Below are 55645 nucleotides of genomic sequence, written 5' to 3'. Positions count from 1 at the left end.
CTGCCGCCGATGCTGTCGGCGCGCATCCGGGAGCGCGAGGGGAGGCCCGGCTGGAAGAGCCCGTTCGTGGTGGCGTGGGCCGGCATGCGGGGCGTGGTCTCGCTGGCCATCGCCTTCTCGATCCCCGTCACCGCCGCGGGCGAGGACTTCCCGCACCGCAACCTGCTGCTCTTCCTGACCTTCACCACCGTCATCGGCACCCTGGTCGTGCAGGGCCTGACGCTGCCCCCGCTGATCCGCGTGCTGAAGCTGCCCCGGCGCGACGAGCGGACCGCGACCCTGGCGGAGGCCAACGCCCAGGCGCAGGCCTCCCGGGTCGCCGAGCAACGGCTCGACGAACTCCTCGCCGACGAGCGCAACGCCCTGCCGGAACCGCTCGCCGACCGGCTGCGCAACGTCCTCGAACGCCGCCGCAACGCCGTCTGGGAACGCCTCGGGCAGGTCAACCCGGTCACCGGTGAGTCGGTGGACGACACCTACCGGCGGCTGGCGCGGGAGATGATCAGCGCCGAGCGCGAGGTGTTCGTCAGGCTGCGCGACGGCCGGTACATCGACGACGAGATGCTCCGGACCCTGCTGCGCCGCCTGGACCTGGAGGAGGCGGCCGCCCACCGCGAGACGACCTGACCGCCCGCCGCGGGTCGGCCGCCGGGCCGCCGGGCCGCCGGGCGGCCGGTGGCCCTCAGGGAGCGGGGTCGGGTGTCCGCCGTGCCGGGCCGCCGGCGTGGGGTTCCGGGAACGGGCGCCCGGTGATCACCGCCGCGACCGCGCTCCCGCGCGCGAACGCCCCCTCCTCCGCGAGGGCGACAAGGGCACGAAGCAACTTGGCGACATAGACGCGCTCCACGGGCACTCCGTGACGCTGTTCGAAGTCCCTGGCGAACGCCTCGAGTTCCGGCGTCGTACGTGCGTAGCCGCCGAAGTGGAAGCGCTCCTCCAGGCTCCAGTGGCCGCGCGGGCCGCCGAACGCCGCGGTCTGCAGTTCCCGTATCGCGTCGGTCAGGAAGCCGCCCCTGAGGACGGGGACGCCGAGCACGCGCACGCCGTCGCCGGTCCCGGCGGCCAGTCCCGCGAGGGTTCCGCCGGTGCCGCAGGCGACCGCGGCCACGTCCGCGTGGCCGGCCAGCTCCGCGCCGAGCGCCCGGCAGCCGCGCACGGCGGCGGAGTTGCTGCCGCCCTCGGGCACGACGTAGGCGTCCTCGGCGTCCGCCGCGCGCAGGACGGCGGCGAGGGTCTCGGGCTCGTTCTTGCGGCGGTACACCGAGCGGTCGACGAAGTGCAGCCGCATGCCGTCGGCCGCGCACCGGGCGAGCGACGGGTTGAGCGGGCGGCCGGCGAGTTCCTCGCCGCGCACCACGCCGACCGTGGGCAGCCCGAGCAGCCGGCCGGCGGCGGCCGTGGCCCGCAGGTGGTTGGAGTACGCGCCGCCGAAGGTGAGCACGGTCCGCCCGGCGGCCCGGCGCAGGTTCGGCGCGAGCTTGCGCCACTTGTTGCCGATCAGCTCGGGATGGATCAGGTCGTCGCGCTTCAGCAGGAGCCGTACCCCGTGCCGCTCGAACCGTCCGTCCGGGACCTCGCACAGCGGTGAGGGCAGCCGCGGTCCCAGCTCCGCGGGGGAGCCGGTGCCGGGATCGTCGGAGCTGGTCACGGGGACATTGTCGCCCGGGGGCTCCCCGCGCGGCAGCCGGCCCCGCGGCCCGGGAGGCCGCGGCCGCCCCGTCCCCGCGGCCGGTGCGGGAGTCCGCCCGCACCGGCCGGAGGGTCGCGGGGTGCGCGGGAGCGCCCGTGCCTCACTTCAGGCGGTCGCCGATGCGGTTCCTCATCGACGTCATCGTGAATCCCCGCGGGTCCACCTTGCCCGGCTGCCACTCCAGGTGCCCGATGACGGACCGCTCGTTCCAGCCGTGGTAGCGGCACACCGCGGCCGCCGCCTTCTCGATCGCCTCCAACTGGGCCGCCGGCCAGGGATCCTTTCCGTCGCCGAGGTTCTCGCACTCGAAGCCGTAGAAGTGCCGGTTGCCGTCGGTGTTCGCCTCGTTGTCCGCCGGCAGCCGCCTCTCGGCGATCACCGCGCGCAGCACGTCGTCGTCACCGAGCCCCGCGTGGTTCGCTCTGCCGTAGCCGACCAGGTGGACCCGGCCGTCCTTGGTGATGACGCCGTGGCAGAGCGGACCGGGCAGGCCCGAATAACCCTTGCGGCACAGCTCCACCGTCTTGGCGCTGCCCTTGGTGACCGTGTGGTGGATCATCACGCCGTGCACCGGACCCCACGGGCCCTTGTGGTTGCGGTGGTGATCGCGCCAGTCGCCGACCTCGACGACCGTGAGCCCTTCCGCCTTCAGAGCGCGCAGGAACGCGCTCGCGGACATGGGTGGGGCCATGACCGCCCTCCTTCGTGCCGGGCGGCAGCCGCCGTGCGCGACCGCCTGGTACAGGCCCTATTACCGGAAAGGAGCGTGTTCAACTTTCCGTTCGGGACCTGTGCGACTCGATCCGGACAATCTCCTTCCGCTAAGGCGCCGTTGATAGGGCGCCCATGGTGCCCACACATCCCAAGATCCAACCCCGCTCGATCGGGTAATGGCGCGGCCACGTTGCGTGAGGAAGGCTTGATCACGCAGCGCGACGTCCGGCGAGGCCGGGCGTGCACCACCATTGGGGAGGGCAATTCCTTATGTCGGTAGGCGAAGAGGTCCGCACGGAGCAGGCCGGGCAGCAGCAGAGCCTGGGTACGGCCGCCGCGCGGAACCTGGCCACCACGACCAAGTCCGTGCCGCAGATGCAGGAGATCAGCTCACGCTGGCTGCTGCGGATGCTGCCGTGGGTCGATGTGCAGGGTGGTACGTACCGGGTGAACCGGCGGCTGACGTACGCCGTGGGCGATGGCCGGATGACGTTCGTGAAGACCGGCGACCGCGTCGAGATCATCCCGGCGGAGCTGGGCGAACTGCCGGCACTGCGGTCGTACGACGACGAGGAGGTGCTGACGGAGCTGGCCTCCCGCTGTCGGCAGCGGGAGATCGAGGCCGGCCAGGTGATCGCCTCCTCCGGCAGCCCGGCCGACGAGGTGTACCTGCTGGCGCACGGCCGGGTGGAGCGGGTCGGCAGCGGCCCCTACGGCCAGGAGGAGTCCCTCGGGATCCTCGCCGACGGCGCCTACTTCGGCGAACAGGCGCTGGAGGGCGACGACGCCGTCTGGGACTGCACGGCCCGCACCCTCACCGCCTGCACCGTCCTGGTGCTGCCCCGTGAGGCGGTCGAGCAGCTCGCCGAGCGGTCCGACAGCCTGCGCGAGCACCTCCGCCGGCGGCTCGAGGTACCCGGGCAGCGCACCAACAAGTACGGCGAGAAGGCGATCGACCTCGCGTCCGGCCACAGCGGGGAACCGGACATCCCGCACACCTTCGTCGACTACGAGGCCAGGCCCCGCGAGTACGAGCTCAGCGTCGCCCAGACCGTGCTGCGCATCCACTCCCGCGTGGCCGACCTCTACAACCAGCCCATGAACCAGACGGAACAGCAGATCCGGCTGACCGTCGAGGCGCTGAAGGAGCGCCAGGAGCACGAACTGGTCAACAACCGCGACTTCGGTCTGCTCCACAACTGCGAGTACGACCAGCGGATCCAGCCGCACGACGGGGTGCCGGGCCCCGACGACCTGGACGAGCTGCTCAGCCGGCGGCGCGGGACCAGGCTGCTGCTCGCCCACCCGCGCGCGATCGCCGCGTTCGGCCGTGAGCTCAACAGGCGGGGGCTCGTCCCGGAGACCGTCGACATGGGCGGCAACCGCATCCCCACCTGGCGGGGGGTGCCCCTCTTCCCGTGCAACAAGATCCCGGTGACCGAGGCCCGTACGACCTCCATCATCGCCCTGCGCACCGGGGAGGAGGACCAGGGCGTCATCGGTCTGCGGGCCTCCGGCATCCCCGACGAGATCGAGCCGAGCCTGTCCGTGCGGTTCATGGGCATCAACGAACAAGCCATCATCAAGTACCTGGTCACGACCTACTACTCGGCCGCGGTCCTGGTACCGGACGCGCTGGGTGTCCTGGAGGACGTCGAGATCGGCCGCTGGCGGTGACCGTCCGCGAGCGGCCGCGCCGCGCGCCGTGTCCCCGGCCGTCCGGGCGGGTACACCTCGGAGGAACGTGTCCGACGGGTGCGGAAGCGTCGTCCCTCCGCTCCTCCGCCGAGCCGGTGCCAGGGGGAAGCCGATGACGGAGTCCATCACGGAGCCGCAGCGGGGGTCCGCGACGGGGCACCCGGGCGAGGTCCCCACGGTGCCGGAGCAGCGTGCCGGGGACGGGCACGAGGCGACGGTACTGCTGGACCGGGCCCGGGCCGCGGTCGACCCGGTCCTGCGGGCGGCCCTCGACTCGCTGCCCGGCTCCATGCGCCGGATCGCCCTCCACCACTTCGGCTGGGCGGACGCGGACGGCACGCCGACCCACGGAGGCGCGGGCAAGGCGATCCGTCCCGCGCTGGTGCTCGCCGCGGCCTCCGCGGCAGGCGGCCCCACCGCCCGGGCGGCCGCCGTGCGGGCGGCGGCGGCCGTGGAACTGATCCACAACTTCACGCTGTTGCACGACGACGTGATGGACCGGGACACCACCCGCCGGCACCGGCCCACCGCCTGGACGGTGTTCGGGGACGCCGGCGCGATCCTCGCCGGGGACGCCCTCCAGGCGCTCGCCTTCAGGCTGCTCGCCGAGGACCCGCACCCGGCGGCCCGTGCCGCGTCGGCCCGGCTCGCGGACTGCGTGATCGAGCTGTGCGCGGGACAGCACGCGGACACGGACATGGAACGGCGCGCCCCCGGAGAGGTCACCCTCGCCGAGACGCTCGCCATGGCCGAGGCGAAGACCGGAGCACTGCTGGGCTGCGCCTGTGCCATCGGGGCGCTGTACGCGGACGCCGCGGAGGCGGACGTGACGGCACTGGACGCGTTCGGCCGGGAGGCAGGACTGGCCTTCCAGCTCATCGACGACGTGATCGGCACCTGGGGCGACCCGCGCCGCACCGGCAAGCCGGCCGGCGCGGACCTGGCCGCCCGCAAGAAGTCCCTGCCGGTGGTGGCGGCGCTCACCTCCGGCACCCCGGCGGCAGCGGAGCTCGCCGCGCTGTACGCGGCCCCGCACCGGAAGGAGGACCTGGACCGCATCGTCCATGCCGTGGAACGGGCGGGCGGCCGGGACTGGGCGCAGGCCGAGGCCGCCGACCGGATGGCCCGGGCGATGCAGGAGGTGGCCCGTGCCGTGCCCGACCCGGAGGCGGCGGGCGGGCTGCTGGCCCTCGCCGAGTTCGTGACCCGGCGCAGCACCTGACGGGCCTCCGCCCGTCCCCCGTCCCCGGAATCACCCGGTGCCGTGCGGCCCGCGCACGGCACCGGGCCCCGGCCGGGCGGGTCCCGCACTTCCCCACGATGTGCGGGGCCCGCCCTTTCGCCGTCGGCCCCCGATAGGGTCAACCCCCGTCAGGACAGGACGGGTTGAGGCGAAGGGGCGGACATGGGCGTGGCGATCCGGACGGCTGGGGACGACGACCGGGAGCTGATCGTCCGCCTCCTGGACGAGGCGTTCCAGGACGACCCGGTCAGCGGCTGGGTCTTCCCGGAGCGGGAGTACCGCCGTACGACGCACCACAGGCTCATGGCGGCCTTCACGGACGTCGTGCTCGCCGACGGACGTGTCGACATCACCGAGGACGGCTCCGCCTGTGCCCTGTGGATGTCCGTCCCCGCGGAGGAGGACCCCGGGGACGCCGGTGCGGAGGACGGCCCGGAGGAGGACGGCTTCGCGCAGACACGCGAGGAGGTCGACCCCGACAACGAGCGGGTGGAGCTGATCGGCCGGCTCACGGCGGACATCCACCCCTCCGGCCGGGCCCACGAGTACCTGTGGATGATCGGGGTCCTGCCCGGCCGCCAGGGCGAGGGCCTCGGCACCGCGCTGATCGGATCCGTCCTGGAGCGCTGCGACCGGGAGGGGCGGGCGGCCTACCTGGAGGCGAGCAACGAGCGCAGCCGTCTGCTGTACGAACGCCTCGGCTTCGAGGCGGCCGGTGAGCCCCTGGCCCTGCCGGAGGGCCCGTTGATGTGGCCCATGTGGCGCGAGCCCCGCTCCACGCCCACCGGCTCGCCGGCGCTCCCGGAAGCCTGACCCCGCCGCCGTCCACCCCGTCCGGGCCCGGGCGCACGGCGGCCCCGCGACCGCGGAAGGGACGTTCCGCCCTGTTCGGCGGCGGTGGTGGCCGCGGGCGGCTCGGCCGCCGCCCTCGCGCGGTGGCCGTCACCGCGGCCCTCACCCCGCTCATGGTCACGAGCCTGCTCCTGGCGATGGCCGGCCGCGGACCGTCCCCGGGGGAGCGGCCCGGCAGGGACCCGCCTGCCCGCATGCGGAACCCCGTCACCTACTTGGGCCCGGTCCCGATAACCGCTTGCGACCACTACGGGCGGAGTACTACAACTGGAGTTGTTCACAGCGAGTGCCGCCTACGGGAAGAGACCGCGTTGCGCAAGCTCACCTACTTCATCGCCTGCTCCATCGACGGCTTCATCGGGGACCCGGAGGGCGACGCGTCGTACATGTACCCCTTCGTCGACGAGGAGCTGCTCGGCCACCTCACCTCGGAGTACCCGGAGACCATCCCGACCCACGGCCGCAGGCAGCTCGGCATCGACGACCTGCCGAACAAGCGGTTCGACACGATCGTCCAGGGCCGGGCCAGCTACGATCTGGCCCTCAAGGAGGGCATCACCAGCCCCTACGCCCACCTGCGCGAGTACGTCGCCTCCCGCACTCTCGGGGAGTCGCCCGACCCGAACGTCGAGATCGTCGCCGACGACCTGGCCGGCCGGGTGCGGGCGCTGAAGGCGGAGGACAGCGCGTACGACATCTACCTCTGCGGCGGGGCGCAGATCGCCGGCGCCCTGGCCGACGAGATCGACGAACTGGTCATCAAGACCTACCCCGTGGTGCAGCGGTCCGGGATGCCGATGTTCGCCTCCGCCTTCTCCCCCACGGAGTTCACCCTGGAGTCGCTGCGCGGGTTCGGCAACGGCGTCGTGGTGCGCACGTACGGCAGGAAGCACTGAACGGCGAGGGCACGCCCGTGCCGCACCGGCACCGCGGCACGGGCCGCGCCACGGACTACGCCACGGGGCGGCCCGCTCGCCCGGCCGGCGCGCCCGTCCACGGATCGCGGCCCGTCAGGCAGTAGGTGCCGCCCGTGGGGTCACGCATCACCGTCCAGTGGTCGAACGCGGCCACGGGCCGGGCCCCGAGTTCCTCGTGCCGGACGCGGGTGGCGGCGATGTCGGCGCAGGCCAGATCCGGATGGGCGGAGACGGGCCGTTCCTCCCCGGTCCGCTGGAGCAGGACGCGCACCGGCAGCCCGGCCGGTGGCCGGACCACACGGAACTCCGGGAGCGAGCCGGGTGCGGACTCCCACTCGGGCAACAGCCCGCCCCAGAAGGCGACTTCCCCGTCGTAGCGGGACGGCGGGATGTCGAGGCAGACCTGGTCCAGCCGGCTGCCGTGCGCGACCGGCGGCCGTACCGACTCCCCGTGCCAGGGGATCGCGCAGAACAACTGCCCGGCCGGTGACCGCAGTACGGTCCACCCCTCGTGCTCGGCGACCGTCCCCGCGCCCAGGCGCCGTGCCGCCGCGACGAACTCCGGGACGTCGTCCACGGAGAGGTCGAGATGCACACCGCCGGTGCCCGAGTCGGTGCGCTGCACCCCCGCGCAGGCGTCGGCGCCGTCCGCCGACAAGGTCACGAACTCCCCGTGTTCGCCGCTCGGTCCGGACAGCCGGGACTCCGTGACGGCCGCCCAGAACGCGCCTGCCCGGTCGGCCGCCGCGCCGGGCCGGTCGAGGAAGAGGTACGTCCAGCGGACGCTCACCGGCCGGGGCGTTCCATGAAGCGCAGCATGTTCCCCGCCGGATCGCGGAAGGCGCAGTCCCGCACCCCGTACGGCTGGTCCACCGGCTCCTGGATCACGTCCACGCCGGCGGCCCGGACGCGTTCGAAGAGGGCGTCGCAGTCGGTGGTGGTGAAGTTGACCCCGCGCAGCATGCCCTTGGCCAGCAGCTCCGCCATGGCCTGGCGGTCGGCGGGGGAGGCGTCCGGGTTAGCCGCGGGCGGCTCCAGCACGATCTCCACGTCCTGTTCCGGCGAGGCGACCGTCACCCAGCGCATGCCCTCGAAGCCCACGTCGTTGCGGACCTCGAGCCCCAGCACGTCGCGGTAGAAGGCCAGCGCCTTGTCGTGGTCGTCGACGGCGATGAAGCACTGGGCGAGTTTCGCGTCCGTTCCTGTGTCCATGTGCCCACGCTAGAAGGTTTCGCCCGGCCGCGTCCTGCCGCGGACCGGCCGGGTGTACGTCCGCGCCACGCACGGCGGGATCACCGCGCTCTCCTCGTGCGACCGGGCCCGGTACGCGCTCGGCGTCTCCCCCACCAGCTCGGTGAAGCGCGAGCTGAACGAGCCGAGCGAGGTGCAGCCGACCGCCAGGCACACCTCCGTCACCGTGAGGTCACCGCGCCGCAGCAGCGCCTTGGCCCGCTCGACCCGCCGGGTCATGAGATAGGCGTACGGCGTCTGCCCGTACGCGGCGCGGAAACTGCGCTGGAAGTGGCCGGGGGACATCAGCGCGGTCCGTGCCAGCGCGGGGACGTCCAGCGGCTCGGCGTACTCCCGGTCCATCCGGTCCCGGGCCCGCCGCAGCCGCCTCAGATCCTCCAGCTCCATCCCGCCAGCATCCCACGCCCACCGGGCCCCTCACGGCCCGTCCGCCGTGAGGGAGCCGGACATCACCGCGGCGGCCGGCGCGTACCGGGCGATGGGGCCCAGCGGTATCAGGCGAGGACGCTGCCGCCACAAAGGACCGCACCCGGACCGTCGGAGGTGCCGTAGGGGGCGCTCCAGGGGCCGGGTGCGGGTGGAGGGACGCTGCAAAACGTGAGGAATCGCAGGTCGGAAGGCATGAAGGTCAGGCCTTCTTGGTCTCCCAGAAGATCTTGTCGATCTGGGCGATGTAGTCCAGCGCCTTCTGGCCGGTGGCCGGGTCCGTCGACGCCTTGGCGGCCGACAGGGCCTTCAGGGTGTCGTTGACCAGCTGGTGCAGCTCGGGGTACTTCTCGAAGTGCGGCGGCTTGAAGTAGTCGCTCCACAGCACGGAGACGTGGTGCTTCGCCAGCTCGGCGCGCTGCTCCTTGATGACCGTGGCACGGGCCTGGAAGTGCGGGTCGTCGTTGCCGGCCATCTTCTCCTGGACGGCCTTCACCGACTCCGCCTCGATGCGGGCCTGGGCCGGGTCGTACACGCCGCAGGGCAGGTCGCAGTGGGCGCTGACCTTGACCTTGGGGGCAAACAGGCGGGAAAGCATGGAGCGTTTCCTTCCTCGTGATCGTCTTCTCACAGTGGACATTACTCCGTGCCGGACGGCTTTTCGCGGGTGCCCCCGCGGGCTTAGGACAAAAGTCCGGGGTGAGACTGAGACTGGTGGAGGAAGAACCGGGAGGTGCCGGGAGATGCCGGAGCAGTCGCAGGACGCCGAGCGGGCGAGGCCCCCGCTGCCGTTCGGGGTGGCCGAGGTGACCGGGCCGTCGATGGTGCCGACGCTGCACCACGGGGACCGGCTGCTGGTGCACTACGGCGCCCGGATCAGACGCGGTGACGTGATCGTGCTGAGGCATCCCTTCCAGCAGGACCTGCTCGTGGTGAAGCGGGCCGCCGAGCGGCGGGACGGCGGCTGGTGGGTGCTCGGGGACAACGCCTACGCGGGCGGCGACAGCACCGACTACGGGGTGGTGCCCGACGAGCTGGTGCTGGGCCGGGTCCGGTTCCGCTACCGGCCGCGCACCCCGGAGCGGCGCTCGCCGCTGGCCGTGGTGGGCTGGGCGCTGTCGTCGGCGCGGCCGGTGTTCTCCGTCCGGTCGGCCTCCAGGCGTTTGCGCGCGCGGTAGGCGGCCACGTTGGCGCGGGTGGCGCAGCGGTCGGAGCAGTAGCGGCGGGAGCGGTTGGTCGAGGTGTCCAGGTAGGCGTTGCGGCAGGGCGACGCCTCGCACAGCCCGAGCCGGTCCACGCCGTACTCGGTGAGGTGGAAGGCGAGGCCCATCGCGGCGATGGCGGCGTAGCCCGCCGTCGCGTTGGACGGGTGGTCGGCCAGGTGCATGTGCCACAGGGGGCGGCCGTCGTCGTCGCGGAAGTCGTGACCGGAGATCTGCGGGCTGACGGGGAACTCCAGCAGCAGGGAGTTCAGCAGGTCGACCGCGAGCGTCTCGTCCCCGCCGTCCGCCGCCTCGAAGACCGAGCGGAGCCGGGACCGGACCGAGCGGAAACGGGTCACGTCGGCGTCGGTGGCGCGCCGGGCGGCCGACTGGTTCCCGCCGAACAGGTCCCGGACGGCCTCGACCGAGGTGAGCGTGTCCTTGCCCCGGGCCGGCTCCTCGGTGTTGACGAGGCGTACGGCGTAGTCCGAGTAATAGGCCAGTTCCACTTGTAGTCCTTACGCAGGGGCTCTATGGTCGTGCGTGCGGTCGGGTAATAGACGGTCGTGCTGCAAGGGTATTACGTACAGGGGACGAGGGAGGGGCTCGATGACGGACGCGCACACCACCACGGCCGCCGCCGACTGGCACGCCTGGCAGGAGAGCTGGGACCGGCAGCAGGAGTGGTACATGCCCGACCGCGAGGAGCGGTTCCGGGTCATGCTCGACATGGTCGAGGCCCTCGTCGGGACCGCCCCGCGCGTCCTGGACCTGGCCTGCGGCACGGGCAGCATCACCGCCCGGCTGCTCGCCCGCTTCCCGGACGCCACCAGCACCGGCGTCGACCTGGACCCGGCGCTGCTCGCCATCGCCGAGGGCACCTTCGCGGGGGACGGACGGGTCACCTTCGTCACCGCCGACCTCAAGGACCCCGGCTGGGCCGAGGCGCTGCCGTACGACTCCTACGACGCCGTGCTGACCGCCACCGCACTCCACTGGCTGCACAGCGAGCCCCTCGCGGACCTCTACGGGCACATCGCGGGTCTGGTCCGCGACGGCGGTGTCTTCATGAACGCGGACCACATGACCGACGAGACCACGCCCCGGATCAACGCGGCCGAGCGCGCCCAGCGGCACGCCCGCATGGACGCGGCCAGGGCCGGTGGCGCCCTCGACTGGGCCGAGTGGTGGCGGCTCGCCGCGGAGGACCCGGTCCTGGCGCAGCCCACGGCCCGCCGGTTCGAGATCTACGGTGAGCACGCCGAGGGAGACACGCCGTCGGCCGCCTGGCACGCGCGCGTGCTGCGGGAGAAGGGCTTCGGCGAGGCGCGCCCGGTCTGGTGCTCGCCGTCGGACACGCTGCTGCTGGCCGTGAAGTAGGCGGACACGCGAGAAGGGGCGGTACGGAGGATCCGTACCGCCCCTTCGCCGTGCGCGGGACCGCGGTCAGAGCACCTTGGACAGGAACGACTTGGTGCGCTCGTGCTGCGGGTCGGTCAGCACCTGGCGGGGGTCGCCGGACTCGACCACCACGCCGCCGTCCATGAAGACCAGGCTGTCGCCCACCTCGCGGGCGAAGCCCATCTCGTGGGTGACGACGACCATCGTCATGCCCGACTCGGCGAGGTCGCGCATGACGTCGAGGACGTCACCGACCAGTTCCGGGTCGAGTGCCGAGGTCGGCTCGTCGAAGAGCATCAGCTTGGGGTCCATGGCGAGCGCCCGGGCGATGGCCACCCGCTGCTGCTGGCCGCCGGAGAGCTGCGAGGGGTAGTTCCCCGTCTTGTCGCCGAGGCCCACGCGCTCCAGGAGCTGCATCGCGCGCTCCCTGGCCTTCGTCCTGGCCACGCCCTTGACCTGCACGGGCGCTTCCATGACGTTCTCGACGGCCGTCATGTGCGGGAACAGGTTGAAGCGCTGGAAGACCATGCCGATGTCCCGGCGCTTCAGGGCGACCTCGCTGTCCTTGAGCTCGTACAGCTTGTCGCCCTTCTGGCGGTAGCCCACCAGTTCGCCGTCGACGTACAGACGGCCGGCGTTGATCTTCTCCAGGTGGTTGATGCACCGCAGGAAGGTCGACTTGCCGGAGCCGGAGGGGCCGATGAGGCAGAACACCTCGCCGGTCTTCACCTCCAGGTCGATGCCCTTGAGGACCTCGACGTGGCCGAAGGACTTGTGGACGCCCTCCGCCTTGACCATGGGGACGGCCGCGCCCTTCACGTGCGCGTCCGTCTTGCTGAGCTTCTCGCTCATGCCGTGCCTCCCTTCGGGCGGCCGAAGGAGAACGTGCTGGCCTTGACCTTCTGCCACGGTGTCGGCGGCAGCTGGCGGGTGGTGCCCTTGGCGTAGTGGCGCTCGATGTAGTACTGGCCGACACTGAACAGCGACGTCACCAGCAGGTACCAGGCGGCGGCGAGGAAGAGCATCTCGGCCGGGGCGCCGGAGGTCTGGCCGATGTCCTGGGCCGCGCGGAGCAGCTCGGGATACTGGACGACCGACACCAGGGAGGTCGTCTTCAGCATGTTGATGACCTCGTTGCCCGTCGGCGGCACGATCACCCGCATCGCCTGCGGGATGACGATCCGGCGCAGGGTCTTCGTGTGGCTCATGCCCAGGGCGTGCGACGCCTCGGTCTGCCCCTCGTCGACCGCGAGCAGGCCGGCCCGGCAGATCTCCGCCATGTACGCGGCCTCGTTCAGGCCGAGGCCGAGCAGCGCCGTCAGGAACGGGGTCATGAAGTCCGACCACTCGTCCTTGTAGAACGGCCCGAGGTTGATGTACTCGAAGACCAGGCCCAGGTTGAACCAGACGATCAGCTGCACCAGGACCGGGGTGCCGCGGAAGAACCAGATGTAGAACCACGCGATGGACGAGGTCACGGGGTTCTTCGACAGGCGCATCACGGCCAGCAGGATGCCGCCGACGATGCCGATCGCCATGGCCAGCAGGGTGAGCAGCAGCGTCTTGCCGAGACCGCTGAGGATGCGGTCGTCGAAGAAGTAGTCGGGAATCGTGCCCCAGTTGATCTTGCCCTGGGAGAACGCGTACACGACCCCGACCAGCAGGGCCAGTGCGACGACGGCGGTGACGTACCGCCCGTAGTGCCGGACCGGGACGGCCTTGATGGCCTCCGGTCCGGCCGGGGGCGTGTCGGCCGGACCCGTCGTCTTGTCGATGTCAGCAGTCACGGGTGTTGCCTTTCAGCGCCGCGTCGCCGCGGTCACTTGCCACCGTTGACGGTGGCCTTGTCGACGGCGCCCTCGGCGACGCCCCACTTGTCCATGATCTTCTTGTACTCGCCGTTGGCGATGATGGCGTCCAGCGCGGCCTGGAGGGCGTCCCGCAGCTGCGTGTCGTCCTTGGCGACCGCGATGCCGTACGGGGCGGCCTCGACCTGCTCGCCGACCAGCTGGAAGTCGTTGCCGCCGCCGGAGGTCTTCACCGCGTACGCGGCGACCGGGAAGTCGGAGGAGCCGGCGTCGGCACCGCCCGCGCGCAGGCGGGTCTGCGCCTGCTGGTCGTTGTCGAAGGCCTCGATCGTGATCTTCTTGCCGGCCGGGCACTTCTCGGACTCGGCCTTGGCGAGGTCCTCCGAGACCGTGCCGCGCTGCACCACGATCTTCTTGCCGCACAGGTCGGCCCAGGTCTTGATGCCCTGGTCGTCGCCCTTCTTGGTGTAGATCGAGACACCGGCGGTGAAGTAGTCGACGAAGTCGACGCCCTCGCCGACCTTCTTGCCGGTCTCGGAGTCGACGCCGTCCTGGCGGTCCTTGGTGTCGGTCATCGCCGACATGGCCATGTCGTAGCGGCCGGAGCGCAGGCCGGTGATCAGCGTGTCGAAGGTGCCGTTCTCGAACTCGAACTTCACGCCGAGCTGCTTGCCCATGGCGTCGGCGAGGTCGGGGTCGATGCCGACGACCTTGCCGGAGTCGTCCTTGAACTCGACCGGGGCGTACGCGATGTCGGAGCCGACCTTGACGACGCCCTTGTCGCGGATCTCCTTAGGGAGCTTGTCGGCCAGCGGGGCGGAGGTTCCCGCCTGGGTCTCGCTGCTGTCCGAGCCGCTGTCCTTGGTCTGGTCACCGCAGCCGGTGAGAAGCAGTGCGCCTGCGACCGCGATCGCGCCGACCGCTGCAATCCGGGAGCGCGCGGCGGTGGTACGACGGGTGGTGCTTGCGGTCATGGTGGGTTCCTCCGGCGGATGGGTGGAGTTGCCGATGGGGCCGGCGACAGCCTGAGCGGCATCGCCATGGGTCGTCGAGAGCACACGCCTTCGAGTGTCGCGACCTCGTGTGATTACCGCATCTTGCCATTCGGACTGCTCCGTTCAGGGGGCTCGCGATGTCAAAATCGGATAACGGGTGACGCGCGAACCGGAGCAGTCCGCTCCATTGCGGCCGGACAGTCTGCGGGAATCCTCCATTCCGGCCGGAAGATCTTCGGCGCCGCCTGGGTTATGGGCGCGAGTGCCGCGGCCTTTGATGCAGTTGCGGGCTTGCTGCAGGTTCGTCCGGGTCTTGTCCTGATATCGGACGATGATTCCGGGGGTCGGCATGTGACCTTGACGTTATGGACTCGTCGCCGACGGCGTCCGTCCGGTAAGAAGGTTCTTTACACCCCTCATCCGGGGCTCGAGGGCGCGTGTGCGGCGCGCCCGTCGCGTTCGGCCCGTACGCATCAACCCTCCGGGCCTTGCGCGGTCCCGCCCACCCCTCACCAGGAGTGGCAACCCTCAACCGTAAATACTTAAGGGGTAAAACCAAGTGGCAGCGGAGATTGTCAATCCTCGCAGCGACAGCGAAAGCCGGAACGGTCATCAGGATCCGGAGAGCGGGGCAGAGCCCCTGGATTCCTTCGACCCGGCGTTCGCGCTGCACCGCGGCGGCAAGATGGCCGTGCAGGCCACCGTGCCGATCCGCGACAAGGACGATCTGTCCCTGGCTTACACGCCCGGCGTCGCGAAGGTGTGCAGCGCGATCGCCGAGCAGCCGGACCTCGTCCACGACTACACGTGGAAGTCGCAGGTCGTCGCCGTCGTGACCGACGGGACGGCCGTGCTCGGCCTCGGGGACATCGGTCCCGAGGCGTCCCTCCCGGTGATGGAGGGCAAGGCCATCCTCTTCAAGCAGTTCGGCGGTGTGGACGCGGTTCCGCTCGCGCTGAGCTGCACCGACGTCGACGAGATCGTCGAGACGGTGGTCCGTCTCGCCCCCTCCTTCGGCGGAGTGAACCTGGAGGACATCTCGGCCCCCCGGTGCTTCGAGATCGAGCGCCGGCTGCAGGAGCGGCTGGACATCCCGATCTTCCACGACGACCAGCACGGCACGGCGGTCGTGTCGCTGGCGGCGCTGCGCAACGCGGCGCGGCTGAGCGGACGCGCGCTGGGCGAGCTGCGGGCCGTGATCTCGGGCGCGGGCGCCGCGGGTGTCGCGATCGCCAAGATGCTGGTCGAGGCCGGCATCGGTGACGTCGCCGTGGCGGACCGCAAGGGCGTCGTCTCGCGGGACCGCGGGGACCTCACGCCGATCAAGGCGGAGCTGGCGTCGTTCACCAACAAGGCCGGTCTCTCCGGAACGCTGGAGTCGGCGCTGGCCGGGGCCGACGTGTTCATCGGTGTCTCCGGCGGCACGGTGGCGGAATCGGCGGTGGCGTCGATGGCCGAGGGCGCGTTCGTCTTCGCCATGGCCAACCCGAACCCGGAGGTGCACCCGGAGGTCGCGCACAAGTACGCGGCGGTCGTGGCCACCGGACGCTCGGACTTCCCCAACCAGATCAACAACGTGCTGGCGTTCCCCGGCATCTTCGCGGGGGCGCTGCAGGTGCGGGCCTCCCGGATCACCGAGGGGATGAAGCTGGCGGCGGCCGAGGCGCTGGCCTCGGTGGTCGGCGACGACCTCGCCGCCGACTACGTCATCCCGTCCCCGTTCGACGAGCGGGTCGCCCCCGCGGTGACGGCGGCGGTCGCCGCGGCTGCCCGGGCGGAGGGTGTCGCCCGCCGCTGAGGCGGGTGCTGTCCCCGGGCCGGCCCCGTCCCACTGTCGTGGACGGGGCCGGCTTCTTTTTTGCTGCCGTACCGCCGGTCGAGGGGCGGCGACGGGGTCGCCGCCCCTCGACCGGCCGGCCCGCAAGAGGGCGTGTCTCACAGCGGGCCCTGGTTCCCACGGCGGGACGGGGACCCTATCGTCAAGGTCATGTTCGCCGTCTACGCCGCCCGAATCGACCGCGACCAGCCGCTCAACGGCCTGGAGTCGGGGGAGCGTCCCGCTCCCGAGACCCGGCCCGGCTGGAGCACCGTCACGGTCAAGGCCGCCTCCCTCAACCACCACGACCTCTGGTCCCTGCGCGGCGTCGGCCTCGCGGAGGACAAGCTGCCGATGATCCTCGGCTGCGACGCCGCGGGCGTCGACGAGGACGGCAACGAGGTCGTCCTGCACTCCGTGATCGGTCAGAGCGGTCACGGGGTCGGCCCCCGGGAGCCCCGCTCCATCCTGACCGAGCGCTACCAGGGCACCTTCGCCGAGCAGGTCTCGGTGCCCACCTGGAACATCCTGCCCAAGCCGAAGGAGCTCTCCTTCGAGGAGGCCGCCTGTCTGCCGACCGCCTGGCTGACCGCGTACCGGATGCTGTTCACCAACGCCGGGGTGCGGCCCGGCGACTCCGTCCTGGTGCAGGGCGCCGGCGGCGGGGTCGCGACCGCCGCGATCGTGCTCGGCAAGGCGGCGGGACTGCGCGTCTTCGCCACCAGCCGGGACGAGGCCAAGCGCAAGCGGGCGCTGGAGCTCGGCGCCGTGGAGGCGGTGGAGCCCGGTGCGCGGCTGCCGCAGCGGGTCGACGCCGTCATCGAGACCGTGGGGGCGGCCACCTGGTCCCACTCGGTGAAGTCGCTGCGCCCCGGCGGCACGCTGGTGATCTCCGGGGCCACCAGCGGCGACCGGCCCTCGCACGCCGAGCTGACCCGGGTCTTCTTCCTGGAGCTGAGGATCGTCGGTTCCACGATGGGGACCAAGGACGAGCTGGAGGACCTGCTCTCCTTCTGCGCCGCCACCGGTGTGCGTCCCGTCATCGACGAGGTCCTGCCGATGGACCGGGCCCGGGAGGGCTTCGAGCGGATGGCGGACGGGGGCCTCTTCGGGAAGATCGTGCTCACCGGTCACTGAGGGGAGCCGACGCGCGACGACGGCCGGTCCGGACATCCGGGCCGGCCGTCCGTGTGTCAACTGTGGTTGACGAAGTCCGCTCTGTCAACGTATGTTGACATCATGACTGAGGCTACCGATCTCGCCGAGCGGGCGGGCGACCGTGATCCACGGGTCGGTCTGCGGGCCGTCGCCGCGCTGCGCAGGCTGCTGGAGCAACTGGAGACCGTCCAGGTGCGCAACGCGCGCCATCAGGGCTGGTCGTGGCAGGAGATCGCCACCGAACTCGGGGTCAGCAGGCAGGCCGTGCACAAGAAGTACGGGAGGCATTGATGTTCGAGCGGTTCACGAAGGACGCGCGGGACGTGGTGAGGGCGGCGGTCGCCCATGCGGAGCGGGCGGATGCGGGGCGGGTGGACGCGGGGCACCTGCTGCTGGCCCTGCTCGACCGGGAGGGCAGCCGCGCCTCGTTCGCGCTGGCGGCCCTCGGGCTCGACGGGCGGCGCGAGTCGGTGCGGGAGGCGCTGGAGCTGGCGCGCCGGCGGGGCGGGCTGACGCAGGCCGAGACCGACGCCCTCGCCGGGCTGGGGATCCATGTACCGGAGATCGTGGCCCGGGTGGAGGAGGCGCACGGCACCGGGGCGCTGTCCGCCGGCCGGCGGGGCGGCGGCCGGCGGACGGGGCACCGCCCGTTCGGTCAGGAGGCCAAGGACGTGCTGACCGGGGCGTTGCGCGCCGCGACCGCCCGGCGGGACCGGCGCATCGGCGACCAGCACCTGCTGCTCGCCCTCACCGCCCGCCCCGGCGTCCCCGCCGAGGTCCTCGCCGACCACGGGGTGACGTACGAGTCCCTGACCCGGGTGCTGTACGGGGACGGCGGCGAGGCCAGGGCGGCGGGCTGACGGCCCCTCAGCCCTTGGGGGAGCGCAGCAGCGACCCGATCTGCGCCGCCGCCGTGGACAGATGACGGCGGGCGTCGCGCAGCTGGTCCCCGGTGACCCCGTGGTCGCGGGCCGCGTCCCGGATGTCGTCCCGGAAGCGGTCCAGCAGCCGGTCGAGGTCGCGGGCCGGGTCGCCGGTGGAGTCGGAGGCGTCCTCGTGCGCCCACGGCGGGGCGTAGTCGGCGGGGAAGTCCTCGGGCGTCCGGGAGTACGAGGGCCCGGAGTCCCTGCCCGAGGTGCCTGCACCGGTGCGGCCGAAGGGGAAGTCCTTGCCGAAGCCGCCCATCTCCTTGGCGAGTTCGCCCAGCCCTTCGCGCAGCCCCGTCGGCCAGTCGCCCCGGGCAAAGTGCCCCTGCACCTGCTCCTGGACCTGGCGCATGATGCGCTGCACCTCTTCCTGCGCCTTGTCCTGGGCCTCCTTGGCCTGGCGGCGGGCACGCTGGGCCTCCTCACGGGAGCGGCGGCTCTCGTCCTTGGCGCGGCGGGCCTGTTCCTTCCACTCCTGCTTGGCGCGGCGCATCTCCTCCTTGGCGGCGCGCCAGGCGTCCTTGTCGCCGAAGACCGCGAAGTCGCCGAGGAGGCCCTCCTCCTCGGTGGACGCGCCGTTGCCGGCGGACTGGCGGGCCTTGCCGGCCGCGGCGCGCATCTCGCGGCGCAGATCGCCCGCCGCACCGCTGACGTCGGCCCGGATCTCCGCGGCGAGTTCGGCGACCGACTCCCGGATCTCCAGTTCCAGGTCGGCCAGTTCGGCGCTGCGGTCGGCCAGTTCGGCCCGGCCGGCGTCGGTGATGGAGTACACCTTGCGGCCGCCCTCGGTGGTGTGGGTGACCAGGCCTTCCGCCTCCAGCTTGGCCAGGCGCGGGTAGACCGTGCCGGCGGAGGGCGCGTACAGCCCCTGGAAGCGCTCTTCGAGGAGGCGGATCACCTCGTAGCCGTGACGCGGGGCCTCGTCCAGCAGCTTCAGCAGGTAGAGGCGGAGGCGTCCGTGGGCGAAGACGGGAGGCATGTCAGAGCACCTTCTTGTCGGTCGTACCGGCGTGGTCGTCCGCGGTGTCCCGCGGGTCCGGCTCGTCCTCCCGGGGCGGGCGGCGCAGCAGGGCGATCGATCCGGAGACGGTGGTGGCCCGCAGCTTGCCGCTGCCGGCGCCCAGCCGGCCGGTGAGCTTGTGGGCGCCCCACTGGCCCTGGACCCGGAGGTCGTCGAAGGCGTTGGAGATGGCGCCGCTGGCGGTGTTCGCCTCGACCTCGGCGTCCGCCGGGTCGGGCATCCGGATGGCGATCTCGCCGGAGACGCTGGTCAGTTTGACGTCGGTGGGGCCGTCCGGGTCGAGGTCCACGATCATGGAGCCGCTGACGGTGTCCGCCCGTACGGAGGGGCCGGAGCCCTCGACGACGGTGAGGTCGCCGGAGACGGAGGCGAAGCGGAGGTCGCCGGTGACGGACTGGGCCTCCACGTTGCCCGAGACGGTGTCGGCGCGGACGGGGCCGGAGAGGGAGACGAGGGTGGTGTCGCCGGCGACGCCCTTCACCGCGGCGGGCCCGCGGATGCCGGAGACGACGGCGGCCGCGCCGACCACACCGACCTCGACACGGGTCTGGGCGGGGACGGCGAGGGAGACCACCGCGCTGCGGCGCCAGCCCTTGCGGTCGAGCCACTTGAGGAAGCCCTTCCAGGGCAGGTCGTCGTAGGCCACCGTGAGGGTGCCGTCCTTCTGGGTGACGACCAGGGGCGGGCCCTCGATCTCGGAGACCTCCAGGCGGGCGGAGCCTTCGTCGGTGCCCACGACGTTCACCGTGCCGTTGACGATGCGTACGTGGAGTTCGGTCACGGGGGCGTCGAAGGTGAGCTTGGTGGGCTCCGCTACGGACGACTCGGGCATGGTGACGGCCTCCTGGTTGCACCCGTTAGGCGTGACGCGCCATATCGCGTCTTACGTGATTCACGATATATCGCGGCAGGGGAAAGTCAAGGCACCCGTTGCGGTGAACGGTGCCTTGGGTCTGTCGCCTTGTGGTGAGCCCGCGCTGAGGGGGTGCGCGGCGCGGGTGCGGCCGGGGGGCGTGCAGCCCGGCAGGTGCGGGGTGCCTCCCCGGAGGGGGTACCGGGGCTACTCGTCGTCCTCGTCGTCGTCCAGGCGGGCCAGCCAGGTGGCCAGGCGTTCCACCGGGACCTCGAAGTCGGGGTTGAGGTCGACGAACGTCCTCAGCTGCTCGGCCAGCCACTCGAAGGTGACCTCCTCCTCGCCGCGCCGCTTCTCCAGTTCCTCGATGCCACGGTCCGTGAAGTACATGAGGACAAGGATATGTGCGGGAAAACGGACGGGCCGCACCCCCCGTGAGAGGGGGTGCGGCCCGCGCGTACGGTCCGGGGGCTACGCCTCGAAGACCTCGCGCACCAGCTGCTCCTGCTCGGCCTGGTGGCGCTTCGCGGAGCCGACCGCCGGGGACGAGCCGTGCGGCCGCGAGATGCGGCGCAGGCGCTCGTCGTGCGGCAGGTCGGCGCCGACCGCCAGGTCGAGGTGGTCGATCAGGTTGAGCGCGATGAACGGCCAGGCACCCTGGTTCGCCGGCTCCTCCTGGGCCCACAGGTACTTCTCGGCGTTCGGGTACTTCTTGATCTCGGCCTGGAGCTCGGCACCCGGCAGCGGGTACAGGCGCTCGATGCGGATGATCGCCGTGTCCGTCGCGCCGCGCTTCTGCCGCTCGGCGTCGAGGTCGTAGTAGACCTTGCCGGCGGTGAAGACGACCTTCTTGACCGCGGCCGGGTCGACCGAGGAGTCGCCGATGACCGGGCGGAACTGGCCCGAGGTGAACTCCTCCGCCTTCGAGGCCGCGGCCTTCAGGCGCAGCATCGACTTCGGCGTGAAGACGACCAGCGGCTTGTGGTGCGGGTTGTGCACCTGCCACCGCAGGAGGTGGAAGTAGTTCGCCGGCGACGTCGGCATCGCGACCGTCATGTTGTTCTGCGCGCAGAGCTGAAGGAACCGCTCCGGACGGGCCGAGGAGTGGTCCGGGCCCTGGCCCTCGTAGCCGTGCGGCAGGAGCAGGACCACACCGGAGGTCTGGGCCCACTTCTGCTCGGCGGAGGAGACGAACTCGTCGACGACGGTCTGCGCGCCGTTGACGAAGTCGCCGAACTGCGCCTCCCACAGCACCAGCGCGTCGGGGCGGGCCAGCGAGTAGCCGTACTCGAAGCCCATCGCCGCGTACTCGGACAGCAGCGAGTTGTAGACGTTGAGCCGCCCCTGGTCCTCGGAGAGGTACTGCAGCGGCGTGTACTCCTCGCCCGTGCTGCGGTCGATGATGACCGCGTGGCGCTGGCCGAAGGTGCCGCGCTGGGAGTCCTGGCCCGCGAGACGGACCGGGACGCCCTCCAGCAGCAGCGAGCCGAAGGCGAGGGTCTCGCCCATGCCCCAGTCGATGGTGCCGTCCTCGACCATCGTCGCCCGGCGCTGCAGCTGCGGCAGCAGACGCGGGTGGACGGTGATGTGGTCGGGGACGTTGACCTGGGACTCGGCGATCCGCTTGACGGTCTCCGTGGTCACCGCGGTGTTCACGGCGACCGGGAACTCAGCCTGCGGGTCGGAGGTCTCCACGGCGCCGGGCTGGCTGGTGGCCTCGCGGACCTCGGTGAAGACCTTCTCCAGCTGGCCCTGGTAGTCCTGCAGCGCCTGCTCGGCCTCTTCCAGGGTGATGTCACCGCGACCGATGAGGGACTCGGTGTACAGCTTGCGCACCGAGCGCTTCTTGTCGATCAGGTCGTACATCAGCGGCTGGGTGAAGGCCGGGTTGTCCGACTCGTTGTGACCGCGGCGGCGGTAGCAGATGAGGTCGATCACCACGTCCTTGTTGAACGCCTGGCGGAACTCGAAGGCCAGGCGCGCGACGCGCACGACCGCCTCCGGGTCGTCGCCGTTCACGTGGAAGATCGGGGCCTCGATCATGCGGGCCACGTCGGTGGCGTACATGGACGAGCGCGAGGACTCCGGCGCCGCCGTGAAGCCGACCTGGTTGTTGATGACGATGTGGACCGTGCCGCCGGTGCGGTAGCCGCGCAGCTGCGACATGTTCAGGGTCTCGGCCACCACGCCCTGGCCCGCGAAGGCCGCGTCGCCGTGGATCGCCACCGGCAGGACGGTGAAGTCCGTGCCGCCCTTGCCGATGATGTCCTGCTTGGCGCGGGCGACGCCCTCCAGGACCGGGTCGACCGCCTCCAGGTGCGAGGGGTTGGCCACGAGCGAGACCTTGATCTGCTCGCCGTCCAGGCCGGTGAAGGTCCCCTCGGCGCCCAGGTGGTACTTCACGTCGCCGGAGCCGTGCATCGACTTCGGGTCGAGGTTGCCCTCGAACTCGCGGAAGATCTGCGCGTACGACTTGCCGACGATGTTGGCGAGCACGTTCAGCCGGCCGCGGTGGGCCATGCCGACGACGACCTCGTCCAGGCGGGACTCGGCGGCCGAGTCCAGCACCGCGTCGAGCAGCGGGATGACGGACTCGCCGCCCTCCAGGGAGAAGCGCTTCTGGCCGACGTACTTCGTCTGCAGGAAGGTCTCGAACGCCTCCGCCGCGTTCAGCCGGCGCAGGATGCGCAGCTGCTCCTCGCGCTCGGGCTTGGTGTGCGAGCGCTCGATGCGGTCCTGGATCCACTTGCGCTGCTTGGGGTCCTGGATGTGCATGAACTCGACACCGGTGGTGCGGCAGTACGAGTCGCGCAGCACGCCCAGGATGTCGCGCAGCTTCATCAGGGACTTGCCGGCGAAGCCGCCGACGGCGAACTCGCGCTCCAGGTCCCACAGGGTGAGGCCGTGCTCGACGATGTCCAGGTCGGGGTGCTTGCGCTGGCGGTACTCCAGCGGGTCGGTGTCGGCCATGACGTGGCCGCGGACCCGGTAGGAGTGGATCAGCTCGAAGACCCGGGCGGCCTTGGTGACGTCGTCGTCGTGGGAGGCGTCGATGTCCTTGAGCCAGCGGACCGGCTCGTAGGGGATGCGCAGCGCCTCGAAGATCTCGTCGTAGAAGTCGTTCTCGCCGAGCAGGAGGTTCGCGACCTGGCGGAGGAACTCGCCGGAGGCGGCGCCCTGGATCACCCGGTGGTCGTAGGTCGACGTGAGCGTCATGACCTTGGAGATGCCGAGCTTGTTCAGGGTGTCCTGGCTGGTGCCCTGGAACTCCGCCGGGTAGTCCATCGAGCCGACGCCGAGGATCACCGACTGGCCGGGCATCAGGCGCGGCACGGAGTGCACGGTGCCGAGACCGCCGGGGTTGGTCAGGGAGACCGTGACGCCGGTGAAGTCGTCCATCGTCAGCTTGTTGTCGCGGGCGCGACGGACGATGTCCTCGTAGGCCTGCCAGAACTCGAAGAAGTTCAGCGTCTCGGCCTTCTTGATGGCCGCGACGACGAGCTGGCGGTCGCCGTTGGGCTTGACCAGGTCGATGGCCAGGCCGAGGTTGACGTGCTCCGGCTTCACCAGGGTGGGCTTGCCGTCCACCCGGGCGAACGAGTGGTTCATCGCCGGCATGGCCTTGATGGCCTGCACCATCGCGTAGCCGATGAGGTGCGTGAAGGAGATCTTCCCGCCCCGGGCCCGCTTGAGGTGGTTGTTGATGACGATGCGGTTGTCGAACAGCAGCTTCACCGGGACGGCGCGCACGGACGTGGCCGTGGGCAGCTCCAGGGAGGCGTCCATGTTCTTCGCCACGGCGGCGGACGGACCGCGCAGGGTCACCTGCTCGGGGCCGGTCTTCGCCTCGCCGGCGGGCTCCGCCTTGGGCTTGGCCTCGGCCTTCGGCTTCGCCGGGGCGGGCTTCGCGGCGGGCGCGGCGGCCTTCGCGGGCGCGGCGGGCGCAGCCGGGGCCTGGGCGGCCGGGGCCGGCGCGGCGGCAGCGGGCTGCGCGGACGCGGCGGGCCGGGCCGGAGCGGCGGCCGGCTGAGCCGGGGACGGTGCGGAGGTTCCCGCGGCCCCCGCGGCCGCGTTACCCGCCGGTGCCGAGGTCGCAGGCGCGCCCGGCTTGTAGTCGGCGAAGAAGTCCCACCAGGCTCGGTCCACCGAGTTCGGGTCCTGGAGGTACTGCTGGTAGATCTCGTCGACGAGCCATTCGTTGGCACCGAAGGCCGCAGCGGGGTTCTGGCCCGCTTGGTCGGTGTCGGTCGAGATGCTCGAGTTACTGGGGGACTGTGGCGACACGGCGTCAACCGCCCTCTTCCGCTTCGCAAGATGATGGACAGCGGAAATAAAGGCTACGCCCCCCGGAGCGAGAAGGTCAGGCCGGGCCCGTTCATCGTCGTGTAAGTCACATCCTTGCGCGTGTTTCGGCGCATGAAATGGCGGGAAACAAGCGGGGTTCCGGTTCTCCGGGCGGCTTTCGGCATCGCTCGGCCATCGCCCGGCGCGCAGTCCGCGCGGGCCTGTGCCTGATCACACGTGTCCGTCAGCGCGGACACGGATGGATCTTTCGGCTCCGCTTCGAACTTTACGTCAACTTGGTACGGATGGAGTTCCCGGAAGAGTGATGCGAATCCGGCAGCCCCGCTCGGATTCGGCCACTCCGATCCGGCCGCCGTGCAGATCGACGGCCCAGCGGGCGATCGCGAGGCCGAGACCGGTGCCGCCGTCGCTGCCCGGGCCGTGCGGCCGGTTGACGTTGCCGCGGTTGAACCGCTCGAAGACCCGGTGCCACTCGGTGCGCGGGATGCCCGGCCCCTCGTCCAGCACCTCCAGCTCCAGCGAGTCGGGCCGGTCGCCGCGCCGCGCCCGGACCGTCACCCTGCCGTGCGGCGGACTGTGCTTGACCGCGTTGTCGATCAGGTTGGCGACGACCTGGTGGATGCGCTCCGGGTCGGCGTGCGCGGTGAGCTCCGGCGGCGACACGTCGAGGTGCAGGTGGACGTCCGTACGGGTGTGGCTGCCGGACCCGGAGGCCATGCCCGCGCGGGCGGAGGCGACCATGTTGGCCTCCTTGAGCACCCCCGACAGGTACGGCCACACCTCGAAGCGGCGCGTCTTCAGCGGCACGACCCCGTTGTCCAGGCGGGACAGGTCGAGGAGCGTCTCCACCAGGCGCCCCAGCCGCTCGGTCTGCTTCAGGGCCGTGCGCATCGTCTCGGGGTCGGCCTGGGTCACGCCGTCGACGATGTTCTCCAGCACCGCGCGCAGTCCCGCGATGGGGGTGCGCAGCTCGTGCGAGACGTTGGCGACCAGTTCCTTGCGCTGGCGGTCCTGCGCCTCCAGCTCGTCCGCCATGACGTTGATGGTCTGGGCCAGGTCGCCCAGCTCGTCCCGGCGGTTCTCCCGCACCCGGCGGGTGTAGTCGCCGTGCGAGATGGAGCGGGCCACGGCGTTCATGTCGTCCAGGGGCGCGGTGAGCGAGTGCGCCACGAACTGGGTGATGAGCAGGGTGGCGATCATCGAGAAGACCGTGATGAAGCGCAGCTCCGTCTTGGTGTGCACGGCGATCACCGACAGCCCGGTGGTGATCAGGACCGAGACGACGACCAGTGCGCCGAGCTTGGTGTTGATCGAGAACGGGCGTACCCCGCCCCAGGGCCACGACCCTCCGGGACCCCCGCGTCCGGCCGGCCCGCCGCTCATGGCGTCGGCGTCTCCAGGGCGTAGCCCACACCGTGCACGGTGCGGATGCGCTCGGCGCCGATCTTCCGGCGCAGCGCCTTGATGTGGCTGTCGACGGTGCGGGTGCCGGAGGCGTCCGCCCAGTCCCACACCTCGGCCAGCAGCTGCTCGCGGGAGAGCACCGCCCGGGGCGTGTTCGCCAGGCACACCAGGAGGTCGAACTCGGTGGGCGTCAGGTGGACGTCCTCGCTGCGCACGCGCACCCTGCGCTGCGCGTGGTCGATCTCCAGTTCGCCCAGGCGCAGGATGCCACTGCGCGGGGTGGTGGCCGCCAGGGCCGCGCGCTCCATGCGGCGCAGCAGCACGTGCACGCGCGCCGCCAGTTCCCGCATGGAGAACGGCTTGGTCATGTAGTCGTCGGCGCCGACGCCGAGACCGACCAGCATGTCCGTCTCGTCGTCCCGCGCGGTGAGCATCATGACCGGCACCGGCCGCTGGGCCTGCACGCGCCGGCAGACCTCCAGGCCGTCGAAGCCGGGCAGCATGATGTCGAGGATCAGCAGGTCGGGCTGCCAGGCCTCCGCCGTGTCCACCGCTGACGGGCCGTCGCCCGCCGTTTGCACCAGGAACCCTTCGGCGCGCAGGCGGGTCGCGATGGCGTCCACGATCGTCGCGTCGTCCTCGACCACCAGGATCCGGCGCTGTGCGCCCGGTGTGGTCGTCGCCGTGCCGTTGTGGGAGGTCTGTGTCTGCTCCATCGCCCGCCCCTGAGGTGTGCTTTTTCCGGAATCCGTGGGGTGATCCGTCGTCTGCGCATCACTGCGATTGACGCTTGAATGATCCGTGTCAGGGCAGCAGCGTACGGGGATCCACCTCGGCTTTGCTATCCAGGGCGGACGCCGATGTGGACGGCGTCCGGAACGCCCCGGGCAACGGGGATCTCTTCGGTACGCACCTGCCGGAACCCGGCATTCCGCAAGGTTCCCTCGAATTCCGGGGACGGCCGCGCGGACCAGACCGCGAGCACCCCGCCCGGATTCAACACCCGTGCGCAGGCCGTGAGTCCGGCGTGCGCGTAGAGGCCCCCGTTGTCCTCGGTGACGGTCCAGCCGGGCCCGTTGTCGATGTCGAGGCACAGCGCGTCGAACGTGTCGCACGTCTCATGGACGTAGGCGACGAGGTCGGTCTCGACGATCTCCGTGCGGGGGTCGGCGAGGGCCCGCGCGGAGAGCCCGGCCAGCGGTCCCGTGCGGTGCCACTCGACGACGGCCGGCTCGCGCTCCACCACGGTGATCCGCCCCCACCGGGACTGTCCCGCCGCGTGGGCCAGCGAGAACCCCACCCCGAGGCCCCCGATCAGCACCCGCGGACCCGTCACGCGGGCGTCGAGCGCGGCCAGGGCGGCGTCGACCAGCAGCCGCTCCGAACGGCCGTCGGAGGTGTCCATCAGGAAGCAGCCGTTGGCGATGATCTGGAGCAGGCCGCCGTGCCTGCGCAGCACGACCTCGCCGTAGGGGCCCTCGCGGCGGTCCAGGATCTCGGGAGGCTCGGGAATGTCGTACGGGGCGGACATGCGTTCATCCTGGCAGTTCCCGTTCCGCGGCGGCCGGGACTCCGGGACCCCGGAGCGATGATCGCTGAGAGCGAACGCGGCCCCGGGAACATTCGGCGGCTCCCCTGCATTGAGTCGGCATAGCTCAACTTGACTGCCGAAGGGGAGATCATGGCTGCTGAGTCCACACCGCTCGCCCTGCCTGTGCTGCCGCTCGACGACGAGGTCGTGCTGCCCGGGATGGTGGTTCCGCTGGACCTGAGCGATTCCGAGGTGCGCGCCGCGGTGGAGGCCGCCCAGGCCGCCGCCCGCACCGAACCGGGCAAGCCCCGGGTGCTCCTGGTGCCACGCGTGGACGGGACCTACGCCGGTACCGGCGTGCTGGGCACGGTCGAGCAGGTCGGCCGGCTGGCCGACGGCGACCCCGGCGCCCTGATCCGCGGCCGGGACCGCGTGCGCATCGGCGCCGGGACGACCGGGCCGGGCGCCGCCCTGTGGGTGGAGGGCACGCGGATCGACGAGACCGTGCCCGAGCCGCTTCCCGGACACGTGAGCGAACTCGTCAAGGAGTACAAGGCGCTCGCCACCGCCTGGCTGCGCAAGCGCGGTGCCTGGCAGGTCGTGGACCGCGTCCAGGCCATCGACGACGTCTCCGCGCTCGCCGACAACTCCGGCTACTCGCCGTTCCTGACCACCGACCAGAAGGTCGCCCTGCTGGAGACCACCGACCCGGTGGCCCGGCTGAAGCTCGCCACCCAGCAGCTGCGCGACCACCTCGCCGAGCAGGACGTGGCCGAGACCATCGCCAAGGACGTCCAGGAGGGCGTCGACAAGCAGCAGCGCGAGTTCCTGCTGCGCCGCCAGCTGGAGGCCGTCCGCAAGGAGCTGCGCGAGCTCAACGGCGAGCAGGAGGGCGAGGAGTCCGACGACTACCGCGCCCGCGTCGAGGCGGCCGACCTGCCGGAGAAGGTCCGTGAGGCCGCCCTGAAGGAGGTCGACAAGCTGGAGCGCTCCTCCGACCAGTCACCTGAGGGCTCCTGGATCCGCACCTGGCTCGACACGGTCCTGGAGATGCCGTGGAACGAGCGCACCGAGGACGCCTACGACATCAGGGGCGCCCAGGCGGTCCTGGACGCCGAGCACGCGGGCCTGGCGGACGTGAAGGAGCGCATCACCGAGTACCTGGCGGTGCGCAAGCGGCGCGGCGACCGGGGTCTCGGGGTGGTCGGCGGGCGGCGCGGCGGCGCCGTGCTCGCCCTCGTCGGCCCGCCCGGCGTCGGCAAGACCAGCCTCGGTGAGTCCGTGGCCCACGCGATGGGCCGCACGTTCGTCCGCGTCGCCCTCGGCGGCGTCCGCGACGAGGCCGAGATCCGCGGCCACCGCCGCACCTACGTCGGCGCGCTGCCCGGCCGCATCGTGCGGGCGATCAAGGAGGCCGGTTCCATGAACCCGGTCGTCCTGCTCGACGAGATCGACAAGGTGGGCTCGGACTTCCGGGGCGACCCGGCCGCCGCCCTGCTGGAGGTCCTCGACCCGGCGCAGAACCACACCTTCCGGGACCACTACCTGGAGGTCGAGCTCGACCTGTCCGACGTCGTCTTCCTCGCCACGGCCAACGTCCTCGAAGCCATCCCGGAGGCCCTGCTGGACCGCATGGAGCTGGTCCGCCTCGACGGCTACACCGAGGACGAGAAGGTCGTCATCGCCCGTGACCACCTGCTCCCGCGCCAGCTGGAGCGCGCCGGTCTCGGCGGGGACGAGGTGACGATCGACGAGGGCGCGCTGCGCAGGCTGGCCGGCGAGTACACGCGCGAGGCGGGCGTGCGCACCCTGGAGCGGTCCGTCGCGCGGCTGCTGCGCAAGGTGGCCGCCCAGCACGAACTGGGCGAGCGGGAGCTGCCCTTCACGGTGACCGCGGACGACCTGCGGGATCTGATCGGCCGGCCGCACCACGTGCCCGAGTCCGCCCAGGACCCGTCCGAGCGCCGCACCGCCGTCCCCGGTGTCGCCACCGGACTCGCGGTGACCGGCGCCGGCGGGGACGTCCTCTACGTGGAGGCGTCCCTGGCCGACCCGGAGACGGGCGCCTCGGGGCTCACCCTGACGGGCCAGCTGGGTGACGTGATGAAGGAGTCGGCGCAGATCGCGCTGAGCTTCCTGCGCAGCCACGGCGCCGAGCTGGAGCTGCCGGTGGGCGACCTCAGGGACCGGGGCGTGCACATCCACTTCCCGGCGGGCGCGGTGCCCAAGGACGGCCCGAGCGCGGGTGTCACCATGACCACCGCCCTGGCCTCGCTGCTCTCCGGCCGGCTGGTGCGCACCGATGTGGCGATGACCGGCGAGGTCTCGCTGACCGGGCGGGTGCTGCCGATCGGCGGCGTGAAGCAGAAGCTGCTCGCCGCGCACCGCGCGGGGATCACCACGGTGGTCATCCCCAAGCGCAACGAACCCGACCTGGACGACGTCCCGGCGGAGGTGCTGGACACGCTCGACGTCCACGCCGTCACCGACGTCCGCCAGGTCCTGGAGCTGGCCCTGTCGCCGGCCGTGAACGGCGCGGCGCCGGAGGTTCCGGTCGCGGCGTGACGAGCGACCGGTTCGGGGAGGCCCGGGTCCCGTGACGGAGGCCCGGGCCTCTCCCGTGCCCGCGGGGCGGATCAGCCGGCCGCGAAGGCGCGCAGCCGGTCCAGGGTGCCGTTGAAGCGGTCGTGGTCGCCGACGGTCGGACCGGTCGAGGTGTACTGCCACATGGTGTACGTGGTCCAGCCGGCGGGCAGTTCGCCCACGGTGGAGGCGTACCGGGCCACCCACAGCGGAGTGGTGGAGGCGAAGCCGGCGTAGTTGCCGGTGCACTGCTTCCACCAGCTGGTCGCCGTGTAGATGACGGCGTCACGGCCGGTGCGGGCCCGGTACTGGTCCAGGAAGTCGCGGATCCAGCTCACCATCGAGGACGCGGACTTGCCGTAGCAGGCGTCGCCGTAGGGGTTCCACTCGATGTCCAGCACGCCCGGCAGGGTCCGTCCGTCGGCGGACCAGGCGCCGCCGCGGTCCACGAAGAAGTCGGCCTGGGCGGCGCCGCTCGCGGTGTCGGGGGTCGCGAAGTGGTACGCGCCGCGGACCATGCCGACGTCGTAGGAGCCGTTGTACTGCTGGGCGTGGTACGGGTTGGTGTAGTACGTGCCCTCCGTGGCCTTGGCGTAGGCCCAGCGGACCCCGCTGTTCCACAGGGTCGGCCAGGCGACGTTGCCCTGGTGGCTGGAGACGTCCACGCCCTCCGTCTGGGTGGACCGGGCGGTGGGGACGCCGCTCTGGCCGTCGTGGGCGATCACGCCCATGCCCATGTGGGCGGAGCCGCGTGGCGGCACGGTGGGGGAGGCGCCGTCCGCGGCGGCCGTGCCGGGGAGGGTGAGGAGCGCGAGCAGGACCGCCCCGGCGGCCGAGAGCGCTGACGAACGGGTGAGGCCGGATCTGAGCACAGGCATGACGCATCTCCGAAAGGTCGGTGGGGGCGAACCCGGAATGTGACCCACATCCCATGTAGTGGGCATGCCACGTGGTCGCCTGGTAGAGACAGGGCGCGCGTGGATCACGGCGGCGGGCGGAACGGCCTCCCCGCCGGGGCGGGGGAGGCGCCTCCCACTGCCGTTGGTCTACGCCTGCGAAATACTGGTGGAGCCGCGTCGACGTCGCCACTTGGCGGGACACGGACCGAGCGGGAAGACCGAGGCAGGGGCAGACGTGCACGAAGACGGAAACGGCGGCGGGGACCGTGCCGCCTCCCCGGGACCCGGGGCCGATGTGGAACAGCCCGGATTCCTCGCGCTGGAACGCGAGTTGACCGTCCTGCTGCGCCGCGCCCGGGCCAGTCAGGGGGAGATGGCCCGCGCGGTCCACCCCGACCTGGAGCCGTCCGCCTACGGGCTGCTGGTCCGTCTGGATGAGTGCGGGGCGCAGCGGGCCACCGAGCTCGCCGGCTACATCGGCGTCGGCAAGGCGACCATGTCCCGCCAGCTGCGCGCGCTGGAGGAGCTCGGCCTCGTCGCCCGCGAGCCGGACCCCGCCGACGGCCGCGCCTGGCTGGTCGCCCTCACCGAGGAGGGGCAGCGGCGGGTGGGCGTGGTCCGCGAGGCCCGCCGCGCCCGGTACGCCGGCCGGCTCGCCGACTGGGACCCGGCGGAGGTCACCGAACTCGCCCGGCTGCTGAACCAGCTCAACCGGGGCATGGAGCGGTGACGGCGCGGGGCGCGGCCGGGGAGCACCGCTACCGGGCCGCCAGCTCCGCGTGGACCACCGTCGCGTCGTCGTGCGTCTTGCCCCGGCGCGGCGTCCTGCGGGCCGCGTCCGCCCGCTCCAGCTCCCGCACCCGGTCCACCAGGGCCCGCGAGCCCTCCGCGCGGATCAGGGCGAGGCAGTCCGCCCAGTCGCCCTCGTGGAACCTCTCCACCCAGCGGGCCGCGCCGTCCGTCAGCGCCGTCAGGGTGCGCACCTCGCCGCGCGGCAGCGAACCGGTGACCGCGCGGGACGCCACCGAGGGGTCCGCCGCCGCGGTGAAGAAACCGCCCTCCCTGTTGCGCAGCGTGCTGTCCACCAGGGCGTGGGTCGCCAGGGCCGAGCGCGGCAGCCGGTCCAGCCGGTCGTCGAGGAGCGGGGTGACCGCCCCGTCCGGGGACTCGGCCAGCAGCACCGAGTCGGACAGCACCAGGTACTCCACCGAGACCGGTGACCAGCGGGCCAGCACCACCGTTGCCTGCGGCGTACGAGGGTGAGAAAGGTCACAGGTTGCCGCGTGGCTCCCGGCGGTACGCGCGAGGGCGCGGGAGAGCGTCTCCGTGAGGGGAACATCCGGGAGGGAAACGGCCAGTTCGGTCAGCGCGCCGCCCAGCCGGGCGGTGAACCACGGCACCGAATGCAGACAGCCGCCCCCGTCGCCCGGCGGTGTGACCCCGTCCAGTACCACGAGTGAGCCGCCCCGCCCGGAAGCCGGGAGGGCGACGCCCGCGAAGTCCTCGTTGGGGCGGTCCGGATCACCGGGTTCCGAAACAAGCTCCGTACGCATCCGGCCAGTCTGCACGAGCTCTCCACAAGGAGCGCAGGAGACGGGCAACGGTCGCCGGATCCCCGCAGTCGTGCAGGTCAGACGCCTGGTTTGGGACGTATTGCAGCGCTCCGGGAAGACGTGGCGGCGAATATTGCCACCGCCCGCCGCAGACGTCCAACCGGCGTACCGCGCCGGACGGCTGTGCGGCGCGGCGGAACTTGCTCCCCAACTCACCTCCGGGGTTCACTCCTTCGAGTGGCGGGTCAGGTGATGCGCATCCACTGTCCACGGGCACTGGGAGGGTCGGGGAGCGATGGGGGCGCCTCGCTGCCCGAGCGCGGTCAGCGGCTCGGGACGACCGCCCGCACCCGTTGACGGAGCGTCACCCGGGCCCACGGGTACACGAGTCAGGAATGCGAGCACCGGTGCAGAAGACGCGGCCTCGTCGCAAAGGCAAGCAGACGGCCCCCGCGGGGGACGCGGAGCAGAAGCCCACCGTCGGCAGGGGCCGCCCCACCCACGTACGCAACCGGCTCATCGTCGCCGTGGCCGTGGTGGCCGCCGCGATCGCCGGCGCCGGGGCACCCTCCGTGATCGCCGCCTCCGGGCAGCTCCACGACTCCCAGAACCTGGTGACCCTCGCCGAGCGGACCCAGGACGCCCTCGCGCTCGCCCACTCCCTCGCCGACGAGCGCGACGAGGTCGTCCCCTACATCGCCGCGGGCCGGCCCGAGTCCAAGGCGCCCTCGGAGGAGCACAGCGCCCGGGTCGACCGGCAGGTGGAGGAACTGCGCGCCGACACCGACACCTCGGAGGCGCTGCGCGAGGAGCTCGACGCCGTCGCGGCCGTACGGCGCGCGGCGCTCACGGGCAAGACCAGCGCGCTCGAAGCGCACCAGGCGTACTCCACCGCGGTCAACCAGCTGCACCGGCTGGCCGGGCGGCTGGCGGAGCGGACCCCGCCCCGGGCCGGCTCCGGGGCGCACGCCCTCGCCGAGCTGGACGCCGCCGTCCAGCAGGCCGCCGCCACCCGCGGACTGCTGCTCGCCGCGCTCACCGTGCCGCGCGGCACCGAGACCGTGATCGACCCGATCACCGGCCTGCCCAGCACGTCCACCTCCTTCTCGGACGCCGACGCCGAGCAGCGCGACGAGCTGACCGCCGCCGCGCTCCAGGCCCGGCTGCGCTCCGACGCCGCCCTCGCCGACTTCCGCGAGGCCGCGCCCGCGAGCGCCCGCACCTCCTACGACGCCACGGTCAACGGCCCGGAGGTCGACGCCGCCGAGAAGTACCTCGCGCGCCTCACCGACCGGCCGACCCTCTCCGACTCCGAACTCGACACCAGCACCAAGAAGCTGCGGGCCGCGCTCACCGCGCGGATCGAGACGATGCGCGGCGCGGAGTTCGCGCTCTTCGACCAGCGCGCCAAGGACCTCGCCCAGCTCCGCGACGACGACGTCACCGAGCTGGAGATCCGGATCGCCGCCCTCGGCGCCCTGATGCTGCTCGCGGTCGGGGTCGCCACGGCCATGGCCCGCACGCTCACCCGTCCGCTGTCCGTACTGCGCCGGGGTTCCGCGCGGCTCGCCGAGGCGGAGGACCCCGCCGGCCAGGAACCGGTCGCCTTCACCGGCCGCAACGACGAGTTCGCCCAGGTCGTCCGCTCCGTCAACGCCCTGCACGCGCACGCGGCCCGGCTCGCCGAGCGGATCGCCACCCTGGAGGCCGACCGCAAGCACCTCGTCGGCCAGCGGCAGAAGATGGCCGACGCCCGCGAGGAACTGCGCACCGAACTGGCCGAGTCGACGGCCCACCTGGAACGGCTGCGCGCCGGCATCGGCGGCACCTTCGTCAATCTCGCCCTGCGCACCCTCGGGCTGGTGGAGCGTCAGCTCGGCGTGATCGAGAGCCTCGAGGAGCGCGAGGACGACCCCGACCGGCTCGCCACCCTCTTCAAGCTCGACCACTTCGCCACCGTCATGCGCCGGCACAGCGAGAACCTCCTCGTCCTCGCCGGTACCGAGCAGGGCCGGCACACGGCGGGACCCGTCCCGCTCGTCGACGTCGTACGGGCCGCGGTCAGCGAGATCGAGCGCTACGACCGGGTCCGGATCGCCGCGCTGCCGCCGCACGCGCACATCGCCGGGTTCGCGGCGGACGACCTGTCCCACCTGCTCGCCGAGCTGATGGAGAACGCCACGTCGTTCTCCCCGCCCGACCTGCCCGTCGAGGTGTCCGGCTGGCTGCTGGAGAACGGCGAGGTCATGCTCTCCGTCCAGGACGAGGGCATCGGCATGGCGGCCGACCGGCTGGAACGGCTCAACGCCCGCCTGTCCGAGTTCGACCCGGAGACCACGTACGACACGGAGGGCGAGGACGGTCTCGGGCTCGGCCTGTACGTCGTGGCCCGGCTCGCCCACCGGCACGGTGTCCGGGTGCGGCTGCGCGAGCAGAAGCAGGGCGGCATCGCGGCGGTCGTCGTCCTCCCCGACCCCCTGCTGGCCCCGGCCACCCCCACCGCCGTCCCCGCCTCGGTCCCCGGCGCCTCCCACACCGTCTCCCTGCCGGGCGCGGACGCCGAGGCCAACTCCAACGTCCTGCACGGCCGCACCCAGTCCGGCGACCCGCTGGTCGCCCTCGCGGAGCGGGCGGTGGAGGGCGCGGCACCGGGGGCGGGCCCGGCGGACGACCTCCCGCCCGGCGGGGTGGACGGTCCCGCGGAGGACCACGACGACGCCCTCGCCCCCGGACGCGAGGGCGGGCCCGGGAAGGACCGGGCGGACGCGGAGGACCACGGCCCCGACGCCGCCACGGGTGACACCGGGGGCTCCGCACCGGCCCCTGCGGACGCTCCCGCCGAGGACCGTGCCGGCGGTGCCGTGTCGGGCCGTGACGAGCCGTCCGCGCCCGGGCCCGCCCAGGACGCCGCCGACGCCGGACACGCGGACCAGGCGGCCCGCGCGCAAGCGCCCGCGGGCACGGACGGAGCCCCGCAGGGCCGCGAGGCCGACGCCCCCGCCGGCCACCCCGGGACGGCCGAGCCGTCCGACGGTGCCGCGGGAGACGAGGGCGCGGGCGCGCCACCGGAGCGGCCGGCCGAGACGACGATGGAACTGCTGATCCCGGCTCAGCCGGATCCGGCCGCACCGGTACCCCCGTCCTCGGCCGCAGATCAGGCGAGCCCCCGGGACACGGAGCCCGGCACGGCAGCCGGCGCCGGGACGCGGACCACCGGCACGGAGCCGTCCGGTTCCGGCGGCGGCCCGGACGTCGCGGCCGCGCACCCTGCCACCGCCGAGGCGGAGACCGCGCGCCCGGGCGCCGGCCACGAGCCCGCGAGCGAGATCCGGGGCCCCTCGCGGCCCGCCGGGACCGGGGCCGTGCCCGCGGACCCCGGGCACGGGTCCGGCACCGGGTCCGCCGCCGGAGAGGTCCGGCCCGCCGAGGGCGTGAGCCCGGGCGCCGGGCACGCGTCCGTGCCGGGCCCCGCGCGGCCCGCCGACGCCGATGACGTGAACGGGGGTGCCGGGCACGGGTTCGGCGACGAGCCGGTGGCCGGGGTCACCCGGCACGCCGGCGGTGTCCGTCCCGGCGGTGGGCACGGGACCGGGGACGAGCCGGTTCCCGGGGCTCCGCGGCCGGCCGGGGACGCACGTCCCGGGGCCGGGGACGTACCCCCGCCTCCCCGCGCGGACGCGCAGCCGCCGCGGCCGGAGCACGCGCGTGTCGCGGACGAGGGCCCCGTCACCGCCAAGGGGCTGCCCAAGCGCACCCCGAAGATCAGCGCGCCCGTCGCCGCCCCGCGCCCCCGTGCGGGGTCCGTGGACGCCGAGGCGCTGCGCCGCAGGCTGGGCGGGTTCCGTCAGGGGGCGGACGCCGGCCGCCGGGACGTCGAGGCGGAGATGGCCGAGCGGTCCCGCACCGGCCGCCACCAGCAGCCGGACGGCACCGGCGCACCATCCGAAGAAGCCACGGGGGGCACCGTCGAGGAGGCAAGCAGTTGACCGCGCCCAGTACCTTCGGACTGAGCAGTGAGGCCCGCAACCTGCACTGGCTGCTGACCAACCTCGTCGAGGAGGTGCCCGGCATCCTCTCCGTCGCGGTGGTCTCCTCCGACGGGCTGCTGCTGCTCTCCTCCGACGACCACCGCAACGCACAGGCCCGCGACGAGCGCGGCGCCACCCGCACCGGACCGCGCGGCTCCGCCGCCGACCTCGCCACCGTCGTCTCCGGCATCGGCAGCCTCACCGTCGGCGCGTCCAAGCTGATGGACTTCGGCCCGGTCAAACACACGATGGTCGCCATGGACGAGGGCAGCCTCTTCGTGATGTCGATCAGCGACGGCTCGCTGCTCGGCGTGCACGGTGCCGCCGACTGCGACATGAGCGTGGTGGCGTACCACATGGCCCTGTTCGTCGGCCGCGCCGGCCATGTGCTGACCCCCGAGCTCCGCAGCGAGCTGCGCCAGAACCTGGAGACCGAGTCCACCGGGAGCCCCCGATGAGCAGCAAGTCCAGGAAACACCTGCCGGTGCGCGGCGGTGACCGCAAACCCGCCCGGGTCCGGCCCTACTCGCTCACCGGCGGCCGTACCCGCTTCGGTCACGTCCTCCTCGTCGAGACGTTCGTCGGCGCTACAACCGGCACCGCCGCCCTCGAAGCCGCGCAGGAGCGCAAGGAGCTGACGAGCGGGGGCCTGACCTCCCGGGTGATGCCGGAGATGCGGGCCATCGTCGAACTGTGCCGCCGCATGCGCACGGTGGCCGAGATCGCCGCGCTGCTGAGGATGCCGCTCGGTGTGGTCCGCGTGCTCCTCAGCGATCTCGCGGACCAGGGAAAGATCCGTGTCTACGGAACGGGAACCGGCCACGGCACGGGCCGCCCGGACCGCGCGTTGCTGGAAAGGGTGCTGAGTGGACTCCGCCGTCTCTGACGTCGCTCACGGCGTCTCCCCGCTCGTCGAAGAGGACGAGCCCGCGCTGCCCTGGCAGACGGACCGCACCCGCGCGCCGATCGCCACGAAGATAGTGGTGGCGGGCGGGTTCGGCGTCGGCAAGACCACGCTCGTCACCACCGTCTCGGAGATCACGCCCCTGCGGACCGAGGCGCTGATGACCGAGGCGAGCGCGGACACCGACGACCTCACCGCCACGCCGGACAAGCTCACCACCACCGTGGCCATGGACTTCGGCCGCATCACGCTCGACGACGACCTGGTGCTGTACCTCTTCGGCACCCCCGGTCAGCAGCGGTTCTGGTTCATGTGGGACGACCTGGTGCGCGGCGCGATCGGCGCCGTCGTCATGGCGGACACCCGGCGGCTGAAGGACTGCTGGCCGGCGCTGGACTACTTCGAGAGCTGCGGACTGCCGTACGTCGTCGCGGTCAACCACTTCGACGGCAGCGAGCAGTTCGACGCCGAGGACGTGCGGGAGGCGCTGACGATCCCCGCGCACATACCTGTCATGATCATGGACGCGCGCCGTCGGATCTCGGCCATCGAGACCCTCCTGTCCCTCGTGGGCCACGCGCTCGACGAAACCCCCGAGTAATCCCCGAGCAACCCCCCTTTGGAGCGTCCCCCGCATGCGGAAGATACTCGTCGTCGGAGCCGGACAGTCCGGTCTCCAGCTCGCCCTCGGCCTCCAGTCGCACGGGTACGAGGTCACCCTGATGTCCAACCGGACCGCGGACGAGATCCGCACCGGGCGGGTCATGTCGACGCAGTGCATGTTCCACACCGCCCTGCAGCACGAGCGTGATCTCCAGCTGAACTTCTGGGAGTCCCAGGCCCCGAAGATCCAGGGCCTCGGTGTCTCGGTCGCGGCCCCCGGCTCGTTCGACCCGGGGCCCTCGCAGCGCGCGATCGACTGGCTGGGCCGGCTCGACGGCTTCGCGCAGTCGGTCGACCAGCGGGTGAAGATGGCCGGCTGGATGGAGACCTTCGCCCAGCGGGGCGGACAGCTGGTCATCCACGGGGCGGCCGTCGGCGACCTCGACTACTTCTCCCGCACCTACGACCTGGTGCTCGTCTCGGCCGGCAAGGGCGAGCTGGTGCAGATGTTCGGCCGGGACGCGGAGCGCTCCCCGTACAGCGAGCCGCAGCGCGCCCTCGCCGTCGCCTACGTCCACGGCATGGGCCCGCGTCCGGAGCACCCGGACACGGAGGCGGTCCGCTGCAACCTGATCCCCGGTGTCGGCGAGATGTTCATCATGCCGACCCTCACCCTCTCGGGCCGCGCCGACATCCTGTTCTGGGAGGGCGTACCCGGTGGCCCGCTGGACGCCTTCAAGGACGTCAAGGACCCCGCCGAGCACCTCTCCCTGACCCTGGAACTCATGGAGAAGTTCCTGCCCTGGGAGTACGCGCGGGCCACCAAGGTGGAACTGACCGACGCCGGCGGCACCCTCGCCGGGCGGTACGCCCCCACCGTCCGCAACCCCGTCGGCCGGCTGCCCTCCGGCGGACTCGTCCTCGGTGTCGCCGACGTGGTCGTCGCCAACGACCCGATCACCGGCCAGGGCTCCAACTCCGCCTCGAAGTGCGCCGCCTCCTACCTCGCCTCGATCATCGAGCACGGCGAGAAGGAGTTCGACGAGGCGTGGATGCGGCAGACCTTCGACCGCTACTGGGAGACGGCCCGGCACGTCACCAAGTGGACCAACGCCATGCTCGCGCCGCCGCCGGAGCACGTCCTGAACCTGATCGGCGCGGCCGGGGAGCTCCAGCCCGTCGCCGACCGCTTCGCCAACGGGTTCAACAACCCGGCCGACTTCGAGGACTTCTTCTACGAGCCGGAGAAGACCGGCGCCTACCTGGCGGAGGTCTCGGGCGCGTAACCGGCCCGGTAGCCCTCGTCCGGCCCGTCCGTCGCCCCGGCGGGGAGCTCCGGCGGCACGTACGCCTCCAGGGGCTCCCCCTCCGGGTCGGGCCGCACGGCACCGAGCACCGGGTTCGCCGCGATCGGGGAGACCTTGACCCGCGCGCCGGGCCGGGGCGCCTGCACCACCATGCCGTCGCCGAGGTAGAGGGCCACGTGCGTGGCCTCGGGGAAGTACACGACGAGGTCCCCCGGCCGCAGGTCCGCCAGCCCGATCCGCTCCAGGTGGGCCCACTGCTCCTGGCTGGTCCGGGGGACCGGCGTCCCGGCGGCGCCCCACGCCTCGGAGGTCAGCCCCGAGCAGTCGTACGCCGCCGGCCCCTCCGCCCCCCACTCGTACGGCTTCCCGAGCTGCGCCACGGCGTACCGCACCGCCCGCTCGCCCGCCGCGGTCGGGGGCGCGCCGCCGCTGCCGAGGGCTCCGGAGGCGATCAGCTCCTCCTGCGCCTCGGCGACCCGGTCGTGCTCCAGTGCGGCCAGCGCGGCGAGCTGCTCGGCGCTCAGCGAGGCCAGCAGCTCCTCGACCTCGCGGAGCCGTTCCCGCACCTCGTCGCGCTGCTTCCTGCTCCGCTCGGTGAGGGCGCGCCGGTCGGCGAGTGCCTTGCGGGCCCGCCGGGCCAGTTCGCCGGCCGCCTTCTCCTCACCGGTGAGCCGGCCCACCGTCTCCGCCCGCTCCCGCGCCAACCGGCCGATCACATGGCCCTGTTCGAGGGCGCGCTGCGGATCGCGCGCCAGCAGCAGGCGGACGTAGGGGGAGAGACCGGTGACGCTCTGGTACTGCTGCCGGGCCAGCCGTCCGGCCTCTCCCCGGCTGTCGCTCAGGGAGGTGCGGGTGCGGGCCAGGGCGCGCTCCAGCCGCTCGGTCTCGGCGCGCTGCTCCTTCAGCCGTTCCCCGGTGGCGTTGTAGGACTCGGTGGCCTTCCCGGCCTCCCGGTACAGGGTCTGAAGCTCCGTCAGCAGTTCGGCCACGGAACGCCCGCCGGAGTCGCCCGCGCCGCCGCCCGGTTCCGGCGCGGCCGTCGCGGACGCGGGTGCGAGGGCGGTCCCGGCCGCGAGTGCCGCCGTGCACACCAGACGCAGAAGCATTCCTGACACGCCATCACCTCCGACGCGGGGCGGCCCGTCCGCTCCGCATCGCGAGCATCGGGCGGGCCGGCGCCGCCCGCTCGGCGAGTGTGCGCGGTTCGGCGCAACGGGGTCACCCGTCGGCGTCGTCCGGCTTGCCGCCCGGCGTGGCGTCTGGATCGGACGCGGGCTTCGACCACGGCCACCTCGGGCGCCCGGAGGCCGGCCCCGCCGGGTCGTACAGGTACTTCCACCCCCGGGTCAGCCCGGTCCGCGAACTCCGGGCGCGGGGCACCCGGCGGTAGACCAGCACCGTGGGCGGGCCGCCGTCCGGGGCGGGGACGGGGATGCGGTACGTCTTGGGCGGGTGCCCGGTGATGCCCAGCAGCACGGGCAGGACGCGCCCGTCCATGGGCCCGCCCTCGAAGGGGGTGTCTTGGCTCTTCACCCCACCAGTTTCGGCCATCGCGCGCGGAGCCGGCCGGGGCGGTCCCCTCGCGGCGACCCGCCCGGCGCCGGCGTCCCGGCGCGTCAGAGCTCGGCGGCCAGTGTCCCCACCAGCGCGTCGGTCTGCGCGTCGCGCCGCGCGGTGACCATCAGCACCGCCACGAACTGCTCCACCAGCCAGTCCCGCAGCTCCTCCAGCGGCGGCTGCTTGTCCTCGTCGAGCCAGATCAGCGAGGCCGCCTCCACGGCGGTGATCCACATCCTGATGGTCATCCGCAGCCGGGGGCCGGGTTCGGTGACCCCGAGATGGCTGAGGACGTGCTCGGCGGCGGCCCGGCGCACCCCGTCCACGATCGCGGTGGTACGGGACGTCTCCACGACGCTGCCGCCCTGGAGCAGTGCGCTGAAGCCGGCGTCGTGCTGGTCGACGAAGGCGAGGTAACGGTCGACGGCCCGGGACAGCCGGGGCAGCAGCGGGCCCTCGTGGGGCTCGTCGAAGCAGGTGCGCAGCTCGTCGGCGGCGGACATCAGGGCCGCCTCGTACAGCTGCTGCTTGCCGCCCGGGAAGTACCGGTAGACCAGGGGCCGTGACACACCGGCCGCCTCCGCCACGTCGTCCAGCGACACGTCCTCCGGTGCGTGGTGGGCGAAGAGGGACAGCGCGGCCTCGAGCAGCTGGCTGCGGCGCTCCTCGACGCTGAGCCGCCGGTAGGCGGGGGTGGGGGCCTGCGGTGTCATGCTCGCAGCGTAACCGTCCGCCCGCGGAGTGCGCCGGGTCCTGGCTACGCCAGCAGCCCGGACGACTTCCACAGCCGCCGGCCGGCCCCGCGCAGCACCCCGATGTCGTCCAGGAAGTCGGTGAGCCGCCTGGAGCCCTGCTGCATCACGTCCCGCCGGTGCCCGCTCGCCTTCACCTGCGCGACGGCCTCCCGCCGGTCGAGCCCGACCTGGGTGTACACCTCGGGGTTCACGAACGCCACGGAGAACACCCGGGCGAACTCCCCGGAGGTGAGCCGGGTGAACTCCTGGGACCACCGCGGGGCGGTCACCATCTGGCGCCGCAGCTCCTCACGGGCGTAGCGCACGTGCCGGGCCTCCTCGACGACGTGGATGCGCGTCACGCCCCGGATCAGCGGCTGGACCCGCTCGTCGGGGAAGGTCAGCCGCTGCATCCAGTCCAGCACCTCCTCGCCGAGCAGCGTCGCCGTGAAGGAGCCGGGCGTGGTGGAGATCGTCTTGAACAGCCGGCCGAGGTTCTGGTGCACCCGGGCGACGGGGTACCAGGGTGTGCCGCTGCGCGTGATGACCCGGGCGAACATCTTCGAGTGCCGGCACTCGTCCTCGATCTCGGTGAGCGCGTAGCGCACGTGCGCGCTGGTGGCGGCCTTGTCGTAGATGTGCCGCACCAGCAGCTGCATCAGGATCAGCTCGAACCAGATGCCGAGCGAGGCCAGCGCGGCCGCCTCGTGCCGGGAGAGCAGGATGCGCTGCTCCTCGCTCATCCGCCGCCACATCGGGGTGTCGTACAGCGACACCAGCTCCGGCGGCCAGAACCACTTGCCCTCCTCGAAGGGGGCCTCCCAGTCCAGTTCCTCGTCCGGGTCGAAGGAGTGCCGGGCGGACGACTCCAGCAGCCGCTCGGCCACCTGCTCCCGGTCCTTGAGCAGCCCGAGGGCGTCCCGCAGACCGTCGACCGCGTCCGCATCCGTCAGGGTCGTCATGGCGGCTCCACCTCAGGGCGTCTCGTGCTGCCGACAGGTCACCCACTTATGAGACTCCCTGTCAGCAAGCCCGTCAATCCCTCGGCCGGGAGTTGTCGACGACGGGTGTGCGCGGAGGCGGCGTCAACGCCGCGCCCGATGGTCACCCGACGGAGCGCAACGTCCGTGATCGGTCTGGGTACGCTGAGTGCGTCCGTCAGACTCCGGCCACATGGGAGCGATCATGAGCGCCGCACGCGACTACGGGCTGGACGACGACTACGAGTGGCCCCGTCCGCCGGCGGGCGGCTGGACGGCGGACGATCTGGACAAGCTTCCCAACCTGCCTCCGCACACGGAGCTGATCGACGGGAGCCTCGTCTTCGTGAGTCCGCAGACCAATTTCCACTCACGCGTCATCCGTTTGCTGGACAACGCCCTGCTGGCTCAGGTACCGGATGAGCTGGACGTCATCCGTGAGATGACCGTCAAGCTCGACGGACGCAACCGGCCGGAACCGGATGTTCTGGTGTTCCGTGCGGGCGCGGACACCGGCCCGGGCCAGACCTGGTACAGCCCGGAGGACGTCATGATCGCTGTCGAGGTCGTCTCCAGGGACTCGCAGGAGCGGGATCGCGAGGTGAAGCCGCGGAAGTACGCGGCTGGGGGCATTCCGCATTACTGGCGCGTCGAGGAGAACGAGGGACTCCCCGTGGTCTACGTCTACGAACTCGACCCGATGACCAAGTCATACGTGCCGATGGGGATCTTCCACGACCGGCTCAAGGTCACCGTCCCGTTCCCCGTCGACATCGACCTCACCGCTGTCGGCCGTCGCCGTTAGGCCGAGCGGCCCGGCCCCTCCGGTACGTCGCACTCATCAAGTGGGCGCCGGCGCCTACGGCTTCAGCACCGCCTCCATCACCGCCCGGGCGATCGGCGCGGCCGTCCCGCCCCCGCTGATCTCCCTCCGGTTCGCGGCCGCGTCCTCGACCACCACGGCCACCGCCACCTTCGGCTCCAGGTCCTCCTCGTGCTGCGCCCAGGAGATGAACCAGGCGTACGGCGTACCGGAGTTGCCCAGCCCGTGCTGAGCGGTGCCGGTCTTGCCGCCGACCACGGCACCGGGGACCGCGGCCTTCCTGCCCGTGCCGTCCTCCACCACGCCCCGCATCAGTTCCCGCAGCCGCAGGGCCGTCGCCGGATGCATGGCCCGCCGCACCGGGCTGGAACCCGCCGACGACACCGTGCCGCCGCCCGACCGCGTCGTCCGCTCCACCAGGTACGGCTCACGCACCTGCCCGCCGCCCGCCACGGCCGCCGCGACCATCGCCATCTGCAGGGGAGTGGCGCGCGTGTTGTACTGCCCGATCGACGACAGCGCCAACTGTGCCCGGTCCACACGGGTGTCGAAGGTGCTGCGCGCCACCGGGAACGGGATCCGCAGGCCGTCGTCGTTGAAGCCGAAGCCGAGCGCCGTGTCCTTCATCCGTTCCACCCCCGCCGCCACCCCGAGGGCGGCGAAGACCGTGTTGCAGGACCACACGAACGCCTCCCGCAGCGTGGCGTCCGCACAGCCCTCGGAGCCGTTGGTCAGTCGCGTCGTGGTCCCCGGCAGGGTGTACGGATCGGGGGAGTCGGTCGGCTTGTCCAGGCCCTTCACCACCCCCGCGTCCAGCGCCGCCGCCGCGGTGACCACCTTGAAGGTGGAGCCCGGCGGATAGGTGCGCTGCACCGCCCGGTTCAGCATCGGCCGGTCCGGATCGGCGTTCAGCCGCGCCCAGGCGGCCCGCGCCGTCCTGCCGTTCCCGGACAGCAGCGCCGGATCGTACGAGGGGACCGACACCAGTGCCAGGATCCGCCCGGTCGACGGTTCCACCGCCGCCACCGCCCCCTTCCGCGAGCGCAGCCCCTCGAACGCCGCGCGCTGCGCCGCCGGGTCGATCGTGGTCACCACGTCGCCGCCCGCGTTGCGGGAGCGGGTGAACTCGTTCCACCGCGGCAGCGGCGCGAGCAGCGGGGCGGCGCCGGAGAGCAGCCCGTCCTCCGTGTGCTCCAGCAGCGTCGTGCCGTACTCCTGCGAGGCGAAGCCGGTCACCGGCGCGTACAACGGCCCGTCCGTGTACGTCCGTTCGTAGCGGAGGTGTTCCCCGGTGTCCCGCGACCCGGTGACCGGCCGGCCGTCGACCAGGATGTCGCCGCGCGGCTGCCGGTAGCGGGAGATGGCGTCACGGCGGTTGGCCGGGTTCGCCTCGTAGTCGCCCGCGTGCAGCACCTGCACGCGGGCGGCGTTGACCAGCAGGGCGACCAGCAGCAGGGCGCAGAACAGCGCGGCGTGCCGGATGTGGCGGGTCACCGGGCGCCACCCCCGCCGTCCTGCCGCCGCGCGCAGTCGCTCAGCCGGACCAGCAGCGCCACGATCGTCCAGTTGGTCACCACCGACGAGCCGCCCTGCGCCAGGAACGGCATCGCCATCCCGGTCAGCGGGATCAGCCCGGTGACCCCGCCCGCGATCACGAAGACCTGGAGCGCCACGAGGGAGGCGAGGCCCACGGCGAGCAGGCGGCCGAAGGGGTCGCGCAGGGCGAGCCCGGCCCGGTAGCCGCGCTCCACCAGCAGCCCGTACAGCAGGATGATCGCGGACAGTCCGGCCAGGCCCAGCTCCTCCCCGGCCGTCGCCAGGATGAAGTCGGACTTGACCGCGAAGCCGATCAGCACGGAATGCCCGAGCCCGAGCCCGGCTCCGAGGATGCCGCCCTCCGCGAAGGCGAACAGCGACTGGGCGAGCTGGTTCGGGCCCTCGCCCGCCTCGATGGAGGCGAACGGGTGCAGCCAGGTCTCGATCCGGTGGTGCACGTGCGGTTCGAGGCGCCCCACGGCCACCGCGCCCAGCGAGGCCAGCAGCAGCCCCAGCGCGATCCAGCCGGTGCGGCCGGTGGCGACGTACAGCATCACCACGAACAGGCCGAAGAAGAGCAGCGAGGTGCCGAGATCCCGCTCCAGGACCAGGACACCCACACTGACCAGCCACACGGCGACGATCGGGCCGAGCACCCGCCCGGTGGGCAGTTGCAGTCCCCACACCCGGCGGCCCGCGTAGGTGAGGGCACCGCGGTTCGCCGCGAGGTAGGCGGCGAAGAACACCGCGAGGAGTACCTTCGCGAACTCGCCCGGCTGGATGGAGAATCCGGCGACCCGGATCCAGATCCGGGCCCCGTTCACCGCCGGGAAGAGGATCGGCACCGTCAGCAGGACGAGCGCGACGGTGACGCACAGGTAGGTGTAGCGCTGGAGCACCCGGTGGTCGCGCAGCACCAGGACGACCGAGGTGAACAGCGCCACTCCCAGCGCCGACCAGACGAGCTGGGTCGGGGCGGCCGGTTCGCCCGGCGCCTCCAGGTCGAGCCGGTAGATCAGCACCAGGCCGAGGCCGTTGAGCAGCACCCCGATCGGCAGCGGCAGCGGATCGGCGTGCGGGGCGCGCCAGCGCACCGCCAGATGCGCGACCAGGGCGAGCACACCGAGCCCGGCGCCGTAACCGGCGGCGCCGGGCGGGACGGTGCCGTTCCTGGCGAGGCCGACGGCGCAGTATCCGTACACCGACAGCGTGACGGCCAGGACGATCAGGGCGAGTTCGACGCCACGGCGCCGGGGCAGCCCCCGAGCGGTGGGCGTGGGCGGATCCGCCGTCGCCAGGGTGATACCGGCCTTGCTCATGTCCGGAACTTACCCAAAGGGGGTTGCTTGCGCGCTTTGCGTGTCAGCACCAGCGTGGCGCGGGGCCGATGTTGTCGATGTGACCGGCCGGGCCCCACGCCCAGGTGCCGTCCGTGAGGAGGTACCAGAGCGGGTTGCCGTTCACCTTGTCGCCGGGCACCTTGCAGAAGATCGAGACGACCTCGCCCTTGTGGGCGTACCGGATGATCTGCGCACCCCGGTTCGGGGCGGTGCGCAGCGCCAGCCTGTCGGCCGTCACGCGGCCCTTGTACTGGCCCTGGTCGCCGTGGTTCCCGCCGGCCTGGTTGTTCCCGGCACCGTTTCCGCCGGACTGCTGACCGGTGTCGTAGCCGCCGTTCCCGCCGGACTGCTGACCGGTGTCGTAGCCGCCGTTTCCGCCGGACTGCTGACCGGAGCCGGTGTCGTAGCCGCCGTCACCGCCGCCCTGCTGGCTCCAGTTTCCCTGTTCGCCGCTCTGGTTCGGGTCGTCGGCGGCGACGGCGGGGGCGACGGCGGCCGCGACCGCGAGGGCCCCGGCGGCGAGAGCTATGGGCAGTCGGCGGGCGATCGGGGGGCGCGGAGCCATGGCGGTACCTCCATGTAGGGGAGAAAACGGGTCATGAGTGACTTGTCGCCACACTAGGAGCGCCTCCCGGCACCTCGCCCGCCCTGCTGCGCCATCGGGGACGGCACTGCGCCCTCCGGGGCACGTCCCCCGCCGTCGGCTACTCCGTCAGCTCCTCCAGCAGCCGCGCCGTCAGCAGCCCCGCCCGCAGGTAGTCGGTGAATAGCTCGTTGTGCAGGGCCCAGGAGGAGCGGCGGGAGCGGATCAGCCGGATCGCCGCCTCGGCGGTACGGCCCCGGCACATCAGCACGTGCGCCACGACCAGCCCGGAGCGGTTGTACCCGTGGTAGCAGCGCACCAGGACCGTACGGCCGTCGTCCAGTGCCTCGCCCGCCGCCTCGGCGAGCCGGATCACGCCCGCGAGCTGCGTCCCGTCCAGCGGTCCGTCGGGGATCGGCCACACCTGGTGCCCGACCCCGGGGTCCGGACCGTGCCCGGGCAGCCGCAGCAGGGTCTGTACGAGGTCGAACTGCCGGTGCACCACGGCGGACTCCAGCTGCCCGGACGGGCTCCGGAACTCGTGCCCGCCCATCCACAGACCGGGCACGATCTCGTTCCACGGACTGTCCGGAGCGGGTACGTCGGGTCGCTTCCCGCGGGTACGCAACGGCGCCTCCCCACCCTCACCGCCCAACTCCTCTCCAAGGTAACCGGCTTCTTGCCGCGGGAGCACCCGCCTGTTCCCATGGACGTGGGGTGATGTGCATGGACCCGCTGCGCGTCGTACCGACCTGGCGGCACGGCCGGGAGAGGCTCTGGGTCCGCCTCCCGGACGGCCGGAACATCGCCTGGTACGACCGGGGGGCGGCCCGGGTGAACCTGCTCGGCGAGGACCGCGAGCAGGACGTCCTCACCGCGCTCGCCCCCTTCCTCACCGGCCCCGTGTCGGCCGGTCCGCCCCCGGCCCCCACCCCCGCCGAACTGGCCCGCCTCTGCCTGCACCCCGACGACGACCTGGCACCGAACCGCCCCGGCGAGGCACTGCTGATCGCCCTCGACCGCGATCCCGGCCAGGCCCGCCGCCTGCGCCCCGACCCGCGCCGCAGGGCCCTCGCCGCGCAGCGGGCCGTGGGCGAGGCGCTGGACCGGACGGAGGGGGCGGGCGGGTACACCCTGCACTCGGTCCCGCTGCCCGGCGGCGACCACATCCACCACCTGCTGATCGGCCCCGGCGGCCTGCACGCCGTCCACGCCCTGTACGCCCGCGGGCAGCGGGTCGCGGTCACCGACCCCGGTGTCGCCGTGGGCCGGCACCGGCCGCGGCCCCTGCTGGACCGGGTCCGCTCCGACGCCGAGCGGGCCTCCCACGCCCTCGCCGCGCAGGTCCGCCCGGTGCTCGTCCTGGCCGGCGCGGCGGCCGTGACGGTCCCGGCCCCGCTCCGCGACGTACGCGTCCTGACGGAAGCGGACCTGCCGTCCCTGGCCCGTACGGGCGGCATCCTGAAACCGGCCGACGTGGAAGCCTGCACGCCCTGGCCCGGGACCGGGCCACCTGGTCCGGCCCCTGAGCGGGCTCAGGGCAGCGGGCCCGCGTGCGCCCCCTCCAGCAGGGACGCCAGCAGGTCGCCGTGGTCCCGGATCCGGGGGCCGACGTCCGGGGCGGCGAGCGCCAGCGCCCCGGGGGACCGGCAGGTCTCGACCTCGTCCCAGGTCACCGGCGCCGACACCGACGGTTCGGGCCGGGCACGCAGGGTGTAGGGGGTGGCCGTCGTCTTCCGGGCGGCGTTCTGGCTCCAGTCGACGAAGACCTTCCCGGGCCTCAGGCTCCGGGTCATCCGGTGCAGCACCAGCCGTGGCATGGCCTTCTCCGCCTCCACGGCCAGCCGCTTCGCGTACTCCGACACCTGATCGGAGGAAGCGCCGCGCACCGCGGCGAGCAGGTGCAGCCCCTTCGACCCGGAGGTCTTGGCGTACGCCTCGATGCCGTCCTTCGCCAGCCGCTCCCGCAGCCACACCGCGACCTCGCAGCACTGCACGATCGTCGCCGGCGCCCCGGGGTCCAGGTCGAACACGATCCGGTCGGCCTGTCCGGGGTCCCCGATGAGCCACTGGTGCGTGTGGAACTCGGTGACCAGGTTCGCCGCCCACATCAGGCTCGGCAGATCCTGCACCAGGACCATCCGGGCCGGCCCCTCGGACCTCGGCACCTCGGCGGTGGTGACCCAGTCGGGCGTACCCGGTGGCACGTTCTTGGTGAAGAAGACCTGGCCGTCGGGTCCGTCCGGATACCGCAGGAAGGACACCGGCCGGTCCCGCAGGTGCGGCAGCAGCACGTCGGCGACGGTCGCGTAGTAGTGCAGTACCTCCGCCTTGGTGAACCCGGTGGCGGGATACAGCACCTTCTCCAAATTGCTGAGCGCGAGCCGTCGCCCCTCCACCTCGGTGATAGGCGCCATACGATGAGAATCCCACGCAACCCGGGACATATGCCCCGACAGTGATCGGCAGACGACCGGAAAGGTGCTGCACGTGAGATCCATTTGGAACGGCGCGATCTCGTTCGGCCTGGTCAGCATCCCGATCAAGCTGGTGAACGCCACCGAGAACCACGCCATCTCCTTCCGCCAGATCCACACCGAGGACGGCGGCCGGATCCGGTACCGCAAGTTCTGCGAACTGGAGGACCGCGAGGTCACCGGCCAGGAGATCGGCAAGGGCTACGAGGACGCGGACGGCACGATCATCCCGATCACCGACGAGGACCTCTCCAGCCTGCCGATCCCCACCGCGAAGACGATCGAGATCGTCGCCTTCGTGCCCGAGGACCGGATCGACCCCCTCCAGATGGACGCGGCGTACTACCTGGCGGCGGGCGGGGCGCCGGCGGCCAAGCCCTACACACTCCTGCGGGAGGCGCTGAAGCGGAGCAACAAGGTCGCCATCGCCAAGTACGCCCTGCGCGGCCGGGAGCGGCTGGGGATGCTCCGGGTGGTCGGCGACGCCATCGCCATGCACGGGCTGCTCTGGCCGGACGAGGTCCGCGCCCCGGAGGGCGTCGCCCCCGACACCGACGTCACGGTCCGTGACAAGGAGCTGGACCTGGCGGACGCCCTGATGGACACGCTCGGCGAGGTCGACCTGGAGGACCTGCACGACGAGTACCGGGAGGCGGTCGAGGAGGTCATCGCCGCGAAGGCCTCCGGCGAGACCCCGCCGGAGGCGCCCGCGCCGGAGCGCGGCGGCAAGGTCCTGGACCTGATGGCCGCCCTGGAGAACAGCGTGCGCGCGGCCCGCGAGTCCCGCGGGGAGGAGCCGGAGGAGGAGGCCCGGGTCCGGTCCCTGCCGCAGCGCGGCACGTCCCGCTCGTCGCCCAAGGAGACCGGGGGCAAGAAGTCGACGTCGACCGCGAAGAAGAAGACGGCGTCCTCGCCCCGCAAGTCGGCCTCGAAGACGGGCCAGGCCGAGAAGAAGGCCACGACGAAGAGCACGGCCAAGGCCACCACGAAGAAGACACCCGCGAAGAAGTCCCCCGCGAAGAAGTCGACGTCCCGCAAACGCTCGGCCTGAATCGGCCCGGTGACGCCCGCGCCGCCGTCCGGCGACATGCCGCCGGACGGCGCGGCGCGGTCGCCCTCACGGCCCGGCTCGCACACCGCGTCGTACGCCGGCGCGGGCGCGCCACGATCACCGTGCCACCGCCGGTCGCGACGGGCTGGCCGGGCGCGGGGCGGGTGCCCCCGGCGTCGGTCGGGCGCGGGGCGGGTGCCCCCGGCGTCGGTCGGGCGCGGGGCCGGTGCCCCGGCGTGGTGTCGGGTGTCCCTCCGGCCCGGCTCGCACACCGTGCCGCCTGTGCTGCCTGTGCTGCCTGTGCTGCCTGTGCTGCCCGGCTGCCGGGGTCGGCCGGGCGCGGCCCCGGTGCCGGAGGGCTGCTCCGGTTCCGGTGCGTACGCGGCGCCGGACGCGCCCCCGGTCTCGGACCTGATCCCCGATCGGTCGTCGGCCGGCCGGGGGGCGAGTTCCGCTCCCCGGCCCAGCACGCGTCGGCGGCGCCGGGGGAGGGGGGCTGCCCCGACGTCAGCCCAGCGGCCCAGCGGCCCAGAGCCCAGCGGCCCAGTGGCTACGCCACGCGCCTCAGTGCCAGGACCGCGTTGTGGCCGCCGAAGCCGAAGCTGTTGCTCAGCAGCAGGTCGCCGGTGTCCGGCAGGGCGCGGGGTGCGCCGCGCACGACGTCCAGGCCGATCGCGTCGTCGAGTTCCGCGCAGCCGACCGTCGGCGGCATCACTCCGTGGTGCAGCGTGAGGACCGCCGCGACCGCCTCCACCCCGCCCGCGGCACCCTGGAGGTGCCCCAGGTGCCCCTTGAGGGCCGTGACCGGCACCTCCCGCCCGCCGAGCACGGTCCGCAGGGCGCGCGCCTCGGCGAGGTCGCCGTCGACCGTGGCGGTGGCGTGCGCGTTGACGTGGACGACGTCGTCGAGCAGGCCGCCGGCGTCCCGTACGGCCCGCCGCAGCGCGAGCGCGATGCCGTCACCGGTCGGGTCCGGCGCCGCGACGTGGTGGGCGTCGGCGGACAGCCCCCATCCGGCGGCCTCGCAGTAGACGCGCGCCCCGCGGGCCCGCGCGTGTTCCTCGGACTCCAGCACGAGCACCCCCGCGCCCTCCCCGTTGACGAACCCGTCGCGGTCCCTGGCGAACGGGTGCGACGGTGAGCCCGCCGCCGGGTCGCCCCCGGCCAGTGCCCGCATCGCCGCGAACGAGGCCATGATCGCCGGGGTGACCACCGCCTCCGCCCCGCCGGCGAGGGCGACGTCGACCCGGCCGAACCGGATGCGGTCGACGGCCTGCCCGATCGCCTCGGTGCCGGAGGCGCACGCGCTGGTCACGGTGCGTGCCTCCCCGGTGATGTGCAGGTCCAGCGAGACCTGTGAGGCCGCCTGGGAGGGCACGGTCATCGGGGTGGTGAGCGGGGGGACCCCGCGGGGGCCCCGGTCGCGCAGCCTGCGGTCACCGCCGACGAGCACCGACGCGTCCCCGAGGATGGCACCGAGGCTCACCCCGACCCGCTCGGGGTCCAGCCCGCTCTCGCGGGTGCCGCCGTCCGCGTAGCCCGCGTCGGCCCACGCCTCCCGCGCCGCCAGCACCGCGAACTGCGCGGCCCGGTTCATCCGCCGCGCCGCCGGCCGGGGCAGCAGGCCCGCCGGGTCCACCGGCACGGTCCCGGCAATCCGCACCGGCAGCCCGTCGAACTCCTCGCCCGCCAACTCCCGTATGCCGTGCCGTCCTTCAAGCAGGCCGTCCCACAACTCGCCCGTGCCGACGCCCAGCGGGGTCACGGCACCGAGCCCGGTGACGACGACGCGCCGCGCTCCGGCCGCCTCCGCCGCCCGCACGGGACGCGGCTCGTGCCGTACGAGGTCGCCCGCCCGGTCCGCCCCGGCGGCCCAGCGGCGTACGTCGTCGTCGCTCACGCGGCTCTCGGCGGGACCCCCGTCCCGCTGCCAGGCCCCCCAGCGGCGTACGTACGTCACCTCCCGCGCGTGCGGGTCGACGGCCCGCAGGGTGTGCAGCCGGTCCCCGTCGCGGAACTCCACGCCGTCGAGAGGGGGCGAGCTCACCAGGGGGATCGCGGCTTCGTCCAGCCGGCGTCCGCCGACGGTCACCCGCTGCTCGCGCCGCAGCACCACCTCGTGGTCCACGCCGCCGAGCGGCGGCCGCAGCGTGACCCGGATCACCTCCGGTGACTCGGGCAGCGTGTGGATGACGACGTGCCACCGGTGCCGGGCCGCCTCCCCGGGCGTGAGGGCGAACAGGTCACCGGGGACGACCTCGGGGGCGGTCACCTCGTAGGGGCGTATGGGTACTTCAGGCGTTTCCGTGGAGTGGGTCATGGCCGCGCATGCTCTCTTCGGTCCGAACTGTCGTACTGGGGGCGGTTACGAGTGTTCTGTACGACATGCGGACCGGCCATCGTCGAAGACGAAGCGTGTCCGATTTGCCCCGCTCTACCATCGGGGTGACGCGAGACACATCCCACAACCCGCCGGTGGCGCAACCGAGTTACCCGGGCGTATCCCGTCTGTGGACTACCTCACGTATCGCCCGCAAAGCCCCATATCGTCCCGGTCAGTTCTTCCGCGTACGCGGTCGGCGACGGATCGTCCGGCAGCCGCGCGGGCACGGTCGTGCCCTTCTTCGCGCCCGGCCGGTCGGCGAACAGCGCCACGGCCAGGGTGAGCCGGGAGTCGTACCCCACGCTCCAGACGGTGCGCCGGGCGATGCCACCCCCGGCCCCCGCCGTCAGGAGCGCGCCCGGGCCGTCGTCGTCGGCACCGGCCCGGTCGGCGGCCGGGACGGACGGGACACCCCGCCCGTCCGGACCGGACCGCGCCCGCGCCGACACCGCCAGGGCGCCCTTCTCCTCCAGCACCCGCCGGGTCTCCGGACGCGCCGTGTGCACCGTCCGCCCCTCACGCGTGATCCGCGTCACGGTACGGGGAGTCGCGTACACCCCGTCCGCCGCCACCGCCGCGTACGCCGCCGCCAGCCGCAACGGAGTCGGCGCCGTCGAGCCGTGCAGGGCACGCAGCGGACCACCGAGCCGCACCCCGTCGAACGGGTCGAGCACCGAGCCGGCCTCCACCGACCCGCTCACCGCGTCGTTGAACGGCTGCCGGGCGTAGTCCGCCCCTCCGTACAGCACCCGTACCGCCCCGTCACCGGGCTCGATCCCCACCACGGCCGTGTGGACCCGCACCCCCTTGCCGGCCCGCCCCTCCGCGCCCTCCGCGCCTCCCGCGCGGGCCTTCACCGACTCGGCGGTCGCGTCCTGCAGCGCGAGATCGAAGGTGGTGTGCACCGTGTACCCCCCGCGCGCCAGCTGGTCCTGCGTGATGCCGAGCCGGTCGGCGGCCTCCTGCGCGGCCACGTCGATCAGGTACTGCCGCTGCCCCTCCGTCCCGCCCGGCGGATAGAACCGGAACGCGGGGAAACGCGCCGCCGCGCGCTGCGCCGGGGAGATGCTCCCGCCGGCCTCCATCGCGTCGAGCACCCACTCCCAGCGGTGCCGCAACCTCGCCGTCACCCCGGGATCCGAACCCGCCTTCTCGTAGTACGAGGGGATGTTCACGATCGCGGCCAGCGCGGCACCCTGGGACACCGTCAGCTTCCCGGGCGTCACGTCGAAGTAGTTCCGGGCGGCCGCCTGCACCCCGGCGGCGCCCCGGCCGAAGTACACCGTGTTCAGGTAGCCCTCCAGGATTTCGTCCTTGGCGCGGGTGCGGTCGAGCTTGACGGCGATCAGCGCCTCGCGCGCCTTGCGCGACAGCGACCGCTCCGGGCTGAGCAGGGCGTTCTTCACGTACTGCTGGGTGATGGTGGAACCGCCCTGCGGCGCACCGCCGGACACCGTGGCCCACGCCGCGCGCGCGACGGCACGCGGCGACACCCCGGTGTCCGTGCGGAAGGACCGGTTCTCGGCCGCGATCACCGCGTCCTGGACGTGCCGGGGCACCTCAAACAGGGGCACCTCCTGCCGGTCCACCGGACCCCGCCGGCCCAGGTAGGCGCCCCCGGCGTCGACGAAGACCGTGCTCTGCACCACCGTCTCCGGATGCGGTTCGGGAATCTCGGTCAGGTGGTACGCCACCACGACCGCTCCGCACACGACGGCGAGCGACGTGAGGCAGGCGACCAGCACCCGCCGCAGCCAGCGCCCCCGGTCACGGCGGAAACGGGTGCGGAAGGGCACCCGGGGACGGGCCCGGTCCCCGCGCGAGCGCCGCCCGGGCCGCGGCGGAGGCGTCACCGGCGCCACGACCCGACCGGCACCGCCCGCACCGCCGCGGACTCGAACTCCGCCCGCACCAGCACCTTGCCGGCCGCGTCGTACACCGTGACGGCCGGGCCGCCCGCACCCGGGACCGCCTGCGCCGCGGTATCGCCGGCCGCCTCGGCGTCGCCGCCCGCCGTCCGCACGTACCAGGCGCCCCACCCCGGACTGCCCGCCAGCGTCAGCACGTCGGCGGTCACCGTCCGGCCGCCCTCACGGACCTCCACCCGGGCCGGATCGCCGGCCAGGCCGTGGAACACCCCGGTCCGGACGTACGTACCGTCGTCCAGCCGCTCGCCCTGGAGGGAGACGCCCGGCCGGGACCGGTCGAGGTTCCCGTCGTCCACCGCCCGGAACCGGGCCGGCGACCGGGGGGAGGACCAGTGGTGGCCGTCCGCGGTCAGCCAGACGTCCACCCCGGGAGCGGCGGACACCCGCTCGCCGGGAGCGACGACCCGCACCGGCCCCGGCTCCGGCCGCCCGGGCGACGCCCCGGCGGCCCCCGCCGGCACCTCGCCGGGAGCCAGGGCGTACACGGCGGGCGGCGCCAGCAGCAGCGCACACCCGGCGGCGACGACTCCCGCCCGCCGGCGCCGCCTCAGCGCCCCGGCCGCCCGTATCTCCGCCAACGGCAGGGCAGGTGGCACGAAACCGTCCAGCGCCGCCGCGAACCCCGCCTGCCGCAGGCCCGGTTGCAGCTCCTTCGCGCCGCGTCGCACCACCGCCCGCACGGCACCCACCGAACACCCCAGCACCTGGGCGATCTCCGGCTCCCGCAGCCCCGACCAGTACCGCAGCACCAGCACCGCCCGCCGCCGGGCCCCCGCCCGCCGCGCGCGCAGATGGACCCGGAGCAGACAGCGCCGCACGTGGAAGTCGACGTCGTCGCGCGGGATCCGCCGCCACCGCGCGCACACCCGCACCAGCGTGCGCCGCGCCAACTCCTCGGCGGCGCCCGCGTCCTCGGTGAGCAGCAGGGACGTGGCGACCAGCCCCGGCCACCGGTCACGCGCGTACGCCGTGAAGCCGTCGTCCCCGGCCGGCTGCCGCACCGGCCGGAGCGGGACGTACCGCACCCCCGCAGCGGCCGCGCCTCTGCGGTGCGCGCCCACCCGCACGCCGGGCCGATGGATCCCGGTACCCGTGTTCATCGTCTTCCTCCAGGGGTGTGCTTCGATGTGCGCGACCTGCACGACCTGTACGCGTGGCGGTGGCG

Annotated in this window: 51 protein-coding genes and 1 pseudogene (1 of these 52 only partly in view); 21 read left to right on the top strand and 31 right to left on the bottom strand. The window is 72.8% G+C overall.

Going from position 1 to position 55645, the window contains the following annotated elements; translation table 11 throughout:
• Positions 1-627: the end of a Na+/H+ antiporter gene (locus IE118_RS19630; RefSeq protein WP_189559268.1), read on the top strand. Its footprint begins 966 nt before the window's first position; 627 of the gene's 1593 nt are visible here — the last part of the coding sequence; its start codon lies beyond the left edge, outside the window; it ends in the stop codon at positions 625-627.
• 55 nt (positions 628-682) lie between these two features.
• On the opposite strand, the gene IE118_RS19625 is transcribed toward IE118_RS19630, so the two are convergent.
• Together IE118_RS19625 and IE118_RS19620 are read right to left on the bottom strand one after the other, a co-directional pair.
• Complete coding sequence (locus IE118_RS19625; RefSeq protein ID WP_189559267.1) at positions 683-1648, bottom strand: 1-aminocyclopropane-1-carboxylate deaminase/D-cysteine desulfhydrase; 966 nt, start codon at positions 1646-1648, stop codon at positions 683-685.
• A gap of 142 nt (positions 1649-1790) precedes the next feature.
• Complete coding sequence (locus tag IE118_RS19620; RefSeq protein ID WP_189559266.1) at positions 1791-2381, bottom strand: N-acetylmuramoyl-L-alanine amidase; 591 nt, start codon at positions 2379-2381, stop codon at positions 1791-1793.
• A gap of 293 nt (positions 2382-2674) precedes the next feature.
• Here IE118_RS19620 and IE118_RS19615 point away from each other — a divergent pair, with 293 nt between their 5' ends.
• The 4 genes from IE118_RS19615 to IE118_RS19600 all read left to right on the top strand — a co-directional run bounded on the left by IE118_RS19615 (position 2675) and on the right by IE118_RS19600 (position 7093).
• Positions 2675-4081, top strand: coding sequence for a family 2B encapsulin nanocompartment shell protein (locus IE118_RS19615; protein WP_189559265.1), 1407 nt, complete (start codon positions 2675-2677; stop codon positions 4079-4081).
• 133 nt (positions 4082-4214) lie between these two features.
• On the top strand, positions 4215-5324 hold the full coding sequence (locus tag IE118_RS19610; RefSeq protein ID WP_189559264.1) for a family 2 encapsulin nanocompartment cargo protein polyprenyl transferase: 1110 nt from the start codon (positions 4215-4217) through the stop codon (positions 5322-5324).
• Between the two features lie 183 nt (positions 5325-5507).
• A complete protein-coding gene (locus IE118_RS19605; RefSeq protein WP_189559263.1) occupies positions 5508-6158 on the top strand; it encodes a GNAT family N-acetyltransferase in 651 nt (216 codons plus the stop codon).
• Between the two features lie 350 nt (positions 6159-6508).
• Complete coding sequence (locus tag IE118_RS19600) at positions 6509-7093, top strand: dihydrofolate reductase family protein (RefSeq protein WP_189559262.1); 585 nt, start codon at positions 6509-6511, stop codon at positions 7091-7093.
• A 55-nt stretch (positions 7094-7148) separates the two neighbouring features.
• On the opposite strand, the gene IE118_RS19595 is transcribed toward IE118_RS19600, so the two are convergent.
• The 4 genes from IE118_RS19595 to sodN all read right to left on the bottom strand — a co-directional run bounded on the left by IE118_RS19595 (position 7149) and on the right by sodN (position 9389).
• The gene (locus tag IE118_RS19595; RefSeq protein WP_189559261.1) at positions 7149-7904 is read right to left on the bottom strand and encodes a VOC family protein; all 756 of its coding nucleotides are present in this window, start codon (positions 7902-7904) and stop codon (positions 7149-7151) included.
• Positions 7901-8326, bottom strand: coding sequence for a VOC family protein (locus IE118_RS19590; protein WP_189559260.1), 426 nt, complete (start codon positions 8324-8326; stop codon positions 7901-7903). Before IE118_RS19590 ends, IE118_RS19595 begins: the two co-directional genes overlap by 4 nt.
• Before the next feature lie 9 nt (positions 8327-8335).
• Positions 8336-8752: a helix-turn-helix transcriptional regulator gene (locus IE118_RS19585; protein ID WP_189559259.1), complete on the bottom strand. Its 417-nt coding sequence runs from the start codon at positions 8750-8752 to the stop codon at positions 8336-8338.
• A 241-nt stretch (positions 8753-8993) separates the two neighbouring features.
• Positions 8994-9389, bottom strand: a complete 396-nt coding sequence (gene sodN, locus IE118_RS19580; RefSeq protein ID WP_004983535.1) for a superoxide dismutase, Ni — start codon at positions 9387-9389, stop codon at positions 8994-8996.
• Positions 9390-9534: 145 nt separating this feature from the next.
• On the opposite strand from sodN, the gene sodX reads away from it, so the two are divergent.
• Positions 9535-9969, top strand: a complete 435-nt coding sequence (sodX, locus tag IE118_RS19575; RefSeq protein ID WP_189559258.1) for a nickel-type superoxide dismutase maturation protease — start codon at positions 9535-9537, stop codon at positions 9967-9969.
• Here the strand turns inward: sodX and IE118_RS19570 are convergent.
• On the bottom strand, positions 9852-10502 hold the full coding sequence (locus IE118_RS19570; RefSeq protein WP_189559257.1) for a CGNR zinc finger domain-containing protein: 651 nt from the start codon (positions 10500-10502) through the stop codon (positions 9852-9854). The genes sodX and IE118_RS19570 overlap by 118 nt on opposite strands.
• A gap of 100 nt (positions 10503-10602) precedes the next feature.
• Between IE118_RS19570 and IE118_RS19565 the strand changes: the two genes are divergently transcribed.
• A complete protein-coding gene (locus tag IE118_RS19565) occupies positions 10603-11373 on the top strand; it encodes a class I SAM-dependent methyltransferase (RefSeq protein WP_189559256.1) in 771 nt (256 codons plus the stop codon).
• Between the two features lie 66 nt (positions 11374-11439).
• Here the strand turns inward: IE118_RS19565 and IE118_RS19560 are convergent, their stop codons facing one another.
• From IE118_RS19560 to IE118_RS19550, 3 genes are read right to left on the bottom strand one after another with little or no spacing between them, the layout of a single operon-like run.
• Complete coding sequence (locus IE118_RS19560) at positions 11440-12246, bottom strand: amino acid ABC transporter ATP-binding protein (RefSeq protein ID WP_306430395.1); 807 nt, start codon at positions 12244-12246, stop codon at positions 11440-11442.
• Positions 12243-13181: an amino acid ABC transporter permease gene (locus IE118_RS19555; RefSeq protein WP_189559255.1), complete on the bottom strand. Its 939-nt coding sequence runs from the start codon at positions 13179-13181 to the stop codon at positions 12243-12245. Before IE118_RS19555 ends, IE118_RS19560 begins: the two co-directional genes overlap by 4 nt.
• 32 nt (positions 13182-13213) lie before the next feature.
• The gene (locus tag IE118_RS19550; protein ID WP_189559254.1) at positions 13214-14176 is read right to left on the bottom strand and encodes an ABC transporter substrate-binding protein; all 963 of its coding nucleotides are present in this window, start codon (positions 14174-14176) and stop codon (positions 13214-13216) included.
• A 580-nt stretch (positions 14177-14756) separates the two neighbouring features.
• Between IE118_RS19550 and IE118_RS19545 the strand changes: the two genes are divergently transcribed.
• The 4 genes from IE118_RS19545 to IE118_RS19530 all read left to right on the top strand — a co-directional run bounded on the left by IE118_RS19545 (position 14757) and on the right by IE118_RS19530 (position 18031).
• A complete protein-coding gene (locus IE118_RS19545; RefSeq protein WP_189559253.1) occupies positions 14757-15995 on the top strand; it encodes an NAD(P)-dependent malic enzyme in 1239 nt (412 codons plus the stop codon).
• 189 nt (positions 15996-16184) lie between these two features.
• Positions 16185-17150 carry a zinc-binding dehydrogenase gene (locus IE118_RS19540; RefSeq protein WP_189559252.1) on the top strand — a complete coding sequence of 322 codons (966 nt, stop codon included), beginning with the start codon at positions 16185-16187 and terminating at the stop codon, positions 17148-17150.
• 102 nt (positions 17151-17252) lie between these two features.
• Positions 17253-17462: an HTH domain-containing protein gene (locus IE118_RS19535; protein ID WP_030219802.1), complete on the top strand. Its 210-nt coding sequence runs from the start codon at positions 17253-17255 to the stop codon at positions 17460-17462.
• On the top strand, positions 17462-18031 hold the full coding sequence (locus IE118_RS19530; RefSeq protein WP_189559251.1) for a Clp protease N-terminal domain-containing protein: 570 nt from the start codon (positions 17462-17464) through the stop codon (positions 18029-18031). Before IE118_RS19535 ends, IE118_RS19530 begins: the two co-directional genes overlap by 1 nt.
• 7 nt (positions 18032-18038) lie before the next feature.
• Here the strand turns inward: IE118_RS19530 and IE118_RS19525 are convergent, their stop codons facing one another.
• The 7 genes from IE118_RS19525 to IE118_RS19495 all read right to left on the bottom strand — a co-directional run bounded on the left by IE118_RS19525 (position 18039) and on the right by IE118_RS19495 (position 27211).
• On the bottom strand, positions 18039-19076 hold the full coding sequence (locus tag IE118_RS19525; RefSeq protein WP_189559250.1) for a helix-turn-helix transcriptional regulator: 1038 nt from the start codon (positions 19074-19076) through the stop codon (positions 18039-18041).
• A gap of 1 nt (position 19077) precedes the next feature.
• Positions 19078-19950, bottom strand: coding sequence for a DUF4097 family beta strand repeat-containing protein (locus tag IE118_RS19520; protein WP_189559249.1), 873 nt, complete (start codon positions 19948-19950; stop codon positions 19078-19080).
• 228 nt (positions 19951-20178) lie between these two features.
• Positions 20179-20361, bottom strand: a complete 183-nt coding sequence (locus IE118_RS19515; RefSeq protein WP_019058231.1) for a DUF6104 family protein — start codon at positions 20359-20361, stop codon at positions 20179-20181.
• A gap of 81 nt (positions 20362-20442) precedes the next feature.
• Entirely contained in the window at positions 20443-24255 is a 3813-nt protein-coding gene (locus IE118_RS19510) for a multifunctional oxoglutarate decarboxylase/oxoglutarate dehydrogenase thiamine pyrophosphate-binding subunit/dihydrolipoyllysine-residue succinyltransferase subunit (protein WP_189559248.1), read from the bottom strand.
• Positions 24256-24546: 291 nt separating this feature from the next.
• On the bottom strand, positions 24547-25659 hold the full coding sequence (locus IE118_RS19505) for a HAMP domain-containing sensor histidine kinase (protein WP_189559247.1): 1113 nt from the start codon (positions 25657-25659) through the stop codon (positions 24547-24549).
• Complete coding sequence (locus IE118_RS19500) at positions 25656-26396, bottom strand: response regulator transcription factor (RefSeq protein ID WP_189559246.1); 741 nt, start codon at positions 26394-26396, stop codon at positions 25656-25658. Before IE118_RS19500 ends, IE118_RS19505 begins: the two co-directional genes overlap by 4 nt.
• Positions 26397-26521: 125 nt before the next feature.
• Positions 26522-27211: a spermidine synthase family protein gene (locus tag IE118_RS19495; RefSeq protein WP_189559245.1), complete on the bottom strand. Its 690-nt coding sequence runs from the start codon at positions 27209-27211 to the stop codon at positions 26522-26524.
• A gap of 150 nt (positions 27212-27361) precedes the next feature.
• Here IE118_RS19495 and lon point away from each other — a divergent pair, with 150 nt between their 5' ends.
• Positions 27362-29776 carry an endopeptidase La gene (gene lon, locus IE118_RS19490; RefSeq protein ID WP_189559244.1) on the top strand — a complete coding sequence of 805 codons (2415 nt, stop codon included), beginning with the start codon at positions 27362-27364 and terminating at the stop codon, positions 29774-29776.
• A 71-nt stretch (positions 29777-29847) separates the two neighbouring features.
• Here lon and IE118_RS19485 read toward each other — a convergent pair whose 3' ends face one another.
• Complete coding sequence (locus IE118_RS19485; RefSeq protein ID WP_189559243.1) at positions 29848-30672, bottom strand: lysozyme; 825 nt, start codon at positions 30670-30672, stop codon at positions 29848-29850.
• A 256-nt stretch (positions 30673-30928) separates the two neighbouring features.
• Here IE118_RS19485 and IE118_RS19480 point away from each other — a divergent pair, with 256 nt between their 5' ends.
• A complete protein-coding gene (locus tag IE118_RS19480; RefSeq protein ID WP_189559242.1) occupies positions 30929-31423 on the top strand; it encodes a MarR family winged helix-turn-helix transcriptional regulator in 495 nt (164 codons plus the stop codon).
• A gap of 28 nt (positions 31424-31451) precedes the next feature.
• Here the strand turns inward: IE118_RS19480 and IE118_RS19475 are convergent, their stop codons facing one another.
• Complete coding sequence (locus IE118_RS19475; protein WP_189559241.1) at positions 31452-32246, bottom strand: protein phosphatase 2C domain-containing protein; 795 nt, start codon at positions 32244-32246, stop codon at positions 31452-31454.
• A 395-nt stretch (positions 32247-32641) separates the two neighbouring features.
• Here IE118_RS19475 and IE118_RS19470 point away from each other — a divergent pair, with 395 nt between their 5' ends.
• The 5 genes from IE118_RS19470 to IE118_RS19450 are packed head-to-tail and all read left to right on the top strand — an operon-like array spanning position 32642 to position 39067.
• Positions 32642-36232 carry a sensor histidine kinase gene (locus IE118_RS19470; RefSeq protein WP_189559240.1) on the top strand — a complete coding sequence of 1197 codons (3591 nt, stop codon included), beginning with the start codon at positions 32642-32644 and terminating at the stop codon, positions 36230-36232.
• Complete coding sequence (locus IE118_RS19465) at positions 36229-36732, top strand: roadblock/LC7 domain-containing protein (RefSeq protein WP_189559239.1); 504 nt, start codon at positions 36229-36231, stop codon at positions 36730-36732. Before IE118_RS19470 ends, IE118_RS19465 begins: the two co-directional genes overlap by 4 nt.
• On the top strand, positions 36729-37160 hold the full coding sequence (locus IE118_RS19460; RefSeq protein WP_189559238.1) for a DUF742 domain-containing protein: 432 nt from the start codon (positions 36729-36731) through the stop codon (positions 37158-37160). Before IE118_RS19465 ends, IE118_RS19460 begins: the two co-directional genes overlap by 4 nt.
• On the top strand, positions 37141-37779 hold the full coding sequence (locus IE118_RS19455) for a GTP-binding protein (protein WP_189559237.1): 639 nt from the start codon (positions 37141-37143) through the stop codon (positions 37777-37779). The genes IE118_RS19460 and IE118_RS19455 overlap by 20 nt, the downstream gene beginning before the upstream one ends.
• 34 nt (positions 37780-37813) lie before the next feature.
• Entirely contained in the window at positions 37814-39067 is a 1254-nt protein-coding gene (locus IE118_RS19450) for a styrene monooxygenase/indole monooxygenase family protein (RefSeq protein ID WP_189559236.1), read from the top strand.
• On the opposite strand, the gene IE118_RS19445 is transcribed toward IE118_RS19450, so the two are convergent.
• The 4 genes from IE118_RS19445 to IE118_RS19430 all read right to left on the bottom strand — a co-directional run bounded on the left by IE118_RS19445 (position 39040) and on the right by IE118_RS19430 (position 42341).
• Positions 39040-40203 (bottom strand): C40 family peptidase, encoded by a 1164-nt coding sequence (locus tag IE118_RS19445; protein WP_189559235.1) that lies wholly within the window; start codon positions 40201-40203, stop codon positions 39040-39042. The two genes, IE118_RS19450 and IE118_RS19445, sit on opposite strands and share 28 nt — an antisense overlap.
• Before the next feature lie 103 nt (positions 40204-40306).
• Complete coding sequence (locus IE118_RS19440; protein ID WP_189559234.1) at positions 40307-40621, bottom strand: DUF8847 domain-containing protein; 315 nt, start codon at positions 40619-40621, stop codon at positions 40307-40309.
• An 83-nt stretch (positions 40622-40704) separates the two neighbouring features.
• Entirely contained in the window at positions 40705-41358 is a 654-nt protein-coding gene (locus IE118_RS19435) for a TetR/AcrR family transcriptional regulator (protein WP_189559233.1), read from the bottom strand.
• A gap of 44 nt (positions 41359-41402) precedes the next feature.
• The gene (locus IE118_RS19430; RefSeq protein WP_189559232.1) at positions 41403-42341 is read right to left on the bottom strand and encodes an AurF N-oxygenase family protein; all 939 of its coding nucleotides are present in this window, start codon (positions 42339-42341) and stop codon (positions 41403-41405) included.
• A 223-nt stretch (positions 42342-42564) separates the two neighbouring features.
• Between IE118_RS19430 and IE118_RS19425 the strand changes: the two genes are divergently transcribed.
• A complete protein-coding gene (locus tag IE118_RS19425) occupies positions 42565-43164 on the top strand; it encodes a Uma2 family endonuclease (RefSeq protein ID WP_189559231.1) in 600 nt (199 codons plus the stop codon).
• Positions 43165-43218: 54 nt separating this feature from the next.
• Here IE118_RS19425 and IE118_RS19420 read toward each other — a convergent pair whose 3' ends face one another.
• The 4 genes from IE118_RS19420 to IE118_RS19405 all read right to left on the bottom strand — a co-directional run bounded on the left by IE118_RS19420 (position 43219) and on the right by IE118_RS19405 (position 47269).
• Positions 43219-44676, bottom strand: a complete 1458-nt coding sequence (locus IE118_RS19420) for a penicillin-binding transpeptidase domain-containing protein (RefSeq protein ID WP_189559230.1) — start codon at positions 44674-44676, stop codon at positions 43219-43221.
• Entirely contained in the window at positions 44673-46037 is a 1365-nt protein-coding gene (locus tag IE118_RS19415; RefSeq protein WP_189559229.1) for an FtsW/RodA/SpoVE family cell cycle protein, read from the bottom strand. Before IE118_RS19415 ends, IE118_RS19420 begins: the two co-directional genes overlap by 4 nt.
• Before the next feature lie 43 nt (positions 46038-46080).
• A complete protein-coding gene (locus IE118_RS19410; protein WP_189559228.1) occupies positions 46081-46623 on the bottom strand; it encodes an SH3 domain-containing protein in 543 nt (180 codons plus the stop codon).
• Between the two features lie 139 nt (positions 46624-46762).
• Positions 46763-47269, bottom strand: coding sequence for a protein-tyrosine phosphatase family protein (locus tag IE118_RS19405; protein ID WP_189559227.1), 507 nt, complete (start codon positions 47267-47269; stop codon positions 46763-46765).
• 98 nt (positions 47270-47367) lie between these two features.
• Here IE118_RS19405 and IE118_RS19400 point away from each other — a divergent pair.
• Positions 47368-48170, top strand: a pseudogene (locus IE118_RS19400) (NERD domain-containing protein).
• A gap of 6 nt (positions 48171-48176) precedes the next feature.
• On the opposite strand, the gene ligD reads toward IE118_RS19400, so the two are convergent.
• Positions 48177-49058: a non-homologous end-joining DNA ligase gene (ligD, locus tag IE118_RS19395; RefSeq protein WP_189559226.1), complete on the bottom strand. Its 882-nt coding sequence runs from the start codon at positions 49056-49058 to the stop codon at positions 48177-48179.
• Positions 49059-49131: 73 nt separating this feature from the next.
• Here ligD and ku point away from each other — a divergent pair, with 73 nt between their 5' ends.
• Entirely contained in the window at positions 49132-50169 is a 1038-nt protein-coding gene (gene ku, locus IE118_RS19390) for a non-homologous end joining protein Ku (RefSeq protein ID WP_444545706.1), read from the top strand.
• 550 nt (positions 50170-50719) lie between these two features.
• Here ku and IE118_RS19385 read toward each other — a convergent pair.
• From IE118_RS19385 to IE118_RS19375, 3 genes are all read right to left on the bottom strand, one after another.
• Positions 50720-52489 carry a beta-ketoacyl-[acyl-carrier-protein] synthase family protein gene (locus IE118_RS19385; RefSeq protein WP_189559224.1) on the bottom strand — a complete coding sequence of 590 codons (1770 nt, stop codon included), beginning with the start codon at positions 52487-52489 and terminating at the stop codon, positions 50720-50722.
• 200 nt (positions 52490-52689) lie between these two features.
• The gene (locus IE118_RS19380) at positions 52690-54348 is read right to left on the bottom strand and encodes a transglycosylase domain-containing protein (protein WP_229846866.1); all 1659 of its coding nucleotides are present in this window, start codon (positions 54346-54348) and stop codon (positions 52690-52692) included.
• Between the two features lie 53 nt (positions 54349-54401).
• The gene (locus IE118_RS19375; RefSeq protein WP_189559222.1) at positions 54402-55580 is read right to left on the bottom strand and encodes a sigma factor-like helix-turn-helix DNA-binding protein; all 1179 of its coding nucleotides are present in this window, start codon (positions 55578-55580) and stop codon (positions 54402-54404) included.
• Between the last annotated feature and the right edge of the window lie 65 nt (positions 55581-55645).

The sequence above is a fragment of the Streptomyces pilosus genome, assembly GCF_014649835.1.
GTDB classification, from domain to species: Bacteria; Actinomycetota; Actinomycetes; order Streptomycetales; family Streptomycetaceae; genus Streptomyces; species Streptomyces pilosus.
Note: the sequence above shows the minus strand (reverse complement) of the source record. Positions and strands in the feature narration are given on the sequence as shown.

Bases quoted from the DNA above. Each gene is read 5' to 3' on its own strand.
- IE118_RS19610 (WP_189559264.1), top strand. From the start codon at position 4,215: ATGACGGAGTCCATCACGGAGCCGCAGCGGGGGTCCGCGACGGGGCAC.
- ligD (WP_189559226.1), bottom strand. From the start codon at position 49,058: ATGGCGCCTATCACCGAGGTGGAGGGGCGACGGCTCGCGCTCAGCAAT.
- IE118_RS19525 (WP_189559250.1), bottom strand. From the start codon at position 19,076: ATGCCTCCCGTCTTCGCCCACGGACGCCTCCGCCTCTACCTGCTGAAG.
- IE118_RS19565 (WP_189559256.1), top strand. From the start codon at position 10,603: ATGACGGACGCGCACACCACCACGGCCGCCGCCGACTGGCACGCCTGG.
- lon (WP_189559244.1), top strand. From the start codon at position 27,362: ATGGCTGCTGAGTCCACACCGCTCGCCCTGCCTGTGCTGCCGCTCGAC.
- IE118_RS19520 (WP_189559249.1), bottom strand. From the start codon at position 19,950: ATGCCCGAGTCGTCCGTAGCGGAGCCCACCAAGCTCACCTTCGACGCC.
- IE118_RS19385 (WP_189559224.1), bottom strand. From the start codon at position 52,489: ATGACCCACTCCACGGAAACGCCTGAAGTACCCATACGCCCCTACGAG.
- sodX (WP_189559258.1), top strand. From the start codon at position 9,535: ATGCCGGAGCAGTCGCAGGACGCCGAGCGGGCGAGGCCCCCGCTGCCG.
- IE118_RS19495 (WP_189559245.1), bottom strand. From the start codon at position 27,211: ATGTCCGCCCCGTACGACATTCCCGAGCCTCCCGAGATCCTGGACCGC.
- IE118_RS19550 (WP_189559254.1), bottom strand. From the start codon at position 14,176: ATGACCGCAAGCACCACCCGTCGTACCACCGCCGCGCGCTCCCGGATT.
- IE118_RS19605 (WP_189559263.1), top strand. From the start codon at position 5,508: ATGGGCGTGGCGATCCGGACGGCTGGGGACGACGACCGGGAGCTGATC.
- sodN (WP_004983535.1), bottom strand. From the start codon at position 9,389: ATGCTTTCCCGCCTGTTTGCCCCCAAGGTCAAGGTCAGCGCCCACTGC.
- IE118_RS19540 (WP_189559252.1), top strand. From the start codon at position 16,185: ATGTTCGCCGTCTACGCCGCCCGAATCGACCGCGACCAGCCGCTCAAC.
- IE118_RS19585 (WP_189559259.1), bottom strand. From the start codon at position 8,752: ATGGAGCTGGAGGATCTGAGGCGGCTGCGGCGGGCCCGGGACCGGATG.
- IE118_RS19515 (WP_019058231.1), bottom strand. From the start codon at position 20,361: ATGTACTTCACGGACCGTGGCATCGAGGAACTGGAGAAGCGGCGCGGC.
- IE118_RS19435 (WP_189559233.1), bottom strand. From the start codon at position 41,358: ATGACACCGCAGGCCCCCACCCCCGCCTACCGGCGGCTCAGCGTCGAG.
- IE118_RS19415 (WP_189559229.1), bottom strand. From the start codon at position 46,037: ATGAGCAAGGCCGGTATCACCCTGGCGACGGCGGATCCGCCCACGCCC.
- IE118_RS19590 (WP_189559260.1), bottom strand. From the start codon at position 8,326: ATGGACACAGGAACGGACGCGAAACTCGCCCAGTGCTTCATCGCCGTC.
- IE118_RS19460 (WP_189559238.1), top strand. From the start codon at position 36,729: ATGAGCAGCAAGTCCAGGAAACACCTGCCGGTGCGCGGCGGTGACCGC.
- IE118_RS19475 (WP_189559241.1), bottom strand. From the start codon at position 32,246: ATGCGTACGGAGCTTGTTTCGGAACCCGGTGATCCGGACCGCCCCAAC.
- IE118_RS19470 (WP_189559240.1), top strand. From the start codon at position 32,642: ATGCGAGCACCGGTGCAGAAGACGCGGCCTCGTCGCAAAGGCAAGCAG.
- IE118_RS19485 (WP_189559243.1), bottom strand. From the start codon at position 30,672: ATGCCTGTGCTCAGATCCGGCCTCACCCGTTCGTCAGCGCTCTCGGCC.
- IE118_RS19450 (WP_189559236.1), top strand. From the start codon at position 37,814: ATGCGGAAGATACTCGTCGTCGGAGCCGGACAGTCCGGTCTCCAGCTC.
- IE118_RS19530 (WP_189559251.1), top strand. From the start codon at position 17,462: ATGTTCGAGCGGTTCACGAAGGACGCGCGGGACGTGGTGAGGGCGGCG.
- IE118_RS19535 (WP_030219802.1), top strand. From the start codon at position 17,253: ATGACTGAGGCTACCGATCTCGCCGAGCGGGCGGGCGACCGTGATCCA.
- IE118_RS19425 (WP_189559231.1), top strand. From the start codon at position 42,565: ATGAGCGCCGCACGCGACTACGGGCTGGACGACGACTACGAGTGGCCC.
- IE118_RS19430 (WP_189559232.1), bottom strand. From the start codon at position 42,341: ATGACGACCCTGACGGATGCGGACGCGGTCGACGGTCTGCGGGACGCC.
- IE118_RS19560 (WP_306430395.1), bottom strand. From the start codon at position 12,246: ATGAGCGAGAAGCTCAGCAAGACGGACGCGCACGTGAAGGGCGCGGCC.
- IE118_RS19615 (WP_189559265.1), top strand. From the start codon at position 2,675: ATGTCGGTAGGCGAAGAGGTCCGCACGGAGCAGGCCGGGCAGCAGCAG.
- IE118_RS19410 (WP_189559228.1), bottom strand. From the start codon at position 46,623: ATGGCTCCGCGCCCCCCGATCGCCCGCCGACTGCCCATAGCTCTCGCC.
- IE118_RS19500 (WP_189559246.1), bottom strand. From the start codon at position 26,396: ATGGAGCAGACACAGACCTCCCACAACGGCACGGCGACGACCACACCG.
- IE118_RS19620 (WP_189559266.1), bottom strand. From the start codon at position 2,381: ATGGCCCCACCCATGTCCGCGAGCGCGTTCCTGCGCGCTCTGAAGGCG.
- IE118_RS19375 (WP_189559222.1), bottom strand. From the start codon at position 55,580: ATGAACACGGGTACCGGGATCCATCGGCCCGGCGTGCGGGTGGGCGCG.
- IE118_RS19505 (WP_189559247.1), bottom strand. From the start codon at position 25,659: ATGAGCGGCGGGCCGGCCGGACGCGGGGGTCCCGGAGGGTCGTGGCCC.